This window comes from Sediminibacterium sp., from assembly GCF_051860225.1.
Classification (GTDB): domain Bacteria; phylum Bacteroidota; class Bacteroidia; order Chitinophagales; family Chitinophagaceae; genus Sediminibacterium.
Window position 1 is genome coordinate 115,343 of record NZ_JBHYEI010000002.1, and the last position, 57,671, is coordinate 173,013.

The 57,671-nt window shown below is 35.3% G+C and carries 51 protein-coding genes (2 of these 51 running past the window's edge); 16 read left to right on the top strand and 35 right to left on the bottom strand.

The features are described 5' to 3' along the window. The 16 genes from hisA to hisG form a co-directional block, all read right to left on the bottom strand. Positions 1 to 291, bottom strand: the beginning of a protein-coding gene (hisA, locus tag ACTIEI_RS07335) for a 1-(5-phosphoribosyl)-5-[(5-phosphoribosylamino)methylideneamino]imidazole-4-carboxamide isomerase (protein WP_439505642.1). 417 nt of this gene lie to the left of the window's left edge; only the first 291 of its 708 coding nucleotides appear in the window; it begins with the start codon at positions 289 to 291; the stop codon falls past the left edge of the window. Between the two features lies 1 nt (position 292). Next, positions 293 to 883, bottom strand: coding sequence for an imidazole glycerol phosphate synthase subunit HisH (hisH, locus tag ACTIEI_RS07340; RefSeq protein WP_439505643.1), 591 nt, complete (start codon positions 881 to 883; stop codon positions 293 to 295). Between the two features lie 9 nt (positions 884 to 892). Further along, positions 893 to 1,672, bottom strand: coding sequence for a tryptophan synthase subunit alpha (gene trpA, locus ACTIEI_RS07345; protein WP_439505644.1), 780 nt, complete (start codon positions 1,670 to 1,672; stop codon positions 893 to 895). A 9-nt stretch (positions 1,673 to 1,681) separates the two neighbouring features. Then, positions 1,682 to 2,887, bottom strand: a complete 1,206-nt coding sequence (trpB, locus tag ACTIEI_RS07350; protein ID WP_439505645.1) for a tryptophan synthase subunit beta — start codon at positions 2,885 to 2,887, stop codon at positions 1,682 to 1,684. Next, complete coding sequence (locus ACTIEI_RS07355; protein WP_439505646.1) at positions 2,884 to 3,396, bottom strand: hypothetical protein; 513 nt, start codon at positions 3,394 to 3,396, stop codon at positions 2,884 to 2,886. The genes trpB and ACTIEI_RS07355 overlap by 4 nt, the downstream gene beginning before the upstream one ends. Next, the gene (locus ACTIEI_RS07360) at positions 3,393 to 4,034 is read right to left on the bottom strand and encodes a phosphoribosylanthranilate isomerase (protein ID WP_439505647.1); all 642 of its coding nucleotides are present in this window, start codon (positions 4,032 to 4,034) and stop codon (positions 3,393 to 3,395) included. The genes ACTIEI_RS07355 and ACTIEI_RS07360 overlap by 4 nt, the downstream gene beginning before the upstream one ends. Further along, on the bottom strand, positions 4,024 to 4,821 hold the full coding sequence (gene trpC / locus ACTIEI_RS07365) for an indole-3-glycerol phosphate synthase TrpC (protein WP_439505648.1): 798 nt from the start codon (positions 4,819 to 4,821) through the stop codon (positions 4,024 to 4,026). The genes ACTIEI_RS07360 and trpC overlap by 11 nt, the downstream gene beginning before the upstream one ends. Before the next feature lie 5 nt (positions 4,822 to 4,826). Continuing rightward, on the bottom strand, positions 4,827 to 5,819 hold the full coding sequence (gene trpD, locus ACTIEI_RS07370) for an anthranilate phosphoribosyltransferase (protein WP_439505649.1): 993 nt from the start codon (positions 5,817 to 5,819) through the stop codon (positions 4,827 to 4,829). A 1-nt stretch (position 5,820) separates the two neighbouring features. Next, positions 5,821 to 6,402, bottom strand: a complete 582-nt coding sequence (locus tag ACTIEI_RS07375; RefSeq protein WP_439505650.1) for an anthranilate synthase component II — start codon at positions 6,400 to 6,402, stop codon at positions 5,821 to 5,823. 11 nt (positions 6,403 to 6,413) lie between these two features. Then, positions 6,414 to 7,817, bottom strand: coding sequence for an anthranilate synthase component I family protein (locus ACTIEI_RS07380; RefSeq protein WP_439505651.1), 1,404 nt, complete (start codon positions 7,815 to 7,817; stop codon positions 6,414 to 6,416). A 184-nt stretch (positions 7,818 to 8,001) separates the two neighbouring features. Next, on the bottom strand, positions 8,002 to 9,132 hold the full coding sequence (gene hisB, locus ACTIEI_RS07385) for a bifunctional histidinol-phosphatase/imidazoleglycerol-phosphate dehydratase HisB (protein ID WP_439505652.1): 1,131 nt from the start codon (positions 9,130 to 9,132) through the stop codon (positions 8,002 to 8,004). A 2-nt stretch (positions 9,133 to 9,134) separates the two neighbouring features. Then, entirely contained in the window at positions 9,135 to 9,551 is a 417-nt protein-coding gene (locus ACTIEI_RS07390) for a c-type cytochrome (RefSeq protein ID WP_439505653.1), read from the bottom strand. 12 nt (positions 9,552 to 9,563) lie between these two features. Next, complete coding sequence (locus ACTIEI_RS07395) at positions 9,564 to 10,808, bottom strand: PQQ-dependent sugar dehydrogenase (RefSeq protein ID WP_439505654.1); 1,245 nt, start codon at positions 10,806 to 10,808, stop codon at positions 9,564 to 9,566. Positions 10,809 to 10,831: 23 nt separating this feature from the next. Continuing rightward, entirely contained in the window at positions 10,832 to 11,893 is a 1,062-nt protein-coding gene (hisC, locus tag ACTIEI_RS07400) for a histidinol-phosphate transaminase (protein WP_439505655.1), read from the bottom strand. 6 nt (positions 11,894 to 11,899) lie between these two features. Further along, entirely contained in the window at positions 11,900 to 13,177 is a 1,278-nt protein-coding gene (hisD, locus tag ACTIEI_RS07405; RefSeq protein WP_439505656.1) for a histidinol dehydrogenase, read from the bottom strand. Positions 13,178 to 13,180: 3 nt separating this feature from the next. Then, complete coding sequence (gene hisG / locus ACTIEI_RS07410; RefSeq protein ID WP_439505657.1) at positions 13,181 to 14,056, bottom strand: ATP phosphoribosyltransferase; 876 nt, start codon at positions 14,054 to 14,056, stop codon at positions 13,181 to 13,183. Between the two features lie 268 nt (positions 14,057 to 14,324). Between hisG and ACTIEI_RS07415 the strand changes: the two genes are divergently transcribed. Continuing rightward, positions 14,325 to 16,742, top strand: coding sequence for a prolyl oligopeptidase family serine peptidase (locus ACTIEI_RS07415; protein ID WP_439505658.1), 2,418 nt, complete (start codon positions 14,325 to 14,327; stop codon positions 16,740 to 16,742). A 59-nt stretch (positions 16,743 to 16,801) separates the two neighbouring features. Here ACTIEI_RS07415 and ACTIEI_RS07420 read toward each other — a convergent pair whose 3' ends face one another. Both ACTIEI_RS07420 and ACTIEI_RS07425 read right to left on the bottom strand, forming a co-directional pair. Beyond that, positions 16,802 to 17,632, bottom strand: coding sequence for a hypothetical protein (locus tag ACTIEI_RS07420; protein ID WP_439505659.1), 831 nt, complete (start codon positions 17,630 to 17,632; stop codon positions 16,802 to 16,804). Positions 17,633 to 17,710: 78 nt separating this feature from the next. Next, a complete protein-coding gene (locus tag ACTIEI_RS07425; RefSeq protein ID WP_439505660.1) occupies positions 17,711 to 20,566 on the bottom strand; it encodes an alpha/beta hydrolase family protein in 2,856 nt (951 codons plus the stop codon). 88 nt (positions 20,567 to 20,654) lie between these two features. On the opposite strand from ACTIEI_RS07425, the gene ACTIEI_RS07430 reads away from it, so the two are divergent. Continuing rightward, a complete protein-coding gene (locus ACTIEI_RS07430; protein WP_439505661.1) occupies positions 20,655 to 23,105 on the top strand; it encodes a TonB-dependent receptor in 2,451 nt (816 codons plus the stop codon). Here the strand turns inward: ACTIEI_RS07430 and ACTIEI_RS07435 are convergent. From ACTIEI_RS07435 to ACTIEI_RS07450, 4 genes are read right to left on the bottom strand one after another with little or no spacing between them, the layout of a single operon-like run. Then, positions 23,092 to 23,973 (bottom strand): DMT family transporter, encoded by an 882-nt coding sequence (locus ACTIEI_RS07435; protein ID WP_439505662.1) that lies wholly within the window; start codon positions 23,971 to 23,973, stop codon positions 23,092 to 23,094. The genes ACTIEI_RS07430 and ACTIEI_RS07435 overlap by 14 nt on opposite strands. Positions 23,974 to 23,981: 8 nt before the next feature. Beyond that, on the bottom strand, positions 23,982 to 24,725 hold the full coding sequence (locus ACTIEI_RS07440; RefSeq protein WP_439505663.1) for a polyprenol monophosphomannose synthase: 744 nt from the start codon (positions 24,723 to 24,725) through the stop codon (positions 23,982 to 23,984). A 2-nt stretch (positions 24,726 to 24,727) separates the two neighbouring features. Continuing rightward, the gene (locus tag ACTIEI_RS07445) at positions 24,728 to 25,495 is read right to left on the bottom strand and encodes an exonuclease domain-containing protein (RefSeq protein ID WP_439505664.1); all 768 of its coding nucleotides are present in this window, start codon (positions 25,493 to 25,495) and stop codon (positions 24,728 to 24,730) included. A 2-nt stretch (positions 25,496 to 25,497) separates the two neighbouring features. After that, on the bottom strand, positions 25,498 to 26,871 hold the full coding sequence (locus ACTIEI_RS07450) for a UDP-N-acetylmuramate--L-alanine ligase (protein ID WP_439505665.1): 1,374 nt from the start codon (positions 26,869 to 26,871) through the stop codon (positions 25,498 to 25,500). A 279-nt stretch (positions 26,872 to 27,150) separates the two neighbouring features. Here ACTIEI_RS07450 and ytxJ point away from each other — a divergent pair, with 279 nt between their 5' ends. Both ytxJ and ACTIEI_RS07460 read left to right on the top strand, forming a co-directional pair. Continuing rightward, positions 27,151 to 27,480 (top strand): bacillithiol system redox-active protein YtxJ, encoded by a 330-nt coding sequence (gene ytxJ, locus ACTIEI_RS07455; protein WP_439505666.1) that lies wholly within the window; start codon positions 27,151 to 27,153, stop codon positions 27,478 to 27,480. A 20-nt stretch (positions 27,481 to 27,500) separates the two neighbouring features. Next, positions 27,501 to 28,139: an NAD(P)-dependent oxidoreductase gene (locus ACTIEI_RS07460; RefSeq protein WP_439505667.1), complete on the top strand. Its 639-nt coding sequence runs from the start codon at positions 27,501 to 27,503 to the stop codon at positions 28,137 to 28,139. Here ACTIEI_RS07460 and ACTIEI_RS07465 read toward each other — a convergent pair. The 5 genes from ACTIEI_RS07465 to ACTIEI_RS07485 are packed head-to-tail and all read right to left on the bottom strand — an operon-like array spanning position 28,136 to position 35,477. Then, on the bottom strand, positions 28,136 to 29,320 hold the full coding sequence (locus ACTIEI_RS07465) for an acetyl-CoA C-acyltransferase (RefSeq protein ID WP_439505668.1): 1,185 nt from the start codon (positions 29,318 to 29,320) through the stop codon (positions 28,136 to 28,138). The genes ACTIEI_RS07460 and ACTIEI_RS07465 overlap by 4 nt on opposite strands. Positions 29,321 to 29,375: 55 nt before the next feature. After that, entirely contained in the window at positions 29,376 to 30,215 is an 840-nt protein-coding gene (locus ACTIEI_RS07470) for a CvfB family protein (RefSeq protein WP_439505669.1), read from the bottom strand. Between the two features lie 9 nt (positions 30,216 to 30,224). Then, the gene (locus ACTIEI_RS07475; protein WP_439505670.1) at positions 30,225 to 32,738 is read right to left on the bottom strand and encodes a DNA gyrase/topoisomerase IV subunit A; all 2,514 of its coding nucleotides are present in this window, start codon (positions 32,736 to 32,738) and stop codon (positions 30,225 to 30,227) included. A 37-nt stretch (positions 32,739 to 32,775) separates the two neighbouring features. Next, entirely contained in the window at positions 32,776 to 33,585 is an 810-nt protein-coding gene (locus ACTIEI_RS07480) for a DUF1835 domain-containing protein (protein ID WP_439505671.1), read from the bottom strand. An 11-nt stretch (positions 33,586 to 33,596) separates the two neighbouring features. Further along, the gene (locus ACTIEI_RS07485) at positions 33,597 to 35,477 is read right to left on the bottom strand and encodes a DNA topoisomerase IV subunit B (protein ID WP_439505672.1); all 1,881 of its coding nucleotides are present in this window, start codon (positions 35,475 to 35,477) and stop codon (positions 33,597 to 33,599) included. Positions 35,478 to 35,623: 146 nt separating this feature from the next. Here ACTIEI_RS07485 and ACTIEI_RS07490 point away from each other — a divergent pair, with 146 nt between their 5' ends. Next, positions 35,624 to 36,151, top strand: coding sequence for a YkgJ family cysteine cluster protein (locus ACTIEI_RS07490; protein WP_439505673.1), 528 nt, complete (start codon positions 35,624 to 35,626; stop codon positions 36,149 to 36,151). Between the two features lie 10 nt (positions 36,152 to 36,161). Further along, positions 36,162 to 37,334 carry an exo-beta-N-acetylmuramidase NamZ family protein gene (locus ACTIEI_RS07495; RefSeq protein ID WP_439505674.1) on the top strand — a complete coding sequence of 391 codons (1,173 nt, stop codon included), beginning with the start codon at positions 36,162 to 36,164 and terminating at the stop codon, positions 37,332 to 37,334. Here ACTIEI_RS07495 and ACTIEI_RS07500 read toward each other — a convergent pair. Further along, positions 37,331 to 38,056 carry a tRNA threonylcarbamoyladenosine dehydratase gene (locus tag ACTIEI_RS07500; RefSeq protein WP_439505675.1) on the bottom strand — a complete coding sequence of 242 codons (726 nt, stop codon included), beginning with the start codon at positions 38,054 to 38,056 and terminating at the stop codon, positions 37,331 to 37,333. The genes ACTIEI_RS07495 and ACTIEI_RS07500 overlap by 4 nt on opposite strands. Positions 38,057 to 38,125: 69 nt before the next feature. Between ACTIEI_RS07500 and ACTIEI_RS07505 the strand changes: the two genes are divergently transcribed. Then, on the top strand, positions 38,126 to 39,169 hold the full coding sequence (locus ACTIEI_RS07505) for a WD40/YVTN/BNR-like repeat-containing protein (RefSeq protein ID WP_439505676.1): 1,044 nt from the start codon (positions 38,126 to 38,128) through the stop codon (positions 39,167 to 39,169). Between the two features lie 3 nt (positions 39,170 to 39,172). Here ACTIEI_RS07505 and ACTIEI_RS07510 read toward each other — a convergent pair whose 3' ends face one another. Continuing rightward, the gene (locus ACTIEI_RS07510; protein ID WP_439505677.1) at positions 39,173 to 39,682 is read right to left on the bottom strand and encodes a YkgJ family cysteine cluster protein; all 510 of its coding nucleotides are present in this window, start codon (positions 39,680 to 39,682) and stop codon (positions 39,173 to 39,175) included. A 67-nt stretch (positions 39,683 to 39,749) separates the two neighbouring features. Here ACTIEI_RS07510 and xerD point away from each other — a divergent pair, with 67 nt between their 5' ends. Together xerD and ACTIEI_RS07520 are read left to right on the top strand one after the other, a co-directional pair. After that, entirely contained in the window at positions 39,750 to 40,649 is a 900-nt protein-coding gene (xerD, locus tag ACTIEI_RS07515; RefSeq protein ID WP_439505678.1) for a site-specific tyrosine recombinase XerD, read from the top strand. A 102-nt stretch (positions 40,650 to 40,751) separates the two neighbouring features. Beyond that, a complete protein-coding gene (locus tag ACTIEI_RS07520) occupies positions 40,752 to 41,594 on the top strand; it encodes a DUF2911 domain-containing protein (protein WP_439505679.1) in 843 nt (280 codons plus the stop codon). A 128-nt stretch (positions 41,595 to 41,722) separates the two neighbouring features. On the opposite strand, the gene ACTIEI_RS07525 is transcribed toward ACTIEI_RS07520, so the two are convergent. Further along, positions 41,723 to 42,982, bottom strand: coding sequence for an aminotransferase class I/II-fold pyridoxal phosphate-dependent enzyme (locus ACTIEI_RS07525; protein WP_439505680.1), 1,260 nt, complete (start codon positions 42,980 to 42,982; stop codon positions 41,723 to 41,725). 127 nt (positions 42,983 to 43,109) lie between these two features. On the opposite strand from ACTIEI_RS07525, the gene pafA reads away from it, so the two are divergent. The 3 genes from pafA (at position 43,110) to ACTIEI_RS07540 (ending at position 48,505) form a co-directional block, all read left to right on the top strand. Then, positions 43,110 to 44,780: an alkaline phosphatase PafA gene (gene pafA, locus ACTIEI_RS07530; protein WP_439505681.1), complete on the top strand. Its 1,671-nt coding sequence runs from the start codon at positions 43,110 to 43,112 to the stop codon at positions 44,778 to 44,780. Between the two features lie 77 nt (positions 44,781 to 44,857). Next, entirely contained in the window at positions 44,858 to 47,677 is a 2,820-nt protein-coding gene (locus ACTIEI_RS07535; protein WP_439505682.1) for a M16 family metallopeptidase, read from the top strand. 9 nt (positions 47,678 to 47,686) lie between these two features. Beyond that, positions 47,687 to 48,505 (top strand): class I SAM-dependent methyltransferase, encoded by an 819-nt coding sequence (locus ACTIEI_RS07540; protein WP_439505683.1) that lies wholly within the window; start codon positions 47,687 to 47,689, stop codon positions 48,503 to 48,505. 48 nt (positions 48,506 to 48,553) lie between these two features. Here the strand turns inward: ACTIEI_RS07540 and ACTIEI_RS07545 are convergent, their stop codons facing one another. Further along, positions 48,554 to 51,049, bottom strand: coding sequence for a WD40/YVTN/BNR-like repeat-containing protein (locus tag ACTIEI_RS07545; protein ID WP_439505684.1), 2,496 nt, complete (start codon positions 51,047 to 51,049; stop codon positions 48,554 to 48,556). Between the two features lie 36 nt (positions 51,050 to 51,085). Between ACTIEI_RS07545 and ACTIEI_RS07550 the strand changes: the two genes are divergently transcribed. Continuing rightward, entirely contained in the window at positions 51,086 to 51,766 is a 681-nt protein-coding gene (locus tag ACTIEI_RS07550) for a hypothetical protein (RefSeq protein WP_439505685.1), read from the top strand. Here the strand turns inward: ACTIEI_RS07550 and ACTIEI_RS07555 are convergent. Both ACTIEI_RS07555 and ACTIEI_RS07560 read right to left on the bottom strand, forming a co-directional pair. Then, complete coding sequence (locus ACTIEI_RS07555; protein ID WP_439505686.1) at positions 51,763 to 52,740, bottom strand: hypothetical protein; 978 nt, start codon at positions 52,738 to 52,740, stop codon at positions 51,763 to 51,765. The two genes, ACTIEI_RS07550 and ACTIEI_RS07555, sit on opposite strands and share 4 nt — an antisense overlap. Position 52,741: 1 nt before the next feature. After that, positions 52,742 to 53,506 carry a class I SAM-dependent methyltransferase gene (locus ACTIEI_RS07560; protein WP_439505687.1) on the bottom strand — a complete coding sequence of 255 codons (765 nt, stop codon included), beginning with the start codon at positions 53,504 to 53,506 and terminating at the stop codon, positions 52,742 to 52,744. On the opposite strand from ACTIEI_RS07560, the gene ACTIEI_RS07565 reads away from it, so the two are divergent. Together ACTIEI_RS07565 and ACTIEI_RS07570 are read left to right on the top strand one after the other, a co-directional pair. Further along, positions 53,500 to 54,594, top strand: coding sequence for a glycosyltransferase family 4 protein (locus tag ACTIEI_RS07565; RefSeq protein WP_439505688.1), 1,095 nt, complete (start codon positions 53,500 to 53,502; stop codon positions 54,592 to 54,594). The two genes, ACTIEI_RS07560 and ACTIEI_RS07565, sit on opposite strands and share 7 nt — an antisense overlap. 33 nt (positions 54,595 to 54,627) lie before the next feature. Further along, positions 54,628 to 55,374 carry a TylF/MycF/NovP-related O-methyltransferase gene (locus tag ACTIEI_RS07570; RefSeq protein WP_439505689.1) on the top strand — a complete coding sequence of 249 codons (747 nt, stop codon included), beginning with the start codon at positions 54,628 to 54,630 and terminating at the stop codon, positions 55,372 to 55,374. A 6-nt stretch (positions 55,375 to 55,380) separates the two neighbouring features. Here ACTIEI_RS07570 and ACTIEI_RS07575 read toward each other — a convergent pair whose 3' ends face one another. Together ACTIEI_RS07575 and ACTIEI_RS07580 are read right to left on the bottom strand one after the other, a co-directional pair. Beyond that, entirely contained in the window at positions 55,381 to 56,163 is a 783-nt protein-coding gene (locus ACTIEI_RS07575; protein WP_439505690.1) for a glycosyltransferase, read from the bottom strand. Continuing rightward, positions 56,160 to 56,921, bottom strand: a complete 762-nt coding sequence (locus ACTIEI_RS07580) for a menaquinone biosynthetic enzyme MqnA/MqnD family protein (protein WP_439505691.1) — start codon at positions 56,919 to 56,921, stop codon at positions 56,160 to 56,162. Before ACTIEI_RS07580 ends, ACTIEI_RS07575 begins: the two co-directional genes overlap by 4 nt. Positions 56,922 to 56,987: 66 nt before the next feature. Between ACTIEI_RS07580 and purB the strand changes: the two genes are divergently transcribed. Continuing rightward, positions 56,988 to 57,671, top strand: the 5' portion of a protein-coding gene (purB, locus tag ACTIEI_RS07585; RefSeq protein WP_439505692.1) for an adenylosuccinate lyase. Its footprint extends 663 nt past the window's final position; the window shows 684 of its 1,347 coding nt (coding positions 1-684); it begins with the start codon at positions 56,988 to 56,990; the stop codon falls past the right edge of the window.

The window sequence follows — 57,671 nt, forward strand, 5'->3', positions numbered from 1 at the left end:
AGCACCTGAATCAAAAACAATTTTTAAATCAGATTCTTGTTTGATTCCCCCACCAAAGTCTATGACTAAACCGGTGTTATTAGCAATAGATTCTAATACAGCCCAATTGGTCACTTTACCCGCTTTTGCTCCATCTAAATCAACCAAATGAAGTTTTTTTATGCCTGCAGCTTCAAATGCTTTTGCAATATCTAAAGGATGTTCACTATAAATTGTTTTTTGGGAGTAATCTCCTTCTGTAAGTCTAACACATTTTCCATCAATTATATCTATTGCAGGTATGATTTCCATATTATAATTCAATAAAATTTTTAATAATCTGTTCCCCTACTGTTGCACTTTTTTCAGGATGAAATTGTACTCCATAAAAATTATCCTTTTTTAATGCAGCACTATAAGCTAATCCATAATTGGCTGTAGCTATAGTATGCTCACCTAATGCAGCATAATACCCATGTACAAAATAACAATAGGCTTGATCATGCACTCCCTTAAACAAATCGGTTTTCAAATCAGCTATATTATTCCAACCAATTTGAGGTATTTTCAATTGTTGATTATTCGAACTAAATTTTTCAACACGTTCATTAAAGATTCCTAAGCATGGTGTATTGTTTTCTTCACTAAATGAACACATTAGCTGCATACCTAAACAAATACCTAGAACAGGCTGTTGCAGAGAAACAATCAATTGATCCAATTTCCGTTCTTTTAAATAAGTCATAGCGGTACTTGCTTCACCTACTCCAGGGAAAATGATTTTATCCGCAGTTTCAATCTGTTTAACATCGTCTGTTACAGATGCATCAACCCCTATCCGTTCTAATGCAAATAGAACAGATTGAATATTGCCTGCATTGTATTGAATTATTACTGTTTTCACACGTTCAGATTAAGGTCTTACCGATTTAACAAAATTCGGAATAATGGTTTCTAAAGTCTCATTTTTTGAAAGCTCTTTTATGAATGCAGTTCCGATAATCCCACCTTGAGCATATGCTGCTACTGAATCAAAGCTTTCTTTGTCTTTAATTCCAAAACCAACCATTACAGGATTCTTTAATTCATAGGATTGTAGCTTTTGAAGATAAGAAGCCACTTGCCCAAAACTGGTATCTCCTCCAGTTGTTGCAGAAGAACTCACCGCGTATAAAAAACCAGTACTTAATTGGTCTAATTTTTTCACCCGTTCGGCTGATGTTTCGGGCGTAACTAAAAAAATAAAATCAAGTCCAAATTCTTTTATAATTGCTCCGTATTCCTTTTCAAATTCATACTCTGGCAAATCTGGCAAAATCAAACCATCAACCCCAGCAGCTGCTGCATCCGAACAAAATTTCTTGAAACCATATTGAAGTACAGGATTCATATAACCCATTAACACGATACCTGTTTTGGATAATACAGGATTGTTCCTACATGATTTCAATTGGTTAAATAACAATTCAATACTCATACCATTGGCAATAGCTTTAGAACTACTTTCTTGAATGACTGGCCCATCAGCCAATGGGTCACTATACGGCATACCAATTTCAATAATATCAACCCCCGCATTTGCCAGAGACTCCATAATTGTTAGCGTGCTATCGACTCTAGGATACCCTGCGGTAAAATAAATATTTAAAACGGGTTTGGAAGTATTGCTAAAAATGGATTGAATTCTACTCATAATTTGGAATTAACGATACGATTGAATACTACTCATATAGGTGGCAAGATCTTTATCTCCTCTTCCACTCAAACAAATTACTACGGTATCAGAAGGAGTCAAATTTAATTCTCCCAGTACAGCAAAAGCATGGGCTGTTTCCAAAGCAGGAATAATCCCTTCCGTTTTACTTAAATGAAAAGCAGCATTTAAGGCTTCTTCATCAGTTGCACTCACAAATATTCCTCTTCCACTTGCATATAGGTTTGCATGCATGGGTCCTATACCTGGATAGTCTAACCCAGCAGAAATGCTATGCGGCTCAACAACCTGTCCATCTGAAGTTTGCATCAACAAACTCTTGCTGCCATGCAATATCCCTTGGGTACCTAATTGTGTAGTTGCTGCACTCATACCAGAATGTACCCCTTTTCCTGCAGCTTCTACTGCTACAATTTTTACTGTTGGTTCATTTAAAAAATGATAAAAGGCGCCAGCAGCATTGCTCCCTCCTCCTACACAAGCAATAATATGTGTAGGTAATTCATTACTGGTTTTTTCTTTTAATTGAGCTTTTATTTCTTTGCTAATAATACTTTGAAATCTTGCAACCATATCAGGATATGGGTGTGGCCCTACTACACTGCCGATAATATAATGTGTATCATTGGGATGATTGATCCAATCTCTAATAGCTTCATTAGTAGCATCTTTCAAAGTTTTACTACCACTGGTTGCTGGTATTACCTTGGCTCCTAACATTTGCATTCTAGCCACATTGGGAGCTTGCCTTTCAATGTCTTTTTCACCCATATACACTATGCATTCCAAACCTTTTAGCGCACAAACGGTAGCTGTTGCAACGCCATGCTGTCCTGCACCAGTTTCTGCAATAATTCTTGTTTTTCCTAAACGTTGTGCCAATAAAATTTGACCGATAGTATTATTTATTTTATGCGCACCAGTATGGCATAAATCTTCTCTCTTTAAATAGATATTCGTGTTAAACTCTTTACTTAATCGTTCTGCTTTAAATAAAGGGGTTGGTCTTCCCACATAATCTGCTAATAAATTATCAAATTCCCGAATGAAACTTGGATCAGCCATAATTTTCAAATACTGCTCCTTTAATTCAGCCACATTTTGCTGCAACATCTCGGGAATATATGCACCCCCAAATTCTCCATAATATCCATATATGTCTGGTGATTGGTAATTCAATACTACTGTACTCATTTTGCAAAATTTAATTGTAATAAAATTAACCCCTTACTCTGCTCTATCATTAAAACCTGTCCATTGTAGTTATACTTCACTTTAAACACACCAATTTGATCAACAGTTTTATTTGTATTGTATCTGATACTATAACCACCGATGGAAGCAATTTGTTGCTGATAATTATAACTTAACACCAGATCTCCTATTCTGTCAACTCTACCATTTAAATCATATTGTATAATAGTACTCCCAACTTTCACTAACCTTCCATCGTAATTAAATTCCAAATTTTGTTCTCCAAGCTTATGAGGAAATGTATTTTCATTATACTTAATTTCCCCCATTGGGTCCATTACAACACTTTGAATTTTACCTGAATCATTGATAATAAGAATAGGGGTCCCTGCAGTAACTTCATAGCGAGCTTTCCCATTTGTAGATAGCAATACATGCCTTAATTGTTGAGATAAGGCAAACAAGCTTATACTGAAAAATAAACTAAACAAGAATAGACGCTTATTCATATATTCATTAATTCATTCATAAAAGGTTTTACTTTCTGCATATCTTTTACGCCAGGAGTTAATTCAAAACGACTGTTTATATCAACTGAAAATAAATCTTTTGCAACAGGGGTTGTTGTAAAAAATTTTAATGCTTCAATATCTTCTGGTCCAATTCCTCCACTAAGAAAAAATGGTTTATTAATATTGAGGGAATATAAAATTTCCCAATTGAATCTTTTACCGGTTCCACCATATTCCGCACCAGCAGTATCAAATAAGAACATATCCACTATGTCTTGGTAGTCTTTTATTTTCCACAAAACATCGTCATCATCTCTTAATCGAAAAGCCTTAATTACAGAAATATAATCGGCTATTTTTTCACAATAGCGCGGTGTTTCATCACCATGTAATTGAACTAAATATAAACCACAATCATCCACTAAAGACAATAAGTGATCAGGATTTTCATTCACAAAAACACCAACTTTATTAATTTTTACTCCCTTTGCTTTTTTAAGTTCGGCTTTGGCTAAATTTTTTAAAACATACCTCGGCGATTTGGGATAAAAGATAAAACCAGCAAAATCAACCCCCATCTCATCTAATTGGGTCATTTGTTCAACACTATTTAAACCGCATACTTTAGCCCGCATTTTGTTTGGTTTTTAAATCATTTACAAAATTGGCAAAAGCAATAGAAGGATTGGTTTCGCGCATAAAACGCTCTCCAATCAAAAAACCGGCAAAGCCAGCTTTTTGTAAAGTTACAATAGTATTGGGATGATCAATTCCACTTTCTGCAATTGCTGGAATGGAAGTGGGTATTTGATTGATCAAATCCAATGATATATCAATATTGACTTCAAAATTTTTTAGATTACGATTATTCACCCCAACTAAATCAACTTCATCGCATATATGATTTAATTCAGTGTCATCATGTATTTCTAATAATACCTCCAACCCTAATTGATGAGCTAAAGTAGAGAACTGTTTTACCTGTGATGGACTCAAACAAGCAGCGATTAATAAAATAACCGATGCTCCACTAGCTTTGGCTTCAATAATTTGGTATTCACTTATCATGAAATCCTTTCTCAGTAAGGGAATTTTATTGATCGTAGCTGCTTCTAAGTCGGCTAAAGCACCACCAAAAAACAAGGCATCCGTTAAAACTGAAATTCCAGCTGCACCAAATTGTGTATAAGCCATTGTGACCTCTTCAACCGTTGCAATTCCATTGATAATTCCCTTACTAGGCGACTTTCTTTTAAATTCTGCTATGATGCCTGTTTGGGAGCTGTCTTGTAAATTTGACTTTAGAGAAATGGATGGCAATTGAAAGAACCTAGATTGCTCCAATTGTGCAATAGATATTTTTGATTGCTGTTCAGCAACTTCTATTTTCTTCTGAGCTACGATAGTATCAAGAATGGTCATAATGATTATTGTAATGCAATTAGTTGATTGAATGATTGATAAGCAGCACCAGACTCTAAGCTATCAACTGCAGCCTGATATGCAGCTTGGTAATTGCTATATTTTTTCGTTGAATTTAATGCCATTGCGGCATTGGCTAATACCACTGCATTTTGTGACCAAGTGCCTTCTCCTTTGAGAATTTTAAGGAAAATAGCAGCTGATTCTTCCACAGAATTTCCACCATAAATTGCTTCGGGCATAACCATTTTTTTACCCAGTTCAATTGCCGAATAAATGGCTTCTCCTTCTTTTGTAATGACTTTAGTATCACTAGTTAATGATATTTCATCATATCCATCTAAACTATGTATGATGGTAAATGACTTGCCAGTCTGTTGCAGTAGATAATTGTATATTCTAGCCATTTCTAGATTATAAACACCTACTAATTGAAAGTCTGGATTAGCCGGATTCACCATCGGCCCTATCATATTAAAAAAAGTTCTTACGCCTAATTGCTTTCTGATAGGCCCCACTACTTTCAATGCTGGATGAAATAAGGGCGCGTGCATAAAACAGATATTTGCTTCGTCAATTTCTCTTTTTAATAAACCTCCCTCTTGTTTAAAGCGATATCCCAATTGCTCCATTACATTAGATGCTCCACTAATGGTAGACGCGCCATAGTTTCCATGTTTGGCAACTTTTTGACCGGTTCCTGCAACAATAAAACAAGCTAATGTAGAAATATTAAAAGAGTTTTTACCATCCCCACCTGTTCCAACAATGTCTACCAAATCAGAAGTGCCCAATTCTGTTTTTACACATAACTCTAACAGTGCATCTCTAAATCCATTAAGCTCATCAATAGTAATACTTCGCATTAAAAAAACAGTAATAAATGAAGCTATTTCTGCATCATTGAATTGCCCTTTTGCCATATCGATCATTACTTCATAAGCCTTAGACCTGCTAAGGGATTTATATTCAAACAGAAACTGTAATATTTTTTTCATTCTATCGATTTAACCAGTTTTGAATAATTTTTTCACCTGATGGAGTTAATATACTTTCAGGATGAAACTGCACACCTTCTACATCATATGTTTTGTGTGCTAAACCCATAATCAACCCCGTTTCATCTTTTGCAGTAATTTGTAAGCAATTGGGAAAGTTATCATCGCTTACAACCCAGCTATGGTACCTGCCCACTTCAAATATATCAGTCAATCCATTATACAGCGAAGAAGTTGAACCATTGTCCAATTTTTCAATTTGAATAGGAGTTGCTACTCCATGAAAAACTTTTGAAAGATTAACCAACTTTCCTCCAAAAACTTCGCCAATCGCTTGATGACCTAAGCAAACGCCTAAAATACTTTTAGTGGATGCATATTCCTTAATAAGCGGCAAGAGCAATCCCGCTTCAGAAGGAATGCCTGGTCCTGGCGACAATACTATTTTATCATATTGTTTTACTTGAGACAAATCAATTTCATCATTTTTACACACATCTGGTTGAATGCCGGTTAAGTGAGCTATTGCATGTACCAGATTATAGGTGAATGAGTCATAATTATCAAAAACCAAAATTTTCATACAGTATAATTTTAATGAACCTGAACAGCAAAAGCCGCTGCTTGCTTCAAAGCGTTTAATTTATTGTTTACTTCTTGCAACTCACTTTCAGGATCACTTGCTGCAACAACACCTGCACCTGCTTGACAAATCAATTGGTTTTGCTTACTTAAAAAAGTTCTGATCATAATTGCATGATTAAAACTCCCATTAAATCCAACAAATCCAATCGCACCTCCATAAAAACTCCTTGAAGTAGGTTCATACGCTGAAATAATTTCTAAAGCTTTAACCTTAGGCGCTCCGCTTAATGTTCCTGCAGGAAAGGTTCCTGCAAAAATTTCAAATGGATTATATCCCACTCTTAGCTTCCCTTCAACCTCACTTACCAAATGTATCACATGACTATAATACTGAACTTGCCTATAATGTACCACTGAAACTTCATCAGAAACCCTACTTAAATCATTCCTTGCCAAGTCTACTAACATAACATGTTCTGCATTCTCTTTTGTGTCTTTTAATAAATTTTCAGCAGCCAATTGATCGGTGGCTTCATCGCCCGTTCGCTTGAATGTTCCTGCTATAGGGTGAACAATTGCCTTATCGTTTTTAATCACTAATTGAGCTTCAGGCGAAGATCCCATGATTTTATAATCGCCATAATCAAAGAAAAATAAATAAGGAGAAGGATTAATACTTCTTAAAGCTCTATAAACATTGAACTCATCTCCTGTGAAGGAATGAGAAAATTGTCTACTTAAAACAATTTGAAATACATCCCCACGCAAACATCTATTGATTCCTTTATTCACTAATTCAATGAAATTTGCATCGCTCATATTGGAGCGTTCTTCCCCTACAAGGCTAAATGGATAAACAGGAACATCTTTGCTTCTAATTAAAGATTCAATTACTTGAATATCCCCCTCAAGTCCGGCCAACTTATTTTCACAAATAATCAATTCATCTTTAAAATGATTAAACGCAATAACATATTGGTATAATCGATAGCGAATAAGTGGAATTGTTGGAGTAGATTCAACTGGGGCAACTGCATTATCAAAAAAAGAAATTGCATCAAAACAAGTGTATCCATACAATCCTTGGGCAAATTGATATTGGGAATCTACTGGTTTTTCAACTTCAAAATTATTCATGAAATCCCACAAATACTTTGGTATATTCAATTGCTTATCGATTCCCTTTTTTACGGCTTCATTCCCCGGCAGCTTGTATTCTAGCGAATAATTATCCTTTATCTCTATTCCGCCTATTGCGTTAATACAGATAAATGAATAACTATTTTCATTTGCGTTATGATCAGTACTTTCTAGGAGTATGGTATCCCTAAATCGATCCCTGAGCCGCAAATAAATCCCAACAGGGGTGTATATATCACCCAATATTTTTTTTCCTGTTGTAGTCAATTGCATCGTATTCAATTTTAAAGTATAATTCAAAAAAAAAGCCCCAGATGAATCCGGGGCTTTGAATATATTCAATTAGTATTGGTCATGCCATTACAATCCCCGCGAAGAGTTTGAATGCCACCACCAATGCTTGTTTATTAAATTCATTGTACAAATATCTAGTTAAAGAATGAATTCACAAAAAAAATTACAACACTCCTTTTGTTGAAGGCAAATAATTACTAATTGGATCCCTTTTTACTGCCATTCTAATCGCTTTCGCAAATGCTTTAAAGATTACTTCTATTTTATGGTGCTCATTTTCGCCTTTACATTCAATATTCAGGTTGCATTTAGCCCCATCACTGAATGATTTAAAAAAGTGAAAAAACATTTCTGTCGGCATTTCGCCAATTTTTTCTCTCTTAAATTCAGCATCCCAAACCAACCAGTTTCTACCCCCAAAATCAATTAATACTTTAGCATCTGCTTCATCCATTGGCAAGGCAAAACCATATCGTTCCATCCCTCTCTTATCAGATAACGCCTTCGCAAAAGCTTCTCCTAATGCTATTCCAGTATCTTCAATAGTGTGGTGTTCATCAATATGTAAATCGCCTTTGGTAGTGATGGCTAAATCAATTTTTCCATGACGAGCAATCTGATCTAACATATGATCAAAAAATCCCAATCCTGTATCAATAGAAGCTTTACCTGAACCGTCCATATTTACATCTATCGAAATTTTGGTTTCGTTGGTATTCCTTTCGTGATGTACTTTTCTTAAACCAAGCTTCAGAAAGGAATAAACTTCGTCCCATGAATTAGTTTCTAATTCAATTGTATCTTTAAACGCCAATTCCTGTTCCGGTGTTAATTCATGTAAACCGGATTTAAAATAAATTGCCTTAGCCCCCAAATTAATAGCTAATTGAATATCACTCCACCTATCTCCTATCACAAATGAATTAGCTAAATCAAATAATTCATTGCCCATCAAATGTGTTAGCAAACCCGTACCTGGCTTACGTGTAGGCATATTATCGCTTGCAAAGGTTTTGTCGATAATCATTTCATCAAATTGGAACCCTACAGAGTCAAGTGTTCTAATCATTAAATCATGATAAGGATAAAACTGTTCTTCTGGATAAGAAGCTGTCCCCAATCCATCTTGATTGGTCACCATCACTTTATGAAAATCAAAATCTGCTGCAATTCTAGCTAAATTGGTCAATGCCCCTTTAACAAAATTGGTTTTATCAATAGCATCTATTTGAAAATCAATTGGAGGTTCTTGTAATATCACCCCATCTCTATCTATAAAAAGGATTTGTTTCATGATTATTTTTTTGCTCGTTGCTTTTTAACTTCCGCAACAGTTACTATATCAGCCTTATTTCCAAAACTATTTCTGATATAAGTGAGTACATCTGCAATTTGTTGATCTGTTAAGAATGAATGAGCTGCCATTGGATTATTATATTCTTCTCCGTTGATTTCTAAAGGATCTGACAATCCTTTTAAAACAATATCAATCAATCTTGTTTTACTACCTGTAACATAAACTGTTCCTGCGAGCGGTGGATTTAATCTTGGAACTCCATTACCATCCGCTTGATGACAAGCTTGACAATACATGTCGTATACTTTCTTACCATTCAACATTTGTTTAGATTTCCCTTGCACGGGTGTTTGAGCTATAGAAACAGCTGAAAGTAAAGTTAATCCCAATCCCAGAATGGCAATTTTAGTACTCATTTATTGTAACTATTATTTATTGTAAGAAATTTTCCAAACAAATCCCGCTTTATCATCCGACACATAAATGGATCCATCTTCTCCTTGGGCTAATCCAGTAGGACGATGCTTAGCAGCAGACAGATTAGTTACTGGCGACATGCCAGAAAATCCATCTGCAAATACCTCCCATTTTCCAGTGGGTACTCCATTCTTCATAGGAACAAAAACCACATAAAATCCTTCTTGAGGCTCTGGCGTTCTATTCCAACTACCATGGAAAGCAATAAACGCACCGTTCTTGTATCGCTCTGGAAATTGATTCCCCGAATAAATTAATAAAGCATTAGGTGCCATATGACCAGGAAATCCAACTAATGGATCAATCGCATTGGGCGCACCCTCTTTTTTTCCATCTCCTCCATATTCGGGATTCAATATTTTTTTATTTTGAAAATGATCCCAATGAATATATGGCCAACCACAATCATCCCCTTTCTTTACTCTATAAAAAGTTTCAGAAGGCATTTCAGCACCACGTTTTTGATCATACATTTCTGGGAAATATTGGTACAACATGTCTCTGCCATGAATGGTTACATATAAATCATTGACTTCATTGTTCCAATCAATTCCTAATGCATTACGCATACCAGTTGCATATCTAACCCCATCATTTAAAGTTTGATTGGTTTTTGTTGTACTAAATTGCCAAATACCTCCAGCATTTTCTAAAATAGGGCACGGCGTTAAACCCGGCGAACCTTTCTGTCTGTCTTGTTCTTGACAAACATTTGAAGGAGCTCCAATATTTACATACAGATTGCCCACTTTATCAAAAGTAATGGACTTAGATGCATGTTGTCTTTTATTCAACAATCCATCCACTACAACTTCAGGTTGGTCTGGATTAACAATATTTTGATTAGCATCTAATTTATACCTATAAATAGTTTGATCAGATGTGGCATATACATAACCATTGTTAATTGCAATTCCAGTACCAGTATAATTGCCAAATGCCAAGGTATCTTCCATGATACCATCTTTGTTCTTATCGCGTAATCGATAAATGCCTTTTCCATTAACTAAGCGATCTAATTTCATATACAAATCCCCATTGCTATTAACAGCAATATGTCTTACTCTACCTAAATCATTGGCTACTATTTTGCTGGTAAATCCTGTAGGCAAATTAATAGGCACTTGCAGTTTGGGCTGAGCCAACACAATTTTAAAAGACAACAAGAAAACCAAAAATGTACTTAACTTTTGCATATTGAATATATTAAAGCATGAATTTATGAATTCAATTGATACCAGTCTTGCATTGCTTCTACTAAGCTGGTATTATCTTGTTCTGAGCCTACCGTTACTCTTAAACAATCATTACATAATTGAACGCTACTTCTGTCTCGTAAAACAATTCCTTTAGTTAATAAAAACTCATACACTTTTCTAGCATCCTTAATCTTAACTAATAAAAAATTAGCGTCAGAAGGATATACTTCTTGTACAGTAGGCATTGTTTTAAAAACATCTGCTAATGCATCGCGCATATCTACTAGTAAACGTATCATATCATTCACCTGACCAACTTCCTCTAAAGCTTTCAAGGCTAACTCTTGTGTTGATTGATTTATATTATAAGGGGGTTTCACTTTATTGAGCACTTCATTAATGGCAGTAGAAGCAAAAGCCATCCCCAACCTTAATCCTGCTAAGCCCCAAGCTTTACTAAATGTTTGCAAAACAACCAAGTTGGGATACTCGGTTAATTCTTGAACAAATGATTTTTGTTTAGAAAAATTAATGTAGGCTTCGTCTATCACAACAATACCCTTAAAATTATTCAGTATGGTTTCAATATCTAATCGGTTAATTGAGTTCCCGGTAGGGTTATTAGGTGAACAGATCCAAATCAATTTCGTATGCTTATCAATAGCTTGCTCTATCTCAACAAGATTTAACTGAAAGTTGGGCAACAAAGGAATTTTCTTTAACTCCACATCATTAATATGTGCACTCACTTCATACATTCCATAAGTTGGAGGGCAGATAATTACATTGTCTTTTGAAGGAGTACAAAAACTCCTGTACAATAAATCGATGCATTCATCACTACCGTTACCCAAGAAAATATGTTCTGCTGCAATTCCTTTTACAACTGCTAATTTATTTTTTATAGCAACTTGATGTGGATCGGGATAACGATTGTACCATTTTGACAAAGGAGAGCCCAAGCTATTTTCATTAGCATCTAAAAAGACTTTTGCGTCCCCACTAAATTCATCTCGAGCAGAGGAATAGGGAGATAATTGAGCAATATTGGGTCTAATAAGTTCATTTAAATTAAACAACATAACATTCTATTTAAGTCTTATTCTAACTGCTTCTGCATGTGCTTGAAGGCCTTCTGCCTCTGCCATGGTTTCAACAGTCTTAGCAATTGCAGTTAATCCTTCCTTGGTTAATTGCTGAAAAGTAATTTTTTTAACAAAGCTATCTACACTTACACCACTATACATTCTAGCATAGGCATTCGTTGGTAAAGTATGATTGGTTCCACTGGCATAATCGCCAACTGATTCAGGAGAATAATTACCAATAAATACAGAACCAGCATTTGAAATTTGTTCTGCAATTTCATTTGCATTTTGGCATGCTATAATCAAATGTTCAGCTGCATACTCATTCACTAATTCTACCGCATCAGATATACTACTCATTAAAACTGCCCGACTGTTTTGAAGTGCTTTTAAAGCCAACTCTTTTCTAGGCAAAAGTGCTAATTGGCTTACTAATAATTGGTTTACTTCATCAATTAATTGTTTAGAAGTGCTAACCAATAAAACTTGACTGTCTGCGCCATGCTCCGCCTGACTTAATAAATCAGCTGCAACATAATCAGGAATTGCAGAATCATCTGCTAACACACATACTTCGCTAGGACCTGCAGGCATATCAATCGAAATTCCACTTAACTGAACCATTTGTTTGGCAGCAGTTACATATTGATTTCCCGGTCCAAAAATTTTATACACAGCAGGAACTGTTTCGGTTCCGTAAGCCATTGCTGCAATTGCTTGTACTCCACCTATTTTGAACAACAGTTTAATACCAACTAAGTTAGCCGCGTAAATGATTGCAGGGTGTAAATCTCCATTTTTATTAGGAGGGGAACAAAGAATGACCTGTTTACATCCAGCTATTTGTGCTGGGATCCCCAACATTAAAATGGTTGAAAATAATGGAGCAGATCCTCCAGGAATATATAATCCCACTTTATCTATCCCTACTGATTTGCGCCAGCAAGATATGCCCGGCATAGTTTCAATTGGCAACCCTTGACTTACTTGTGTTAAATGAAACTTTCGAATATTCTTTGCTGCTGTTTCAATAGCTTCTTTTAGGTCTAAGTCCAGTTGTAATTGGGCATTACGTATTTCAGCTTCAGTAACTTGAAAACCTTCTAAGCTAACTCCATCAAACTCCAATGTATATTGGCCTATAGCCTTATCCCCCCCTTGCTTGACTCCGTTTAAAACAGCAGCAACTTTGTCATTCAGGTCATTATAATCAGCAACAGGCCTTTTTATAATAGCTTGCCAGCTGGATTTTTCAGGAAATTGAATAATATTCATCATAATTTAAATAATCATTTTCTCAATTGGAACAACCAAGATACCTTCTGCGCCAGCCGCTTTTAATTGCTCAATAATATTCCAAAAATCATTTTCATTTAACACACTGTGTACACTACTCCAACCTTCTGTTGCCAACGGCAATACAGTAGGACTTTTCATACCTGGTAATAACCCAATAATTTCATCTAACTTATTATTAGGAGCATTCAACAATATATACTTATTGTTTTTTGCTTTTTTAACAGACTGAATACGAAAAATAAGTCTTTGTAATAATTGCTGCTGTAGATCATTCAATAAATTGTTTTTAATTAATACAGCCTGCGACTCAAAAATCACTTCCACTTCTTTTAACCCATTCATAAAAAGCGTAGATCCACTGCTCACTAAATCACAAATTGCATCAGCTAACCCTATACCTGGAGCAATTTCTACACTACCGCTGATTTCGTGAATTTCGGCTTCAATTCCTTTTGTTTTTAAAAAATCAGCTACAATTACAGGGTAACTGGTCGCAATTTTTTTATTCTGCAAAAACTGAGCATTTTCATACACTTCATTTCTTTGGACAGCCATACTGAGTCTACACTTACCAAATCCAAGTTTTTCCTCAATTTCTACTTTTTTGTTTTTTTCAAAAACCACGTTCTCACCAACAAATCCAATATCAGCAACTCCATCCTCTACGTATTGCGGGATATCGTCGTCTCGCAAGAAAAACACTTCAATCGGAAAATTAGTTGCATCTGCTTTTAACTTGTTGACCCCATTGCTGATATCTATCCCACATTCCTTCAACAAACGCATAGAATCATCGTGCAATCTTCCACTCTTTTGAATGGCCAATCTCAATTTGCTGTTTTGATTATTATTTTTCATATTTATTTTTTACTGATGTTAAGACAAAAAAAAAGCTTACCGGGTGGTAAGCTAGTGTTTAATATATTAGTACAAATACACCGATGCCTACCCTTTGGGATGCATATGATGGTGATGTATATGTAGGCTCTTTATCATTGAGTTGCAAAATTAAGTCGCTATTTCAATAATGACAAATATTTTTTCAGGATCTACCTTAAGCTGAATTTACTAGCCTATTTATTGGTAATTTGAGTTGCATTGATTTGCCTAAATAAATTAATCGAATATGAAAATGATTAAACATTGCTTAATTGCATTAACACTAATGATTAGTGCAAAACTGGTTATTGCCCAAGATGCAGCCAATTACCAAACCCCACCTAAAGTAATTGAAGACCTATTACTTGCTAAACCTACCCCATCAGTAAGCATAGATGGCAAAGCCATTTGGATGCTACTTTCTGAAAGAAATTCTTATCCTACCGTTGAAGAATTGGGACAACCTGAAATTAGGGTTGCTGGCTTAAGACTTAACCCCAATAATTTTTCACCTAGCAGACAAACATTTATAAACAACTTCTTACTCAAAAATTTAAAAGAGAATAAAGTTTATGCTATCTCTGGGTTACCAGCAAATTTATTGGCTGGATCAGTAACATGGAGCCCTTCTGAAAATAAAATTGCATTTACCCATACCAGTAACAGCAAAGTTGAATTGTACGTAATTGATGTTGCTACCAAAAAAGCCAGTTTAGTTAGTAAAAAAGCACTCAATACTGTTCTAGGCAGCCCATATACATGGATAGACGATAATACCATTCTATATAAATCTACCGTATCAGTAGCTGCAAATGCACCTAAAAAACCCATCACTCCAAAAGGACCAACCATTCAACAAAGCCTAGGAAAAGCAGCTCCTAGCCCCACTTATCAAGATTTGATTAAAAGTCCTTACGATGAGCAACTATTTCAATTTTATGCTACAGCACAATTAATTTTAAATAAAAATGGTGTCGAAACGCTTTCTGGCAATCCTTGTATTTTAAGTAGTTTCAGCTTATCACCCGATAAAAAATATTTATTACAAAAACAGCTGCAACAACCCTTCTCTTATTTAGTTACAGCCAACGGATTTCCTTCAAAAATGTTGGTTACCGATTTAACAGGTAAAAAAGTAAAAGTTTTAGCTGAATTACCTTCTACTGAGGGCACCCCTTCGGGCTATGATAATACACAAAATGTGCCTAGAAGTTTTGATTGGAGGGATGATGAAGCTGCTACTATTACATGGGCTGAACCACTAGACAGTGGACTAATTAAAAAACAAGCTGAATATAGAGATGCCATTTATGCAATATCAGCTCCATTTGATGGAAGTGCTAAACTCCTTTTTAAAACTAAATTAAGATATGGAGGAACTACTTGGGGAAATGAAAATATTGCTTTAGTGAATGAGATTTCAAGGAGTAAACAATTAATAAGAGTTAATTTATTCAATAGTAGTAAAGGAAGTATAGAGTTACTGTTTGAGAGAAATCAAACAGATGCTTACGGAAACCCTGGATCACCAGTAACTAGCAAAAATAAATACGGTCGTGATGTGATTACCACGATTGATAATGGTTCAAAATTATTAATGAATAACACTACAGGTTCTTCTCCTAAAGGGGATTTACCATTTTTAGCAAAGTTTGATTTAACCACAAAACAAAATGAAATAATTTGGAGATGTAATGAAGGTATATATGAATATATTGTCGACGTTTTGGATGCCAACAATCTAACCCTATTAAGTAGAAAAGAGTCTCAAAAAGAAGTACCCAATTATTATATTAAAAATCTTAAGCTCAAAATAGCCGATCAAGCAATTACCAATTTCACTAATCCATATCCCGCTTTAGATGGGGTTATTAAAGAAAAAATAAAATATAAAAGAGCAGATGGTGTAGACCTAACTGGTGATCTTTATTTACCTGCTGGGTACACAAAAGAGAAAGGGCCTTTACCATTAGTTATTTGGGCTTATCCAAGAGAGTTCAACTCTGCGGCAGATGCAGCGCAAATAAGAGGTAGTAAAGATAGATTTACTACTTTAAGTTGGGGATCACCAATTTATTACGTAACACAGGGATATGCTGTTTTAGATAATGCAGAAATGCCCATTGTTGCATCAGGAAAAGACAAAAAACCAAATGATAATTTTATTGATCAATTAAAATTGAATGCTGAATCAGCCATTATTCATTTAACGGATTTAGGTATTGCGGATAAAAACAAAATAGCTGTGGGTGGCCATAGTTATGGAGCTTTTATGACCGCAAATTTATTGGCACATACGAATTGGTTTAAAGCTGGAATTGCCCGAAGTGGGGCATATAATCGGACTCTTACACCATTTGGCTTTCAAAATGAAGACAGAACCTATTGGCAAGCTCCGGAATTATATAATGCAATGAGTCCTTTTAGCTATGCTGATAAAATAAAGACACCTATTTTATTAATTCATGGTGAGGCAGACGATAACACAGGAACTTATCCTATTAATAGTGAAAGATTATTTGCTGCTATAAAAGGAAATGGTGGAACAGTAAGATTTGTATACTTGCCATATGAAGCACATGGATACAGAGGCAAAGAGAATGTGTTACATACACTTTGGGAACAATTTCAATGGTTGGAGAAATATGTGAAGGGTACTAAATAAGATATTTACAAAATCAATGATTAATAATAAAAAGAGTCTCAAAAAATGAGACTCTTTTTTTATATCCTCATTAATTCCTTTTCTTTCTGCTTGCATTGAAGTAGCATGGCAAACACAATCGAAACAATCCATCCACAAATGGAAAAACCTATTGCCCTAGAAAGATAAATTGGGTTACGCAATTTCACTTGAATAATCCAGTCTCCAATAGGAATATATTGCTCATGAACTATACCGGTTGAAAAATTAGTTCTGTTTTCACTAAATAATGGAATATACTTTTTCCCTGTTTGTTGCTTCTTTACTTGATAAAAATAGGTTTCATTCATACCCGTACTGTCTAAGCCGAGCAATCCAACAAAATTTTCTTTCTTAATGATAACAGCAGAATAACCCCACAGCGAATCATGTTGAATAATTGGATACCTGCCCACAAAACCAACTCCGCCTTGTTTTAATTTGAAAGGGCCTTCAAAATGAAGATTATTCAAACTAGATGACACCATTATTTCTCTGATATGCTCACTATCCGTTCTTAAATCATACCCTATTGATTGTTCATTTCCTTTTAATGGATAGGTTTCAACAATTACCATATCTCTAACCAATTGGATTGCATCTAAATATTGATTCTGTTTAATTAAAGCTTTTGCCACTTCTTCAAAATGGTCTTTTATCAAGTCATGCTCTATAAGCAGCGCCACCATACTGGTTGCATTGATACTTTGGCTTAAAGATGATTCAATACGCTGTTTTAAATTCGAACACTCATTTTTAACCAACTGAATTTCTCTATTTTTTTCTATAGAATATATATTCCAAGCAACTACCTGGCTCAGTATAATACAAATTATAAAAAACCAGATAGTTGAATATTTTCTAAAGTTCAAAAAGGACAACATTTTACAAAAGGCTCGTTTAATTTAGTAGCTATAAGGTATGTAAAAAAAATCAAACGAACCACTTATTTAATAACCTAGTCCCCAATCTCTCCCTTTTAAAACAGCTGGTACACCTTCAGCAATCCATTTAGCAGGTTTATCTCCTTTCAGTAAATAATCAAAAAATTGTTGTTCTCGAATTTGAATATCTTTTCTGTTTCTACGCTCTACTAAATTATGATCTTCATTATTATAATTCAACATCCATACTGGTTTTCCTAGTCTACGAAGTGCAGTAAACATTTCAATACCCTGATACCAAGGAACTGCTCCATCCGCATCATTGTGCATAATCACTACTGGCGTTTTAACTTTAGGAAAATGGAACAATGGAGAATTTTCAATATATAAGTTTGGCTTTTCCCATAAAGTAGCCCCAATTCTGCTTTGTGTTTTTTCATACTGAAACTGTCTGTTCAAACCAGTACCCCAACGGATTCCACCATAAGCACTGGTCATATTGGCAACAGGTGCACCGGCCCATGCTGCAGCATATAAATTGGTGCGAGTAATTAAATGTGCAATTTGATATCCTCCCCAACTTTGACCCTGTAGTCCTAATTTAGTGCTATCTACATAACCTTTAGCAACCAAAGCCCTTGTTCCACTAACGATATAATCAAAAGCACTTTGACCAGGATAACCTGTCTTGTACCAAATATCTGGTACAAATACAATATACCCTCTACTTACAAAAAACGAAATATTTAATCTAGAGGGAGTTGGCGCTGGAGCATTATATCCATATAATCCATCACTACTTCTCTCATAGAAATAAGCAATCATAGGATACTTCTTCTTTGGATCAAAATCTTCTGGCTTATAAACAATGCCTTCAGCAATTTTACCAGTATATGCTTTCCATGTAAACAATTCCGCAGTTCCCCAGTTATATTCAGCTTGTTGCGGATTGGGCTGATGCAACGACTGGGCAGTTTGAACATTTTGCATAATTGATTTGGCATTCCAATCAATCACTGCAATATTAGCAGATCGTTGAAAAGTCTCTGTTCCAAAACTTATTACTGCAGCATCTTTGGCTTTAGTTACAGCCGAAATTCGCAAAGGCAAAGTAGCATTTGAAGCATTTAATTCAAACAAAGTACCCATCACATATGTCTTCAATCCACTCCCCTTATTTATTCTATTAAACACACTAAGTAGCAAAGTCTGATTTGGTTTAATAAATCGATCTTCGCGATCTAAATTAATATTTCTTAGTATAAGATTATTTTTTCTACCAACACCCCCTGTAATATTGATGGAAGACTTGGTTCCCATTGGATCAATTTGCCAAATATCAAATTGATCATAAATCAAAAATGATTCATCATTTTCTAACCATCCAACCAAACCATAAGCATTTGGATCGTCTGGAACATCGTTTTCTACATCATATAATGGCAATTTAATATCAGCAGCAACAGAAGTCATTTTTTTAGCTTCGCTGTTGTACGCACTGTATTTTCTTTTTACTTCATCATAAATAACTAAATATTTACCAGTTGATGAAGGATAAGTATTGCCTTTAAAATTGGATAGTAATAATTGCTTTTGCCCAGTCAATGGATTGATGGCATATAAGTCTGCAAAAGATGCGCCCTGCCATTGAGATGCAATTCTTTTTCCTTCATCAACTACCCCATAAAACACAGTACCATCGCCTTCATTGGTTTGTATGATATTTCTAAATGCAGGACTTCCAATTTGAACAACTGACCCTTTTTCAAAATCGAATTTGGCTAAATAAGCACGATTGAGTTCTTGTTGCAAATTGCGCAACTGCAAAGGCTGTAAATAATCGTCTTTATAATGCCAAACATCAACACTAACTCTCTCAAATTCAGGCGTAATAGTGTCTTTAACAGGTAAAATTGGGGATGTGCCAAAAAACAAACGAGTACCAGATTTACTAAAGCTTATAGCTTGTGCATTCTCGCTTAAAGTGTAATTAGCAGGCATCCCACTGGTATTCTTTTGCACCAATAGAACTGCACTATCAGCACCATTTTTGTGATAATATAATTTATAAAATTTTTGTAATGATTTAGCACTACTATCTCTTTCTGCAATAAATGCCAATTGATTGCCCACTTCATCCATTCTATACCCTTTGGCATCATTAAAACCAGTTAACACAACAGTTGATTTTTTATTGAGTAAGTCAACTTTTATTACCTGAGGCTTTACTTTGGTATCGCCCGTTTTTTTGGTAGTTTCAAATAATAAAATATTCCCTTTTTTATTAAAGAAATACTCACTCACCAAATTGTAAACAATTGTATCCCCAGTTAATAAATTTTGTACTATTAAGTCTGTACCTTCTTCAAAAGGTTCTGCTGCAGCTCTTGGTGTAGGGGGAGCAACGGGCGCAGTTGGCTTAGTCGTGCTATCGGTTTGACCAGCTCTTGGAGTAGGAGCTAATGGCTTTTTCTCTAAATGATAAGCTAGAAATTGAGCTTGTTCATCTGCAATTTTAAAACTCTTTACCTGAGCTACTTTTGTAATTTTCCCAGACATTAAATCTACAATTGCCAATGAATCCTTTGGCATTTCTTCAGGACGCTTCTTTTTAATTTTAGCCTCTCTGGTATCTTTAAAAAAAGGCTTAATTCTACAAATTAAAAAACGACTATTGTCGGTTATATTAGCATTGTACCCTCTTTCAATCTCAGCTACATTTGAACCATCTTTTTTCTTGATGTACAAAAGTCCATCGCCCTCCTGAGGCACAACAGTAAATGCGATATAATTACCATTATTACTCATTAAACGATCAGCAATATTCTGCCAACCGTCATACACACTATGATCCAAAGGTTTTTTTTGAGCATAGCTAATAATGCCTAGAAACATAAAAAGAATAAATGGGGTGATTCTCATGTTGATATTATTTTTGAATATTCCGAAGATAATTAAACAATAGCCAAAACCTATTGTTGATGATAGGTATTTGATAAATGGATGAATTATGAAACGTTTTCTTTTTTTATTGGTTACTCTTTATTCTTTTTTGCAATTAAACGCTCAAAACACAGGCATATACTCTGGAATAATTTTAGATAAACAATTACAAAAACCTGTACAAGGCGCAGTCGTAAAGCTGGTACAATTAGACAAATCAGTGGTAACAGATAGTGCAGGTAGGTTTCAATTTACCCAAATTAAATCAGGATATTATACATTCATTTTCAGCGCATTAGGATATACAACTCAATCTAAATTCAATATAACCATTGCCAGTGGAAACGAAAATACAATGGTAATAGAATTAGAATCTGCTATTCAAGAATTAGCCTCAGTAACTGTGAATAGCACCAATAGAAATAAATCGGCTAAAGCGGCTACTTTAGAAACACCTTTAAGTGTTCAAAGATTAACAAGCGAAGAAATTAAAGCCAACCCAGGAGGAAATTTTGACATATCAAGGGTAATTCAAGCATTACCTGGTGTAGGTGGTTCGTCTAGTAGTGCCGGATTTAGAAACGATATCATTATTAGAGGTGGGGCTCCAAATGAAAATGTGTTTTACTTAGATGGCATAGAAATACCGGTAATCAACCATTTTGCAACTCAAGGAAGTGCAGGAGGCCCAACTGGAATTTTAAACGTAAGCTTTATAGAAGAAGTAAAATTATCGTCTTCTGCATTTGATGCAAGGTTCGACAATACACTTTCATCGGTTTTTGAGTTTAAACAGAAAAGAGGAAATAGCAACCGAGTTCAGGGTAATATTCGTTTGAGTGGAACAGAATTGGCCACCACTTTTGATGGCCCCATCGGAAAATCGGGTAAAACAACTTTCTTAGCATCAGCTAGGAGAAGTTATTTACAACTACTATTCAAAGCAATTGATTTACCAATCAGACCAAATTATTGGGATTTTCAATATAAAATTTCTCATCAGTTAAGCAAGAAAACAACCTTAACCTTATTAGGTGTTGGGGCGATTGATGAATTTAATTTTGCTGCGCCTAAAGAAGCTACTCCTGAAAAATTGTATGTATTAAATAGCAACCCCTCTATTCAACAATGGAACTATACTATTGGTGCATCTATTAAACACCAGTTAAATAATGGTTATTGGAATTTAGCATTGAGTAGAAATGCATTCAATAACCAATTAGAAAAATACGAAAACAACCTTGGCCCTATTAGAGGCAATAAAACACTTGCATTAAATTCATCAGAAGTTGAAAACAAGCTAAGATTTGATGTAAATCAAAATTTCAATGGCTTCAAATTAAGTTATGGCCTAGTAGCACAATTAGTCTCTTTTTCTAATAACACCAATCAGTTGATCAGCAATGCCATTGTAGACAACAATAATAATATTATTCAACCCGCAGTCAGCAACAATTTCAATAGTAAAATTCAATTTGCTAGAATGGGGGCTTTTACACAATTAGGAAAACGTTTTTTAGATAACAAACTAGGGCTTAGCGCAGGCATCAGATTTGATCAAAATACATTTACAAAAACGGGCATGAATCCATTGAAAACTTTATCACCAAGAATTGCCGCGAGTTATGTAATCACAGATAAAGTCACTTTTAATGCATCGGTAGGCACGTATTTTAAAATGCTTCCCTATACTGCTTTAGGATATAGAAACAACAATAATGAATTAGTTAATAAAAATACTGATTATACCCAAAGCACCCATTATGTTGCAGGATTTGAATATTTACCTTCCTCTTCTACAAGATTTACTTTTGAAGGATTTTACAAGCAATACAGCAATGTGCCTATTAGTGTAAGAAATGGCATAAGTTTATCTAATCAAGGCGCAGACTTTAATGTATTGGGCAATGAAGCGGTTAGTACAACAGGAAAGGGCAAAGCTTATGGGTTTGAATTCTTTGCACAACAAAAATTGACCAATCGCTTTTACGGTGTACTAAGTTATACCTGGTTTGTTAGCAAATACACAAATGCAAATAATTCTTATGCCCCAAGTTCATGGGATAATAGACATTTATTGAGTGCAGTACTTGGCTATAAACTGAAACGAAACTGGGAAATTGGTTTAAAGTTCAGATACCAGGGAGGTGTGCCTTACACGCCATTTGATTTGATTGCTAGCAGACAAAACTATTTAACTCTAGGAACTGGAATTCCTGATTACAATAATATTAATACTCAACGACTAAACGCATTCAATAGTAGTGATATTAGGATAGACAAAAAATGGTATTATAAAAAATTTACGCTGGACTTATTTGTTGATATTACCAATTGGTATTTAGCTAAAAGCCCCGCACAAGCATCCTATACTTTTCAAAGAAATGCAAATAACACAGGCTTTCTTACAACAGATGGACAACCTATTCAAACGAATGGAAGCAATGCCATACCATTTTTGTTAAGTAATAATGAGGCAAATGTTACGCCTACAATAGGATTTATTATTGAATTCTAGTTTTTTGCTTATATATCACTCTAATCATTTGTAATACAACTGATACAATAATTAATGAAACACCATAATAAAAGCTATTAGATAGGTGCTTATTTTCATCAAATAAAATAAATGCCATGATAATGGCATAAACTGGCTCTAAATTTAAACTTAGATTTTGGGTAAATGCAGATACTTTTTTTAAAGAATCTAGCATCAATTGCATTGCAACAATAGTACAAAGCCAACTTAAAATCAATAACCAGCCCCAGTCTGATAAAGTAGGAATCAAGCTCATTTCAGGAAAAAAATATCCATAAATTGGCATCAACAAAGTAAGCACCAATAAGCCTCCGGTAAGCTCGTACAACATTATCACCAAGGGTTCCGTATTATCTACTTGCTTTTTGTTCAGCACTGAAAATAATGCGGCTAAAAATGCAGAAACAATTCCAACGATAATTCCAGTTTGGTATCGTTGATCAAAATGAAAAATGAAATAAATCCCTAACAAACTGATTAAACCTAAACCAACTTCGGCCCATTGAATTTTTTTAGTAACCAATAAGGGTTCTAACAATGCAGTAAATAATCCTGTTGCAGAAAAACAGACCAATCCAATTGATACGTTTGATAATTTAATACTCCCATAAAATGCCACCCAATGCAAGGCAATTAAGCAGCCTATTAATAAAAATCGTATTACAGTAGCTTTAGGAATTTTTGAAGACTTACCCGTTAGTTTGAATAATACCGATAAACTTACTACGGTAATCATGATTCTATACCATACCAAACTCATTTCATTCAAACTAATTAACACCCCTAATATGCCGGTAAATCCTGCTAAAAAAACGGAGATATGTAATTTGATGAGTGCTTGTTTCAAAATAGAATTTAAGTTGCTTTAACCCTTTTGCGATAATTTTTAAACATGCTCTGCCATTGAATACTAATAACCCCCAATACCCCTTCTTTAATGATGCCTTTATTCATTTTACTTACACCAATCTTTCTATCGCGAAATATAATAGGTACTTCTTTAATAATAAATCCTAGCTTCCAAGCGGCAAATTTCATTTCAATTTGAAAAGCATATCCAACAAAAGAAATCATATCAAAATTGATGGCTTCTAAAACTTCTCTCTTATAACAAACAAATCCTGCAGTAGGGTCTTGCACAGGCATCCAAGTTAGCATTTTGGTGTAGAGGGCGCCCCCGCGAGAATACAATTGCCTGTCCCAAGGCCAATTTTCTGTATATCCTCCTTTTACATACCTGCTTCCGACAGCCACTTGTGCGCCATTATATTTACAAGAAGCATACAATCTTTCTAAATCATTCGGGTCATGAGAAAAATCGGCATCCATTTCAAAAATAAATTGATAGCCTTTATTTAAACACCACTTAAATCCATGTATATAGGCTGTACCTAGTCCTAGTTTACCCTTTCGTTCTTCCAAAAATAATTGATTGGGGTAGGATTGAATCAGTTGCTTAACAATTTCGGCTGTTCCATCAGGCGAACCATCATCAATCACTAATATACGGTAACCTTGATTCAAGGAAAAAACTGCTTGAATAATGGAAGCTATATTATCCTTCTCATTATAGGTAGGTATGATAACAATTTTTTCCAAATTTATTTCTTCAGTAGAGTTCTATTTAAAATTTCAGTAAGCTTTTGTTTGGTATTCATAGCAAAATCACCCTTCATCATCCAATCATAATACTGTGGCTCTTCTTTTAATACCTGTGTAACTGGCTTTCCTTTATGTTTACCAAAATTAAAGACCTCAACGCCATTTTCTTTCACAAATCTTCTTGCAAAGTCTACAATATCGTCTTCTCCGGTAAATTTAACAATGCTTTCTACAGTATCCCCTATTTGAGGGTATCGTTCAATTTGAGCTTCAAGTACTTCCCAAGTAGCGGTTGCGTCTACTTCTGCGCTATGGGCACCATCTAACACTTTATTGCAATAAAACTTATACGCTGCACCTAGTGTTCTTTGTTCCATCATATGAAATACCTTCTGCACATCTACCAACTTTCTACCATCGACAGAAAAAGACACTCCTGCTCTTAAAAACTCTTCAATTAACATGGGCACATCAAAACGATTACTATTGTATCCTCCCATATCACAATTGTCCATGAATTGCTTTATTTCGTTGGCAACCTGTTTAAAACTTGGCGCATCTTTAACCATATCGTCGGTAATACCATGAACATCAGATGCACCAGTAGGAATAGGGATTAGCGGATTAATTAACTTACGCTTTACTTGCCTAGTGCCATCTGGCAAGATTTTTATAATAGCTATTTCAACAATTCTGTCATTACTGATATTAACTCCTGTTGTTTCAAGATCAATAAATGCGATGGGTCTAGTTAAATTTAATTTCATTGTTATCCTTCAGGATGATTATATATAATGTCTTTCGCCAACGAATTTATGTTTAATCCATCATAATTACCACTACTCATAAATAGAATATTTACATCATGATTCGGAATAGTTAATAGCCATTTTTCTAATGTTGCTTTATCATTCATAACAATTAGCCCAGGTTTATCAAAACCCTCTATTACTTTTTCTGCAGGCAGATCAGGCATTTGCTTGATTTCCAATGCATGTTTCGAATAAAATACCACACTTTCATCCAATTCATTCAATGCCCCTTTGTATTCATTCATAAAGTTTACATTCAAACTGCTATAGGTATGCAATTCAAGTATTCCGTACAATTTTCTTTTGGGGAATTGCTGTTTAACCGCTTGAACGGTTGCTTTCACTTTACTTGGTGCGTGTGCAAAATCTCGATAGATACACATTGAATCATTTGACTCTAATAGCTCTAATCTTTTAGCAGCACCAGTAAAGTCTTTCATTGAATGTAAAAAATCTTGAGTTGCAACACCTAATGCAGCACAAGCATAATAAGCAGCTAAGCAGTTCATTAAATTGTGGTTTCCAAATACACTTAATCTTCCTGATTCCGATCCAATTTGAACAGTTGTAACGCCATTTTCAATTTGAAAATTTGGTACATGATAAGGTTGATATTGTATATCATTACGTTTGCATTTTGCAACTAACTCTGCTAAAACTTGATCAGATTCATTGTAAATTAACAACCCACCTTTTTCAATTCGATTGATAAAAATCACAAATTGTTCTAAATAGAATTCAAAAGTGGGAAACACATTAATATGATCCCAAGCTATTCCTGTTAAAATAGCAATATGAGGATATAAAAAATGAAATTTCGGTTTTTTCTCAATGGCACTTGCAGGATATTCGTCTCCTTCGCATACAATTACTGGTGCATCGGTAATATTCACGGACTGTTCAAAGCCAGCCAGTTTTGCTCCTACCAAATAATCGAAAGCCAATTGTTGCTTTTGAAGTACATGCATGATCATGCTAGTAGTGGTAGTTTTACCATGACTTCCTCCTACTACTACTCTCTTTTTTTGCAACGATTCCTTATAAATATATTCAGGGAACGAATAAATATTAAGACCTAAGGACTTAGCTTTCAATAGTTCTGGATTATCTGCACGTGCATGCATGCCTAATATAACAGCATTCAAATCAGATTGAATTTTATCTACATCCCACCCTATTTTCGCGGGTAAAAGTCCAGCATTTTTAAGATTACTTAATGCAGGCTCAAAAATTTCATCATCTGTCCCAGTTACCAAGTATCCTTTTTTATGCAATGCAATGGCTAATTGGTGCATTACACTCCCTCCAATTGAAATAAAATGAACCTTCATACGTTTATATTTAAGGAATTATATACTTTTAACAATATCATTGGCATTTACAGGCTGCATATTCACCTGAATCAATATCTTTGTTTCAGTGCAAAATACAGCTTCTAATACAAAGCTCAACGTATGAAAAAGATCAGCTTCATCATTTTACTTACCGCTTTTACAAGTATTCTTATTAGTTCTTGTGCATCGGTTAAGGGGAAAGGTTGCCCAACTACCAACCCTCGATATTTCAGGGGATAAGCTGTAAATGATTTAATTTTGCAAAAAAATATTTGCATGAATTGGATTTCATTAACAGATATCAATCAATTAGATAGTATTATTCAAGCATCATTTGATACTCCTCAGGTTATTTTTAAGCACAGTACTCGGTGTAGTATAAGTTCTATGGCTCTAAATAGATTAGAAAGAGAGACAGCTCCCACCAATACTGTTTTTTATTATCTTGACTTAATTAAGCATCGAGATATCTCGAATGCAATTGCAGAAAAATTTGATGTTTACCATGAATCACCCCAAGTTCTTGTGATAAATAAGGGAGAATGCATTTATGATGAAAGTCATCAAGGCATCACAATGAATGAGATTGCTGAGCAAGTAGCATAGATTTCAAAAAACTGTTTTATATGCATATTACTGTGTTTGGGGCAACTGGTCAAGTGGGCAAAAGAATTGTTCAACAAGCTTTAAACAATGGTTTTAAGGTAACTGCCTTTGGAAGAAATGTTGAATCTTTAATTGATCAGGACAATTTGAATGAAAATCTGACTGCACAAAAAGGATATCTTTTTGATGAAAAAGACGTTGCTAAAGCAATTGAAAAAGCGGATGTGATTTTTTCTGTATTAGGCGGAGCATCTGATGGTTCAGATAAAACCAGAAGCCTAGGCATAAAACAAATCATCACCCAAATGCAAAAAAAAGGAAAGAGGCGGATTATTGCATTAGGGGGAATGGGGGTATTAAACGCCGAAGACAATACCCTACTGCTTCACGCCGATGACTATCCTAAAGAATATTTAGCCGTGGGCATGGAACATTTAAAAGCATTTGAATTATTGCTAGAAAGCAATTTAGACTGGAGCTTTTTTTGCCCCGCAGATATTCATGATAAAGATGAAACAGGTATTTATATTACTAGCATTAACTATGCACCAGACCCCAACCACTTTAGAATAAATGCCGGAGACTTGGCAATGGCCATGTTAAAAGCTGCCATCAATCAAGAGTATATCCAACAAAGAGTAGGAATCAGTAATTATTAAGCTAGTTCTATAACCATTGCACTAGCCCCTCCACCCCCATTACAAATGCCTGCTGCGCCAATTTTACCGCCTTGTTGTTTCAATACATTAATGAGTGTAACAATTATTCTAGCTCCGCTACAACCCAATGGATGACCAATTGAAACTGCGCCACCATGTGCATTTACTTTTGCAGCGGTTAAACCTAATTTTTGGGTATTGGCAATACCTACTACAGAGAAGGCTTCATTTAATTCAACAAAATCTATATCGTCCATTGATAAGCCAGCTTTTGCAACAGCTTTAGGTATGGCTAAAGAAGGAGTAGTTGTAAACCACTCCGGAGCCTGCTCCGCATCCGCATAAGACTTAATGATTGCCAATGGCTTAACGCCTAACTCTTCTGCTTTTTCCTTGCTCATTAAAACCACTGCAGCCGCGCCATCATTCATGGTGCTTGCATTGGCAGCAGTAACAGTACCATCTTTAATGAATGCAGATTTTAGTTCTGGAATTTTATCGAACTTAACATTAAATGGTTCTTCATCTTTAGAAAAAAGAATCGGATCTCCCTTTCGTTGTGGTATTTCAACAGGAACTATTTCTTCATTAAACCAACCATTATTCCAAGCTAATTGACTTCTTTGATAACTTTCAATGGCAAAAGCATCTTGATCTGCTCTAGAAATATTACACTCTTTTGCACATAATTCTGCAGAATTACCCATAGCATAATTATGATACACATCTGTTAAACCATCTTTTGCCAATCCATCTACTAATGAAACATTCCCATATTTATTACCCCAACGCATATTCGGGCTATAATAAGGAACATTGCTCATGCTTTCCATTCCACCTGCAACAACAATATCTGCATCTCCTAATAAAATAGCTTGTGCACCTTGCGCTATAGCCTTCATTCCACTCGCACAAACTTTATTTACAGTAGTAGCAATTACAGAATCTGGAAGGCCAGCAAATTTTGCCGCTTGTCTTGCAGGAGCCTGACCGGTATTAGCTTGTATTACACAACCCATCAACACTTCATTTACTAGAGCACCATCTATTCCTGCTTTTGCGATAGCACCTTTAATTGCAACAGCACCTAATTGTGTGGCAGAAAAATCTTTCAAACTACCTCCAAAACTTCCGATTGGAGTTCTAACAGCAGAAACAATGTAAACAACTTTAGTAGACATAGTAAATGATTTTGAAGCGCAAAGTTAATAATTTAACTAACATGCGTTAGTTAAATTATTGTTCAATTAATTGAATTCCAGTTTGAGTAAAAGCAATTTTCTTCTGCTTATATAAATTCCCCGTGGTCATTTTAAAAGCTTTCTTGCTCATTCCAAAAAAAGCATAGATATCGGTGGGATCAGACTTGTCGTTGTAGGGGAGATAGCCATTATTCTCTTGTAATAGCCTTAGAATTTTAGCAGTTTCATCTTCAATTTTTGCATATCCTGGTTTACCTAATACCAAATCGATTTTATTATCGGGCCTAATCTTTTTGATAAACCCTTTTACCTTATCGCCAATTTCAAGCGGTTGAAATACTTCATTCCCATGTAAAATGCCGATATGTTTGTTATTGATGATCATAACATACCCTAACTCTGAGGTACGATAAACCAATAAGTCTACCTGGTCCATTTCTTTAACCGTTAATTCCTCATTCCGCATCAGATTCTCTACTTTCTCTGTTGCAGCAACACGTCCAGTCATTTCATCAATATAGAGCATGACTAAGTATTCGCCGCCAAGCCTCATACCAGATACCTGCTTAGAAGCCGGAACAAATAAATCTTTCATGAGCCCCCAATCTAAAAACGCACCTTGCTTTGTTACAGAAACTACTTTCATTTTGGCAATTTCTCCTACTGTAGCTTTAGGTTTTTGGGTAGTTGCAATTAATCGATTATCTGAATCGTGGTATACAAATACTTCAATTTCATCATCAATTTTTAAATTAGAGGGAGCAAACCTTTTTGGCAAAAGAATTCCTTCACCCCCATCCTCAAGATAAAAGCCAAATTCTACTTTTCGATTAACCCTCAATGTATTGTATTGACCCACTTTAACTGGTTCCATAATTCAAATTTAGAATAATTCTGTTTGTGCAGTATCAGCAGGCGGTCTTACTTCCCATTCCATTTCAATACTCTTATTAAAATCAGTCAATTTAGCCCCTACCGCTTTCCATCCCATTACTTCTACCATATTGGCTACTTTAAACTTTGCTTTACGAACCTGCTGTCCTTTTCCGGTTTGCACCACCAAAATAGGTTCTTGTTCAGTTGTAACTGCTTCTAAGCGATTATCCTTACCTTCTTTGATAAATACAAATTGGGTCTTTAATGTGGTCGTTTCAATTTTAAACCTTTTGATATTGTATTGGCCCTTATCTGCATCTAGATAAACTGCAGTAATGGTTTTTGCAGGATTAAATTGTTCAATCAAAGCTATTTTCTCTGGTTCAAATCTTTGCGTAATTTCTGTATCAGTTAATTCGTAGGAACCATCATGATAAATTACAATAATCTTTTCATCCTCAAACATACCCAAATATTGGCCTTTCTCTTCTGTATTTAACCTTCCAAATTTATCATCAAACCAAAGTTTTCTACCTGCTAATGTACTTTTGCCCGCCTCTTTTAACTTTACCGTTTTAATAGGATACTTGGTAACCTGATTACCCATACTCCCCCTACCTTTGATTTCTAATTCTTCAAAATAAAAATCAAGTTCTTTAATACGTGCCGTACAGTTGGGACTTAATACAATTTTCAAGGTTTCGGCTTCTCCATTTGGATTTGCAGTTAAATAATGTACTTTACTTTTCTCAGAACCCTTAGTTAAATCGTACTCTTTTTCTCTTGTTACACCAGTTACATTAAAACGCTTAGCGTAACTAACTCCTGATTTACCATCTAAGTAAATCATATTATAAGTAGTACGCTCATCATTCTTTTCAAATATGGCAGCGTGTATAATATCTTTACCAATAAAAGTTTTATCAGACACTTTAACCACTTTCATGATACCCGCTTTAGTAAATGCAATGATATCATCGTAATCGGAACACTCACATAAAAATTCATCTTTCTTAAGTCCTGTTCCAATGAAACCTTCCGCCCTATTAATGTATAATTTGGTATTAGCAATAGCAACCTGTTTTACTTGAATCGTATCAAACTCTTTTATTTCAGTTTTACGTTCCCGACCTTTCCCAAATTTCTTCAACAGATTATCAAAATAAGCAACTGCATAATCAGTCAAGTGTACTAGATGGTTGTTCACTTCTTGAATATCAGATTCTATACCTACTATTTGTTGATTTAATTCATTAATATCTAAACGATAGATTCTTCTAACAGGCTTCTCTGTTAATTTTAAAATATCCTCTCTTTCAATAGGTCTTTTTAATTTCTTTTTAAACGGAGCAAATCCTTTATCAATTGCTTCAATAACATGCTCCCATGTTTCATGTTTTTGCTCTAATTCTTTGTATATTTTTTCCTCAAAGAATATTTTTTCTAATGAAGTATAATGCCATTTATCTTCTAACTCACCGAGTTTAATTTGCAATTCACGTTGTAATAAATTTTTGGTGTTATCGACAGAGCTACGCAGTAACTCTTGCACGCCCATAAACCTAGGTTTATTGTTTTCGATAACGCAAGCATTAGGAGAAATGCTTACCTCACAATCAGTAAATGCATACAATGCATCAATGGTAATATCAGGTGAAATACCCACCGCTAAATCAATATGAATTTCAACTTCTTTAGCTGTAACATCCGTTACTTTTTTAATCTTGATCTTTCCTTGTTCATTCGCTTTAGTGATACTTTCCATCAATTGAGTGGTAGTAACACCATAAGGCACATCTCTAATCACCAAAGTCTTCTTGTCTAACTCTTCAACATGTGCTCTAACCCTTACTTTGCCCCCTCGTTTTCCCTCGTTATACCCAGAAACATCTATCATTCCCCCAGTTTGAAAATCTGGGTATAATTCAAATTTCTTGCCTCTTAAATATTTAATAGAAGCATCAATCAATTCACAAAAATTATGAGGTAAAATTTTAGTTGATAATCCAACCGCAATTCCATCTGCTCCTTGCGCTAATAGCAAAGGAAACTTCATTGGCAAATTTACTGGCTCATTTTTACGTCCGTCATAACTCAATTGCCATTCAGTTGTTTTTGCATTGAATGCCACTTCAAGCGCAAACTTAGATAAACGTGCTTCTATATAACGAGATGCAGCGGCAGAATCGCCGGTTCTTACATCACCCCAGTTTCCCTGGGTTTCAATTAATAAATCTTTTTGACCTAAATTAACCAAAGCATCTCCAATACTCGCATCCCCATGTGGGTGGTATTGCATACTTTGACCAATAATATTAGCCACTTTATTAAATCTTCCATCATCCATTTCTTTCATGGAATGTAGAATCCTTCTTTGTACTGGCTTAAGGCCATCTTCTAATGCGGGCACAGCTCTTTCTAGTATTACATAAGATGCATACTCTAAGAACCAGTTTTTATACTGCCCTTGAACCCCGGTTTCATTTTCGAAAACCCTTCTATCAATATTCTCTTTAGCCATGCGTTAATTTAATTCTACAATCTAAATATGTCTTCTACTAAACAACCGACAATTGTACGGTTAACTCTTTCCAGCCTTTTGAAAAATCTCCATGAATGGTCACCAATCCTTGGTTAGCTAATTCTCTTAATCGCCAAACCAAGAAAGCATCACCAGTTTGAACCGGCATTTTACTTAATGCTGCAGAAATTATTTTAGCTAATTTTTGTGCATCTTTTGTAACATGTACGAGTAAAGATTTATCAAAGAAATTCACTTCTTTACTTGAAATTTTCTTCCCACCTTCTAAAAACCGAACCATTGCATTTTCTGCACATATTTTTTTCCATTCATCTGGGTCTAATTCAAATTCACTTAACGTAATAGGCCTTGCTAACTTTTTTGCTTTTAAAAATTCTTTAGGTTGAATTTCGTACAGATGAGTAGGATAAAAAATACTTCCCTTTTCATTAAAAAATGGAAGATTATTTAAATATAAAACCTGAATTCTTCCGGCAAATGCAGACAGTTGGCTCATTAGCCAATAATATCCAGTAACATCATGTGCATTTTGTCCCATCCAAATCCAAAGTTCTTCCGCTTCATTTTGGGTTAACTCATTTATAAGATTATGAACGGTTAATTTATCGTCCACAATATCCAGTTGATTTTCATATGGTGAAAACTGAAGAACCGTTTTCCACCAATCACGTCGTGCCTGATACCCTTCGGTTTCATAAATTCGCTCTACTGGCCCCACTGCAAAATCATCTTTTATTTCCAAAATTTCCCCTTGTAACAACTCGTCCAATTCCATAGCTGTTTGCAAAGCTTTTACATTGGCTGTTTCAAAAACAATATGAATCATCTATTCTATTTTTAATCAATTAAATCCAATTCAACGCGTAGGTTATTAATGATAAAGTCTTGTCTTTCCATGGTATTTTTTCCCATGTAATAACCCAAAAATTCTTGAATATGGTCTCCCTGTTCAAGAATAACAGGCTGCAAGCGAATATCCCTTCCTATAAATCGGCCAAACTCTTCTGGAGAAATTTCACCCAACCCTTTAAATCGAGTAATTTCAGGTTTATTTCCCAGTTTTTTTGTAGCTGCCTGCTTTTCTGTTTCATCATAACAATAAATAGTTTCTTGCTTATTCCTAACCCTAAATAAAGGCGTCTCTAAAATATACACATGCCCTTTTTTTACTAGGTCTGGAAAAAATTGTAAAAAGAAAGTCATTAATAACAATCGAATATGCATACCATCTACATCGGCATCCGTAGCTATTACTATATTGTTATAGCGGAGTCCTTCTAAACCATCTTCAATATTTAATGCATGTTGTAATAAATTAAATTCTTCGTTTTGGTAAACCACTTTTTTGGTCTCTCCAAATGAATTCAAAGGTTTACCCCTTAAGCTAAAAACCGCTTGTGTGTCCACATTTCTACTCTTGGTAATACTTCCACTAGCACTGTCTCCTTCAGTAATAAATATGGTAGTATCCTTTTGAATAGCAATAAATGCTTCTTTATTTTTTGCAGGCAGCTCATCGTTTAAATGAACTCTACAATCACGCAATTTCTTATTGTGCAAATTGGCCTTCTTGGCTCTTTCATTCGCCAACTTTTTAATACCGGCCAACTCTTTTCTTTCTCTTTCGTTTTGCTCAATCCGCTTTTTTAAGGCATCTGCTGTGGCAGCATTTCGATGTAAGAAATTATCCAATTGTTTCGCCAAAAAGTCTAATACAAAAGACTTCATACTTTGCCCACCTTCTGCAATATTTTGGGACCCTAACTTAGTTTTTGTTTGGCTCTCAAATACTGGCTCTTGCACTCTTACAGAAACTGCAGCAACAATACTCGTTCTTATATCAGATGCATCATAATCCTTTTTATAAAAATCTCTAATCACTTTTACATATGCCTCTCTAAATGCCTGTTGATGCGTTCCACCCTGTGTGGTATATTGACCATTTACAAATGAAAATATATCTTCCCCATAATCATTATTATGAGAAATTGCCACTTCTATATCGTCACCTTTTAAATGAATGATAGGATATCTTAACTCATCTGGATTTGTTTTGCGTTGTAATAGATCTAACAATCCATTCTTACTGACATATTTTTTGCCATTAAAATGCATGGCAAGACCTGCATTTAAATAACAATAATTCCAAAGCTGGTTATCTAAATATTCATGAATAAAATGAAAATTTCTAAAAACGGTATCGTCTGGAGTAAATACCACCAAAGTACCATTTGGCTCATCGGTTTTTACTTCTTTATGATCTTTAACCAATTCCCCTTTTTCAAACTCAGCTGTTTTGCATTTACCCTCTCTAAAAGAAGTAACTAAAAAATGACTACTAAGCGCATTTACCGCCTTGGTACCCACTCCATTCAAACCAACACTTTTTTGGAAGGCTTTGCTATCATATTTAGCACCAGTATTGATTTTGCTAACTACATCAATAACTTTACCCAATGGTATACCACGGCCATAATCTCTAACGGTAACTGTTTTACCCTCAATGGTCAATTCTACTTGCTTTCCGTGCCCCATGGTGTATTCATCAATACAGTTATCAATAACTTCTTTAATGAGCACATAAATTCCATCATCTGCTGCAGAACCATCCCCTAGCTTTCCAATATACATTCCTGGGCGTAAACGAATATGTTCTTTCCAATCTAATGACCGGATGGAGTCTTCATCGTACCTGACCAAATTCTTGTCTTCTGCCATATTTCCTATTTAATATCCTTATTGCTTACGGCAAATCTAAGTCCCTCAAATCTCAGCCCAATTTTTCTTTTCTACAAATGCCGATTATATGTGGATAAATAGCTGTTTTTGGTGGATTTTATATGCCAAATTGTACCTTTAATCAAATGAAGACCTCTTTTGAACCCCAAATTGACCTATCAGTAATCTCAGCCTATGCAATTGAACACCAGGAAGAGAATGACCAATTTAGCAACTATATAAAAGAATTCAATGATGAAGCCATTGATATAAAAGTGCAAGAATTAGATGCACTTATTAGTCCTACTATCTCTTGTACCGACTGCGGAAATTGTTGCAAAAGTTTAATGGTTTGCCTGAATGAGGAAGAGGCCAATAATTTATCAAGCCATTTAAAAATGGATAGATCAAGCTTTGACCATCAGTATTTAGAAAAAGGCAGCAATGGAATGATGATTATGAATCAGATGCCTTGTCATTTTTTAAAAGACAATAAATGTACCGTTTATGAATATCGCTTCGAGGGATGTAAAGAATTTCCTGCGCTGCATTTACCCAATTTTAAGAGAAGAATTTTTACCACTTTCATGCATTATGACAGATGTCCCATCATTTTTAATGTGGTTGAAGAACTGAAGAAAGCAATGAATTTCAAACAAAAAAAGAGTAAATAAAATCATCAGCATGTCTGTATTATTTGGCATTGACGTATTGCTACAATCAGATTCAATTTCATGGAAAAACCATCGAATTGGCATGGTTACAAATGAAGCTGCTACCACAAAAGCTATGATCCCATCAAGGCTGGCACTTCAAAAAGCAGGTTTTAATATTACCAAACTATTCTCACCTGAACATGGAATTTCTGCAACAGGGGCAGATGGAGCACCGATGCTTAATGGAGTTGATGAATTAACTGATTTACCCATTATTAGTTTGTATGGTCAAAAATTAACCCCAACTGCAGACGACTTAGCGGATATTGATATTCTTCTATTTGATGTACCGGATGTAGGGGTTCGTTTTTACACTTATTTATGGACCTTGAGCTATCTTTTAGAAACCTCGGCTACTCATTCCATTCAATTGGTGGTATTAGATCGCCCCAATCCTATTTCGGGGAATCTTGAACTTTGTGAGGGTCCATGGCTCAATGATGCATGTTCATCATTTATTGGAAGGTGGCCAATGCCCATCAGACATGGTTGCACTTTAGGAGAATTGGCACAATATTATAATGCAGAAAGGAAAATAAATGCATCGATTCAAATTATACTATGTCAATATTGGGAAAGAGCCATGTTTCAAGTGGATTGGGGTATTCCGTTTGTTCCAACCTCTCCAGCCATCCAATCCGCTTCTACCACCCTATTGTACCCAGGATTATGTTTTTTAGAAGCCACCAATTTATCAGAAGGCCGATCTACTAACTTTTCATTTGAAGCAGTAGGAGCTCCATGGTTAAATGCAGCTGCACTTGCCGAACAGATAAAATTATTTATGGATGATGAATTAGCCTGCAGGCTTATTCAATTTATACCTCAACATAGTAAGTTTGCTGGGGAACAGTGTAATGGTCTTCATTTTATAGTAAAAGACCCCAATCAATTTAAACCAGTATTTTTTGGCCTGTTGTTGATCAAACTTATTAAGGCACTACATCCAAATGAATTTAAATGGGCACCCTATAAAACTTATGTTAATCCAGAAGGCATTCATCATTTAGATAAACTTTCAGGAATTCATCATGCAGAATCACTCTATGAATTACCTATGCATTCATTTATTCATCAATGCACTAAAGAAACCAGCGTTAAAGAATGGGGGGCAATGGTAAAACCCTATTTACTTTATTAATTCTTTTGTAATAACCCTCTAATTACCACACTTGCAGCCATACAACCAAAAATAGCTGGCATATAAGACATCGTTCCAATGATTGACTTTTTGGGAAAAGCCTTCTCGGTTTCGATGATTTTGGACTGGTCTACTTTTTCTGCACTAAAAACCACCGTTAACCCTTTATAAATACCCAATCCATGTAACTTTTTCCTTACATAACTCGCTAAATTGCATTGATAGGTTTTGGAGATATCCGTAATGACCACTTGAGAGGGATCTAGTTTACCACCCGCACCCAAAGAACTAACAATGGGTATTTTTCTATCTAAACATCCCTTGATAAAAAAAACTTTGGGAGACAACGTATCAATACAATCTACTGCATAATCATATGGGGCTTCATCTAATAATTCTTGAGTAAGTTCATCTTTAATATAAATTGACTTAACAATAATATCTAATTGAGGATTAATATCTTTTAATCGTTCAGCCATTACTTCAGATTTCAATTTCCCTGCAGTGGAATGCAATGCAGGAATCTGTCTATTGGCATTACTTAAATCTACCGTGTCTGCATCTACAATGGTAATTTTTCCTACTCCAGATCGGACAATCATTTCTGCACAAATACCTCCTACACCACCTAAGCCAACTACCAAAACGTGTTTATTCATTAAAGACTGGATAGGTTCATCACCTAAAAGCAACTGGGTTCGGCTCATCCAATATGGGATCATATACTGATAAAATTATACTGTTAAAAAGGAATTGATTTAACTTGTTCTAGTTTACACAAAAATGAATGTATGAAAGCATATATAAAAATCTTTTTAGTCTTATTGGGTTGGAATAATTACTTCACTGCATTGGGTCAATCCACTGAACTAATTCAAATAGTAGCAGAGGGAAGAAAAACAAGTATTAGAGGACTGAGTGTTGTCTCCAACAAAGTAATATGGGTGTCTGGAAGTGGAGGCTCTGTAGGAAAGTCTATGGATGGGGGGAAATCATTTACATGGATGACTGTTCCAGGTTTTGAAAAAAGAGATTTTAGAGACATTGAAGCATACGATGATCAAAAAGCAATCATAATGGCTATAGCAGAACCAGCGTTTATTTTAAAGACAGTAAATGGTGGAAAGGATTGGTATAAAGTATTTGAAGATAGTACCAAAGGAATGTTTTTAGATGCAATGCATGCAGTTGGTAAAAATATTCAAGTAATTGGTGACCCAATAAATGGCAAAGCATTCTTTGCAATGAGTTTTAATGAGGGGGAAACATGGGAGACTAGTCCAAAAGATGGCATTAATTTAAATGATGGGGAAGCTTTTTTTGCTTCAAGTGGAACTAATTTACAAATAAGCGAATCAAACAATTCTTTTAAAAGCGGAACCTTACTGGTTACCGGAGGAAAGGTTTCAAGGTTATTGAATGCAAGAGACCACCGAGACCAATATTCATTACCCCTACTACAAGGAAAGGAGTCTACTGGGGCCAACTCAATTGCAATTAGTCCATCGGGCAAAAATGCATTTATTGTGGGAGGAGACTTTGCAAAAGATACCATGAGAGCAGGCAACGCTATTGCCGTAAAGTTTACTCCTAGTGTGCAATTTAGTCAACCACAAACTCCCCCATTTGGATATCGATCTTGTGTAATTTATTTAACGAACAAAATAATGGTAGCATGTGGCACTTCCGGGGTAGACATATCAGAAGACGGTGGAATGAATTGGAAAAATATTTCGAAGCAAAGTTTCCATGTAGTCCAAAAAGCTAAAAAAGGGAAATCCATTTATTTAGCGGGAGGCAATGGAAGAATTGCCCAACTAAATATTCAGTATTAGCCTTTACTTTTTTATAGGAGCCAGTAACGCTTGGAATTTTTCAACCATTTTATAGGTTGCTGGGCAATAACTAATATTTTGTTGATGCACGTGAATGTATTCAACCATTTTCTTCTTCTTCAAATGAGGAAAACCTGCGCAATCATCGGGCCTTACTTCATAAATACTACACATATTATTGCTCAAGTTTAAAAACTGACAAGGTTGTTTTTTATTCATCCAATCCCCATCTTCCTCTTCAAAATAGAGCCATTTTTCTTTAAATTCTGCAACCGACATATCTACATGAGCAGCAATTCTTTTTAAATCTTTTGCAGTAAAAGTAGGGCTCATGCTTTTGCAACAATTGGCACAGCTTAAGCAGTCTACTTCTTTCCAAACTTCTGCATCAATTTTCTCAGCCATTTTATCTAGGCCTTTGGGCGGATTTTTCTCAATTTTACCTAAAAACTTTTTCATGCCCTTGGCATGATGATGAACTTTTTGTTTGAATGATCGAAGATTTACTTGCATAAAACTGCCGTACTTTTAAAATAGACTAAAAGCGAATATAATCATATAGCTGTTATCTTTATCAATCATGTGGAATGCATATAAAAAAGGATTTAAAGCATATTTGCAATTAGAGAAATCTTTAAGCGAAAACTCTGTAGACGCCTACTTGCATGATATTGAAATGTTAACCTCCTATTTATTAGCTAGCAAGCAAACCAAATCCCCTTCTGAAATTACACTTAAAGACTTACAAGCCTTTGTTCAATGGGTGAGCGAATTGGGGATGACGGCTACTTCACAAGCAAGAATTATTTCTGGGATACGCAGTTTTTTTAAATATTGTATTGTAGAACAAATTTGCGTATCGGATCCTTCCGTTCTATTAGATGCGCCAAAATCCAAAAGAAAACTACCAGACACATTACACTTTGAGGAAATTGAATTAATTATTAACCAGATTGATTTAAGCAGCCCAGAAGGCGGAAGGAACAAAGCCATTCTAGAAACGATGTACAGTTGTGGATTAAGGGTTAGTGAGATAGTAAACTTAAAAATTTCTGGACTCTTCTTAGATGTTGGCTTTATAAAAGTTACAGGAAAAGGGGATAAAGAAAGACTAATCCCAATAGGATCTGAAGCAATTAAATGCATAAAAATTTATAAAGAAAAAATAAGGGTTCATCAATCCATACAAAAGGGATCTGAAGACTATTTGTTTTTAAATAGAAGGGGCAAGAAATTAAGCAGGGTAATGATTTTTTATATTATCAAAGACCTAGCCTTAAGAGCAGGAATAACCAAAGTGATATCCCCCCATACTTTCAGGCATTCTTTTGCAACACATTTGGTAGAAGGTGGGGCTGATTTAAGAGCAGTACAAGAAATGTTGGGCCATGAAAGTATTACCACTACTGAAATCTATACCCATTTAGACAGTCATTTTTTAAAAGACACTTTGCAACGATTTCATCCAGGCTTCAAATAATGTACAAATTGTTAAATCCTTTAAGAATTAGCTCATTTTATTAAAAAAATTGCTGCATTTGTGAGGGAAAACCTAAGTTTGGCGTTCAAACATTTATTGAATATGAAAAAGACTTTGCTTGCAGCTGCTTTATTATGCAGCGGAATGGGTTTTGCACAAATAAGAATGCCACAACCTAGCACTACTCAAAAAATTAGTCAAGATTTTGGAATGGGAAAAATAGAATTAACCTATTCGCGCCCCAATTTAAAAGGGAGAGCAATGCTTAAAGAAAATTCTGAGTTGGTCCCATTAAATCAATTATGGAGAACAGGAGCCAATGCAGCAACAAGAATTCATTTTTCTGACAAAGTAACCATGGGCGGATCAACCTTAGATACGGGAGCTTACGTATTATATACCGTACCAGGAACTGAATATTGGGAAATCGTGGTAAATAAGGGATTAACCAATTGGGGAACCGATGGTTATAAGCAAAGTGAAGATGTAGTTCGCTTTAAAGTAAAAGCTGCCAAATCCAATAGTAATGTTGAAACCTTTACTTTCCAATTTGCCAATGTAGAGGCGGAAAGCATTGAATTACACCTTACATGGGGTAAAGTAGCAGTAAGTATCCCAATTAGCACCAATGTAAAAGATAGACTTCGTGCGCAGGTAGAAGCTGCATTAAGTGCAGAAAAAGTAAACCCGAATTCCTATCAAGCTGCCGCTAATTTTTACTACGAGTGGGATAAAGATTATGCAAAAGCATTACAAAATGTAAACAAAGCAACAGAAGCAAATCCAAAAGCATTCTGGTTGTTTTTACTAACTGCTAAGATTCAAAAAGATATGGGTCAAAAGGCAGATGCTAAAGCAAGTGCGGAAAAATGTATTGCAATTGCTTCTGATGCAAAGAATGCCGACTATGTTAGAATGGCTAAAGAATTAATAAGCAAATTATAAATTACCTGAATTGGTAATTTATAACTAACGCAGAATGATACAAATGATAAGACCCGACTAATCAAGTTCGGGTCTTTTTATTTGGAGGTTAACATAGACTGCGTCTAGGTCAACATGTATCAATCAACTTATTTGGATTCAGCCATATCGGGTATCAAGTCAACTTTATAAGCACCAGCATCTAATTTAGCTTTGGTTTCACTAAATGCTTTTAGTGTTTCATCAATATCTGCATCAGTATGAGCAGCAGATGGAATCAATCGAAATATGATATGTCCTTTAGGTATTACAGGGTAAACAACGATGGATGCAAAAATGCCATAATTCTCTCTCAAATCCATTACCATGGCAGTCGCTTCTTCTACCCCACCTTTCATATAAACAGGCGTTACAGGCGTATTAGTATTACCAATATCAAATCCTTTTTCTTTTAGCCCATTCTGTAATTTCAAGGCATTACTCCAAAGTTTTTCTTTTAACTCAGGCATAGTGCGCAACATGTCTAAACGCTTTAAGTTTCCAATAACAATTGGCATAGGTAAACTCTTAGCAAAAATTTGGCTGCGAATATTGTAACGAATAAAATCAATAATTGCTTTATCTCCAGCCATGAATGCACCTATTGAAGCCATACTTTTAGCAAAAGTTGAGAAGTACAAATCAATAGCATCTTGACAACCTTGTGCCTCGCCTGCCCCAGCACCAGTTGCGCCTAAAGTACCAAAGCCGTGGGCATCATCCACCAATAACCTAAATTGATATTTATTTTTTAATTCAGCTATCTCTTTTAATTTACCTTGGTCTCCTGCCATACCAAACACCCCTTCAGTAATAACTAAAATACCACCAGCACCTTGCTTTTCAATTAATTGAGTTGCTCGGGTTAATTGTTTTTCACAATCATCAATATCATTGTGTTTAAAAACATATCGGTGACCTGGATGCAATCTTAATCCATCAATAATACATGCATGACTTTCAGCATCGTAAACAATCACATCATGACGACCACAAACTGCATCAATTGCACTCATGATACCTTGATAACCAAAATTCATTAAGATAGCATCTTCTTTATGTTCAAATGCTGCCAGTTCTTTTTCTAACTGCTCATGATAATTAGAATTACCACTCATCATTCTTGCACCCATTGGGTACGCCAAACCAAATTCTTTTGAAGCGTCTGCATCCACCTTTCTAATTTCTGGATGATTCGCTAACCCTAAGTAATTATTTAGGCTCCAAACAATCATTTCTTTACCGCGGAATTTCATGCGGCTATTAATTTCACCTTCTAATTTTGGGAAAGCAAAATACCCATGTGCTCTTTCGCGGTGTTGGCCTAAAGGACCTGCATTCTTCAACAATTTCTCAAAAATGTCTGCCATACAAACAATTGATTGGTTTATTAAATTTTTGCGAAATTAGCAATTAAGCGCCAAAGCACAAGACATATTGTACAGCAAACTGTATCTTGCAACCCTTATTTAACTATTCATATTAAATTTTAATCCCTTGTTTAAACAAAGTATAAAATCAGGTTTGGGATTTCTTACACTTTTAGCAGTTTCTGCAACAACAGTAGAAGCCCAAAAGACAAAACCGATTCCATCAACAGAAAAAGCACCTCGTTTGGTGGTAGGGATTGTAGTAGACCAAATGCGATGGGACTATTTAGAAAAATTTGCCCCTTTATTCAAAGCAAATGGTGGATTTAGCCGCATGATGAATCAAGGATTTAGTAACGACAACTGTCAAATAGGTTATACGCCTTCGGTAACAGCTTGTGGACATACTGGAATTTATACCGGCACCGTTCCTGCTATTCATGGAATCACAGGTAACGCTTGGTATGATACGCAATTAAAAAGAAATGTTTACTGTAGTGAAGATAGAACAGTTGATGGTGTAGGAGCAGCTGGTGCGAGTGATGGGAAAATGAGTCCTAAAAACATGCTAACTACTAGCATTGCAGATGAATTAAGAATGGCCACCAATTTTAAAAGCAAAGTAATAGGAATTGCAATTAAAGATAGAGGTGCTATTTTACCAGCAGGACATAGTGCAAATGGAGCATATTGGTTTGATGCAAAGTCGGGCAATTTTATTACAAGCACCTACTACTTTAAAGAATTACCTAACTGGGTTAAACAATTTAATGATAGACAAATTCCAGATTCTTTAATGAAATTAGGCTGGAACAAATCATTAACTGATCAGCAATATTTACAGTATGCAACAGCGGACGAAAAAAACTATGAAAGCAAACCATTTGGGTCTAATCAAACAAAAATGCCTTATTCATTATCCAGAACTGCCAATGAAGGATTTGGAAAACTGAGTACTACACCTTGGGGAAATACCTTAACTGTTGAATTAGCAAAAGCAGCCGTATTTGCGGAAGATATGGGTAAAGACGCAGTTACAGACATGTTAGCAGTAAGCTTTTCATCACCCGACTATATTGGACATAGTTTTGGCCCTAATTCTTGGGAAGTAGTAGACAATTATATTAAACTAGATGAAGAATTAGGTAGAATGTTTGATTTCTTAGATGCTACGGTAGGAAAAGGAAAATATACTGCATTTTTAAGTGCAGACCATGCGGTAGCGCATGTACCAGGTTTTATGAAAGAAAACAAATTACCCGGTGGGTTATTAGACGACAAAGCTGCTTTAACGGAAATGAATGCAGCCATCAAAGCAAAATTTGGCATCGATAAATTAGTAGTGAGTTTATTTAACTATCAAGTTCATTACAATAGAGATTTACTAGATAGTTTGAATGCGGACACCAAAGCGATTAACCAATTCATGGTACACTATTTAATGAAAAAGGATTACATATTAAATGCATTTCCTACTAATGAAATATTGACCAGTCCAATGCCACAATACCTTAGAGAAAAATTAGCCAATGGATACTTGTACAATAGAAGTGGTGATATTCAAATGGTATTAAAGTCTGGCTATATTGATGGCGGCGCTACTGGTACAACACATGGATTATGGTATTCCTATGATGCCCATATACCCCTACTATGGTACGGATTTGGCATTAAACAAGGAAGGTCTAACAATAGAGTTTATATGCACGATATAGCAGCAACGCTAGCCAGCTTGTTAAAAATTCAAGAGCCAAGTGGTAATATTGGACACCCTATTCAAGAAGTGTTAAAGCAATAATTAAAATATTCTCTATAATTATAATATCATAAAAATTATATAAGTTCAGGTTGTATCTTGCGGTACAACCTTTTTTTATGATGAAAAGAATATCATTCGCAGCAATTGCTTTGCTGTTATGCATTTCGACCACTTTACCATTAAGTGCTCAACAGAATTTATCGGAAAAAATACCGATTGACAACAAAGTTAAAGTAGGCAAGCTTGCCAATGGTTTAACCTATTATATTCGACAGAATAGCAAGCCCGAAAAAAAAGTAGAACTCCGTTTAGTAGTGAATGCGGGATCAATACTTGAAGACAATGATCAACAGGGTTTGGCACATTTCACCGAGCATATGGCATTTAACGGAACTAAAAATTTCAAGAAAAATGAATTAGTTAATTTTCTACAAAGCATTGGGGTAGATTTTGGTGCAGATTTAAATGCCTATACCAGTTTTGATGAAACAGTTTACATATTACCTATTCCGTTAAGTGATCCAAATAACTTTACAAAGGGTTTGCAAATTTTACAAGATTGGGCTGGTGGAATCAGTTTTGAAGGAAAGCAAATTGATGACGAAAGAGGAATCATTTTAGAGGAAAGTCGATTAGGGAAAGGTGCGGAAGATAGAATGTTTAGAAAAATCTATCCCAAACAATATGAAGGATCAAAATATGCGCAACGTTTACCAATTGGAAAAGACAGTTTATTAAAAACGTTTAAACATAGTGCAATTAAACGTTTTTATACAGATTGGTATCGCCCTAATTTAATGGCGGTAATGGTTGTAGGCGATATTGATGTTGCTGCAACAGAAAAATTAATCAATCAATATTTTGGGGGATTAAAGAATCCTGCCAATCCTAGACCAAGAACCTATGCAAGCATTCCAGCTAGAACCAAAAATGATGCATTGGTGGTTACCGATAAGGAAGCAACCAATTTTCAAATTGAATTAAACTATTCAACAGTTAAAACAAAGCCAGAAACAACGGTTGAAGACTATCGTAAAAATAGCATCATTAAATCTTTGTTTACAAGTATGCTAAACCAACGTATGAACGAATTGGCACAGAGTGGCAACCCTCCTTTCAGTTTTGCAGGTGGCAATTTCGGATCTTATGCTAGAGGGTATGAAGGATTCAATGGATTTGCTATACCTGGCCCCAAGGGACCAGATACTGCTTTACTAGCCGTATTAACAGAGATAGAAAGAATTAAGAAGTTTGGGTTTACCCAATCAGAATTGGATAGAGCAAAAAAACAGCAATTGGCTTCTATTGAAAGGTCTTATAACAATAGAGACAAAACAGAATCCAGTGTATTAATTGAAGAGTATATCAGAAATTTTTTACAACAAGAACCTATCCCAGGAATTGAGCGTGAATTTGAATATAAGAATAGCTTGATGCCAGGTGTTCAATTGGCAGAAGTGAATGCGTTAGCTAATGAATTAAAGAAGAACGATAAAGTATTTGTAGCGGTTCAAGGTCCTGAAAAAAGCAATTTCAACTTACCATCTGCATTACAATTAATTGCAGTTGCATCAAATGCATCAAGCATTCCTGTTAAAGCATATGAAGAAAAAGCAATAGCGAATGTTTTATTGAAAAATATTCCAACAGCAGGAACTTTAGTAAAAGAAAGTAAGAACGAAGCACTAGACATAACTGAATTAACCTACAGCAATGGAACTCGTGTAATAATCAAGAATACCAATTTTAAGCAGGATGAAATTATCTTGACCGGATTTAAAAAAGGAGGCACCAATGCCTATGGTGTGGCCGATAAATTCAGCGCAAACTATGCCACTGCAGCTATTCAGCAAATGGGAGTTGGTGAATTTAACCCAATAGACTTAAGAAAGTTTTTATCTGGAAAAATTGCCAATGCCAATGTTAGTTTAAATGCGTTAAGTGCGAGAGTGAGTGGAAATAGTAGCATTAAAGATATGGAAACCATGTTCCAATTGATGTATTTAAACTTTACTCAAATCAGAAAAGATGAGGCTTTGTTTAATTCTTGGAGAGAGAAAACCAAAAGTCAAATTCAATTCATGATGGCAGACCCTACAAGCGCTTTTATAGACTCTGTTTATAAGGTAATGTATGGCGGCAATCCTTTAGCACCCTCTGCAATACCCAATGCTACTGATTTTGATCAAATTAATTTAGAAAGAGCGATTGAAATTTTTAAAGAACAAACCAATGATGCCAATGAGTTCACTTTTATCATGGTAGGCAATATTGATATCAATAATGTAAAACCACTACTAGCCACTTATATTGGAGGGCTCCCATCAAAAGGTAAAACAGGGAAGATGGTAGATAATGGGGTTCGCATACTACCCGGACAAAAAGAATTGAAGTTTTATAAAGGGAAAGAACCTAAGAGTTTTATTTTTAATATATATTCAGGAGATGCGGCTTATTCGGAAGCAAAAGCATTACAGGTAGAAATGCTTTCAGAAATCATGAATATAAAAATCATTGAAGAACTAAGAGAGAAAATTGGAGGTATTTATGGCGGTGGCGTTGGAGGCTCATTAAATAAATATCCTTACGAAGGATTTACCATGGTACTTCAATTACCATGTGGACCGGAAAACGTGGAAAAACTGACTATTGCCGCTAATGCAGAAATTGAGAAAATCAAACAAAACGGACCAGAGCAAAAAGACCTTGATAAAGTAAAGAAATCGTTATTAGAAAAGTATGCAGTAAATATCAAAGATAATCGTTATTGGAGTGGTGTACTTCAAGGTATATACTTCTCTAATAATGATCCCAATCGATTCTTGAATTATACCAATATTGTTAACGGTATTAGCATCGAAGACATCAAGAATGCTGCCAACCTAGTATTTGAAAATAAAAATAGAATCAATGCTGTTTTATTTCCAGAGCAATAACTTTGGAAAATGAATACTTACTTAAGGAAAGCGATTAAAAATACATTTAATTTTTTGGGCGCAACCCAACTCTTGAACGAACTAAATTTTCGCTTACAACAATTACAGTATTCAAATCAGAATCGGAACTACCAAAAAAAACTTAAGCGCTTTGTCTTTCCAACAGACAGAGCGCTTTTTAATACCTTTCAACTCAACTATAAAAAGTACTACGAAGATGGACTTTTAGCTGCCAATGAAATGGTTCAGTGGGGAGCATTAACTAGTTTATCTAGTCCAGTTATATTAGACTGGGGTTCTGGAACTGGAAGAGTGATTAGACATATACAAAGTCTGAAACCCAATGCAATTTGCTATGGATCAGATATTGACTGTGAATCGATTCATTGGAGCAGAAAAAATATTGACCATGTTTTTTTTGATTGCATAGAAAACCAAACCCTACCTTATCCAAGCAATTACTTTCATTTAGTATATGGCATTTCTGTACTTACCCATATTCAACAAGATGAATTGTTAATTTGGATAAATGAACTAAAAAGAGTGTTAACTCCTACTGGAAGGGCCATCCTTTCAACACATGGAAGCCAATATTTTCATCAACTCACCAGAGAGGAAAAAAAACAATTAGAAAAAGCTGGAGTGTTTACACACTTATTTAAAGAAAAGGGACATCGGTTAATGACTACCTATTTTGAAGCCCATTTTCTGAAAGAACAATTTCAAACTCATTTTGAAATAGAACAATTTTGGGAAGGGCAACAGCACCCCGAAAAAATGGGCGGACAAGATGTATGGATTCTCAAACAAAAAATCCCGGCTACCTAAAAGGCAACCGGGACAATTGATTAACTAGAAGAAATTAATTCAACTATTTTATTTAGCTGCTTTTTGTATTTCACCCAATCCTGCAACATATAAGCTTCTACCGTGTGTGCCTAAAACAATTTCATTGTCTCTTGGATGAATGGCAATATCATGAACAGGAATACTGTAAGGCAAACCTTTATTCCACATCATACAACTATTACCACCATTCATACTTACATATAAACCACCATCAGTACCAATGTAAAGGATATTCTCATTGGTAGGGTCTTCTCTTAATACGTTTACAGATTCATAAGGAAGGTCTTTAGCAATTTGCTTCCATGTGGTTCCATAATCATCACTCACGTAAACTAAAGCATTAAAATAATCATTTCTGTACCCGTTCAAGGTAACATAAACCCTGCTCTCTTTGAATTTACTAGCTACAACCCTACTCACATATAGCCCTTTAGGAAGTTTGCCATTGATATTGTTCCATGAATATCCACCGTCTTTGGTTACATGAATCAACCCGTCATCTGAGCCAGTATAAATCAGCCCAAAACGCATTGGGCTTTCGCTCATGGTAGATAAAGTACCAAAAGGAACATCCCCTTGAGTTGGATTAGTGGTTAAATCGCCGCTCATAGCAACCAAGCTATCTCCTTTACTGAAAGAACGATGGAACTTATTGCTACCAAAATAAAATACATCTTGGTTATGTCTGCTCAATAAAATAGGAGATTGCCAATTAAAACGAAGTGCAGATTCACCAAGCGCTCTATTAGGCTTTACACTACTTCCTCTTGGACCTCTTCCCGAAGCTGATGCGCCAATCACTTGTCTGTTATAATTACCAAATTGAGACCCGCTATAAACAGTTCTATTGTCTCTCCAGTCTACTTGTACTTGCATCCCATCTCCGCCATTGATGCTTTTATAAGCGTAGTTTCCGGAACCATGCCAACCATTGTCTTCCATATTTTTACTAGATCCATACCAAGTACCATTGTCTTGTAGTCCACCATAAACATTATATGGAACGGCCATATCCACTTCAATCGCATAGAACTGACCAACAGAAGGACTATTTAACTTAGACCAATTTTTACCTGCATCATAGCTCATATTTAGCCCACCATCATTGCCGTTAATAACATGATTGTCTTTAACATTACTGAACCAAAAAGAGTGGTGATCGGAGTGTACAGAAGGCCCATTAATTGATTTGAATTTTTTTCCTCCATCTGTACTCATCAATAAATCCACCCCAGTTAACACTACTTTATTTTCATCCATGGGGCTTACAAATACTTTACCAAAATAATATCCATAAGAGCTATAAATATTAATTGGATCCGTATGTGTTTTTTTCCAAGTTTTACCCGCATCATCGCTTCTATATAATTCACAACCCTTAACGGTGCCTGTTAATAAAGCAGTATTAGCGTCATATAAGTAATCCCAAATAACATTGGGTGCATATTTATTAGAAGCAACGCCTTCTTTTATAGATTCAGCTGTGTATTGAGCCGGCAACCTATACCTTGGGCTGCGCAAAAATGCATTGAGCTTTTTATTATCTAAAGCAGCAAATTGTTCTTTTGTAATACCTTGAAAAGTATTTAATGTATACGCACTAGTGTCGGTTGTAGTTGCTACAGCAGAAGTAGCTCTTTTTTCATTATTATCTACTACTGCATAAACAATATTTGGATTCTTAGGATACACAGCTAATCCAATTCTTCCAACGCCATCACCTGTTAGAAAACCAGCTCCTTCAACAGAAATTTTCTGCCAAGATTCTCCTCCATCTGTACTTTTAAAAATCCCACCTGATTTTCCACTTTCTTCAAAATCCCAAGCCTTACGCGTGCGATACCACATGCCAGCATATAATTCATTAGAATTAGCAGGGTTAATATCTAAATCAACTGCACCGGTATTTTCATCTACATAAAGCGTTTGCTTCCATGTTTTACCTCCATCGGTTGTTTTATAAATACCTCTCTCTTTATTGGGGGAATAAAGATGTCCTAAAACGGCCACCCAAGCTGTATTGGGGTCAGTACTATGTAATTTAATCTCTCCAATATGATGACTATCTGCAAGACCTAACCAAGTCCATGTTTTACCATTATCGCTAGATTTGTAAACGCCTAAACCTGCATAAGTAGATCGGCTACTATTTACTTCGCCAGTACCCACCCAAATCTCTTTGGTTTTCCAGTTTACAGCAATATCGCCTATACCAATAATGTCTTCTGAATCAAAAATGGGACTAAAACTAATACCATTATTAACGGTATGCCATAATCCACCTGTAGCATAAGCAACATAAAACTCTGTTGGATCTGCTGGATTTACATCAATGTCTACCACTCTTCCACTTTGAACGCTGGGGCCAATATTTCTAAAAGAAGTTTTATTGGCTACAGACTCCAAACTTAATTTTTTGCGTAACTCGATACTCTTGAGTCTATCCGAAGCAGGGGTGGGTTTTACCTGTGCTTCTGCAAAAAATGAAGAAATGATTAACAGTGATAATAATGTTTTTTTCATAACGGCTTTGTATTTTCAATCCTCAATGTAAGTAATATGAGATTTCTATTGCTACCTCTGCTCCTTTTTTCGGTGAATTTTTTATCCGCACAGTGCAAAACATTCAAATTAGCCAGCAATGGCGATACATTAAACTGTATAGATAACAAAGGACTAAAGCAAGGAAAATGGATCATAACCACCCCTAAATTAAGAGGCGAGCCAGGATTTGAAACGGAAGGGATATTCAAAAATGATAAAAAAGAGGGACTATGGCGCTCCTTTAATTTAATGGGAGATTTAATAGCACAAGAGAATTACAAGTGGGGCAACTTGCATGGAAGATGTTTATATTTTACTCTTTCTGGATTAGAACGAGAAGAAAGTTGGAGAGCCGTTAATCCAGATAAGGCATTTGATACACTAGATGTTGTTGATCCTACTAACCCCAATCAATTTGAAAGAATTGTTGTTAAAAATGAGGGGAACTCAATTAAACATGGCATATGGAAAACCTATTCACCCAATACAGGTGCACTTATTGAAACACAAGAGTATATAATGGGGCAATTAAAAGAAGACTTTAGGGCAGCTAAATTGAATACGAATAGCCCTAATCAATCGGTAGACACTGCTAAGAAACAAGCTACAAAAGTGCTTCCAAAAGAAGTAGCAGACTTCAATAAAAAACAAGCTAAAAAAAATAAACCAGTAGTAACGGGCAGAACAGGTCACTAACTATCTGTTATTTTTATCCCCATGGGTTTCAGGAATTGGTTAACCGTTTTCATGATGCCCCTACTCTTTTTTTTCTTTTTGGCATAAGCGCAATCTATAGATGAAAAAAGTACATACCCATTCGATTTTACCTTTGTTGCATATTCCATGAATAATTGTTGCAAAATAGGATGGTCAGCTACTGTGTACCTAGTTTGATGTCTTGAAATTTGGGTAGGATGCTCAAACTGATAGCCACTTATATGCAAAAAACATAAGGGGGAATTATTATTCACCCAATATTTTCCACCAGACTCCGATATTTTTCGTTCATGTAAATTCCAATAAGCTACGTTTAATCCTGGACTGGTATCTATAAGTACCTTCTCAAATAATAAAGGAACCAGATTAATCCATATTTGATCTACCCCCATTCCTTCCGCAAAATTGTAATAACATTCCGCTTTCATATGCTCCGCCCACCAATTCAAAAATGAAAAAGTATTTTCGGATGGTTTCATTGCAATAAATCCTGCATTATACAAACCTGACCTCAAAATATCTCTTTCTCTGGGCAATAAATGGTTATCTGGGTACGCATTGGTAAAATGAGGCGTAATCACCAAATCATATTGTTCTAAACTTTTTTCTACTGATCCAAATGAAGAAAAAATCCAAGTATCCGAATCAATATATAATAAAATAGCTGGTTGATGCTTGTCAAAAATCCATTGCGCAACAAAAGGCTTCATTGCACAATTCAATTCTATTACAGAATATTGCGCAGCCATTATTTCAAAATTAGGAACACCTAATTGACTGATTTCTATAATATTATAATCATTAAATGAACTTAAATTAAACCTCCCTTCAATCCGATCAATTAAAATAATATACAGTTCGTAACTGGGATTATGTAGAATAAAAGAGTCAGCCATTGTTTTACAATGAGCCAAATGATTAGCAGAACAAACAGTGTAAACAATTTTTTTCATGCTATTGATGGGGGGTAATTTTTTCTGCAATTACAATGGTGTTCAAATAAAATCGATCCGATTTTGGCCAAAAAATTTCAACCACACTAAATCCCCAGTTCATAATCGGGATTGCCAATTGACGCACCATTTTTTTAAATAAATTAAACTTTCGCAACACAGGAACTTGATGTATCCAATGGTCATGCAAATACAAAATAAACAATTGGTGTAAGGCACTCATGAAATGACCATTCTTATCGATAAGTAGTACTTTAAATCCATTTTTCGCTAACATATCTTTCAATGCAAACTGAGTATATCTGGCATAATCGACTGGTATTTCATGTTCTTCCCAAGCAAAAGGACAAGTAATTAAAATTTGGGCACCTGGCTTCATTACTCGATTGATTTCGGGCAATATTTGTTGTAGGCCAAAAACATGCTCAAATACTTCACTTGTAAAAACCGAATCAAATACTTCATTGTCGAAAGGAATAGTAACACCATCATAATACATATCAACCGCTTCATTTTTATGATCATGCCCCTCCCCATCATAATCTAACCCAATATATTCGGTAACATTTGTAAACAATGATTGATAGGGCTTCTCCCCACAACCAAAATCGAGTAGTTTACCCTTCAGTTGTGGCGCATATAAACTAATTTTGCGTAACAATCCCTTTCGAATAAAATAAAGTGGATGTTTATACGTGGGATTGAAGTTAGTAGGTACCATATTATCAAATGCAGCAATTGCAATGCAAGATACGGAATATGACAATTAGGTATGATTACCAGATTTTTTGTGAACAACCTTATGGAGGGATATCCCGCTATTTTTATGAGCTCATTTTTAAATTGCAACAGAAACCCGGTATTCATATACAGCTAGATATATTGTCTGCCGACAATATATTTCTAGAACAATTAAAAGGAAAAAACTTCTGGAATGACCTACAATTTAAGGGAAAGAAAGACCTGAATCGTTTGCTATCGAATGTATACGACAGCTTTGCATCAAGAATGCAACCCTTTGACGTATTTCATCCAACCTATTATAGCAAAACGTCCTTAAATAGAACGGCAGGTAAGCCAATGGTTATAACTATTCATGATATGATAGATGAACGGTTTCACAAAGGCCAACCGGGTTTTGAAAGCATCATTGCATTAAGAGCAAAGCATATTGAAAAAGCATATAAAATCATTGCCGTATCAGAAAACACCCGAAATGATTTAATTGAACTATGTGGCGTTAATCCCAACAAAATTGAGACCATTTACCACGGGAATAGTTTCAGTCAAAATATTGACCGATTTTCCCTACCTAAAATTATCGAACAGGAATACATTTTGTATACCGGTAAAAGATATGCCTATAAAAATTTTGATCGCTTTGTACAATCCATAGTTCCTATAATGCAAGCCAATCAAGAACTCGTTTTAGTTTGTGCGGGAGGTGGTGCTTTTAAAAATGCTGAATTAACCAAATTAAAAAAATTACAACTTTACGATCGAGTAATTTATCAACCCATTATCGATAATGAGCAATTGGCATCTTTATACAATCATGCTCAATTATTAGTTTATCCAAGCTTATATGAAGGATTCGGACTACCAATCATTGAAGCATTTGCTTGTGGTTGCCCAGTGATTACCTCTTCTGGCTCAAGTACAGGTGAGATTGCAAGTGACGCAGCGGTTTTAATCAACCCAAATAGTATTGAAGACATGAGTGAGAAAATAAGTATGTTATTAAACGATGTATTTCTGCAAAATGAATTCGTTCAAAAAGGGTATACAAGGGCTCTTGCATTTAATTGGGACAAAACAGCCAATCAAACCCTCAAATTATACCAGTTTCTATAAAAGAAACTATTTTAGCTGATTAATATAGACAAGATGAAATTAAAACCCATAAAGGCAATCAAAGTATTTTTTGGCAAGGAAGAACAAAAAGCTGGATTGCCTCCAGATTTTGAATCGATTCATGAAAAGATTATTGCCAAAGTAAGACCATATACCATGACGAGTCCGGAACGATTATATGGGTTAATTGAAAGTGTACAATATGTAGTAAGAAACCAAATCCCAGGTGCTTTAGTAGAATGTGGCGTTTGGAAGGGAGGCTCAATGATGGCAATAGCAGAAACACTACTTGCAATGGGCGTTAACGACAGAGACTTGTACTTATATGATACTTTTGAAGGGATGACAGCCCCTACAGCAGAAGACGTAGACCAACTTGACAGAGATGCTGCATCACAATTAAAACAAGATTTAGCGAAGAAGGCTGAAAGTGTTGTTTGGGCTTACTCTGGTTTAGAAGAAGTTAAACGAAATATTGCACTAACAGGGTATCCAGCAGATAAAATTCATTTTGTACAAGGCGATATTCTTAAAACAATTCCTGCTACTTCACCAGGCACCACCGCTTTATTAAGATTAGACACCGATTGGTATGAGTCTACTAAACACGAAATGGAACAACTTTATCCATTACTTGTTTCAAAGGGAGTACTCATCATTGATGATTATGGTTTTTGGAAAGGGTCTAGAAAAGCAGTAGACGAATATTTTGCAGCGAATCAAATTGGCATCCTTTTACATAGGATGGATGAAACAGGAAGATCTGCAGTAAAGCCGTAATTGTTACTAGGCATTGGCTAACCCCAACCCCTTTTTTATTTTAAACATCCATTTACCAAAGCTTGTTTGCAATAACCAGTGCAAAATGCGTAATCTTAATTGCCAAATTCTGCATTTTATAGAAAAGCCAAAATAGCGTTCGTAAATAGTAATATTATCTTTTAAAGACTGTAAATAATTTCTAGTACTAATGCCAGAATCATCAAAAATGGCAATCGTTTCATTTATATAACCATAGGGTTGATTGGCAATACGACACATTAAATCATAGTCCATAGCGATTTTAATATCGTTATTAAAAAGTCCGATTCGGTCATATACTTCTTTCTTCACAAACCAGGTAGGATGTGCTACACTTCTCATTCCTCTATACAATTTAGCTGCATCAAAAGGCTTACCCACGACCACTGTTTCACCAGCTCTTACTATCCTGATATTTCCACTGGTCCATTGAATAGTAGGGTGTTCATTATAAAAAGACTTTACCACTGACAGTGCATGTTCAGAAGCATAGCTATCTCCAGCATGTAACAAATGGGTAATAGAATGATTGGCATTTAGAATACCCTTGTTGAAAGCATCCCCAATCCCCTTGTCTCTTTCGTTGATCCATCTTCTATAAGCAGGTTGAGGATTTTCAGATAACCAATTGGCTATCTGATCATTAGTAGATCCATTGATAATTAAATGTTCATCAGGGAGTACGGTTTGTGTATCTACCGATTGGCAGGTTTTTTGCAAATCGGCCAGATTATTAAAACAAATACTAATGACGGTTATTGCATTCATGAAAGATCTACTGAGGGTAATTGCTTTAGTTTTTGATGAAATAACTCAATCGCAGTTAACTTTTCAGGAGTCAAATCGTATTGAATATTTTGGGTATAATAGGTTTTCAAATCATAAGCAGTAAAAGTCTGTTCCGCTACTACCTCATCCAAATGTTTTAATCCATATCCTAATGCCCTATTAAAAGCGTCAATAAAATCAGGATCAATTGGCTTATTAGCTACCCAGGCCGCAAAAACAAAAGGGAATCCAGTATGATTATTCCAGGCAGTGGCTAAGTCGTACATATAGGGCGAAATGAGGCGCTGTTCTAATGCCCTATCTCCTATTACCACCCCTGCAGTACTGCCTTTAATTTGATCTCTAAAATCTAAAGAAGCTGCTTCTAATGCTACATCAAGTTGCCAATATTCTTTTAATAAGATTCTGGCTAAATTGACGGAGGTTCTACTTTGGTAGTCTAATAAAACCTTTTTTACTTCTTTTAATGGGACTTCACTAAAAATGGCAACAGATGCCACATCTTCTTCTGCCGAAATACAGTAATCTGCTATTATATGGGCATTTTGTATTGAGGGGATCATTGCCACCGGAATAAGTCCAATGTCTATCTGATCATTTTTAAGATCTGCAGCAATTCTGGCAGGATAATCTTCTGTAAGAATGATTCGGTCTAATAAACCCGACCTTTTAATACCAAACATCATGGGCTTAGTATTTAAATAACTTACGGCCCCAACACGTATCTTCTTGTTCAATTCAGCTACTTTTGTACAAAGAAAAGATTAATTATACTATTTAACTATTCCCTATTTAAAAATCATATGGAACTGACGCAATTAACCGCTATTTCACCTATCGATGGTAGATACAGAAAAAAAGTACAACATTTAGACGAATATTTTGCAGAATATGCGCTGATTAAATACAGGGTATTAGTAGAAGTAGAATATTTCTTTTTTCTAGCAGATCAGAAATTTTTTAAACTACCACTAAAGGCGAGAAATGCACTCAGAAGCATGTTAGCTGATTTCAACTTGGATAATGCCCAACAAATTAAACAACTAGAATCTATTACCAATCACGATGTTAAAGCGGTAGAATACTTTTTAAAAGAGCAGGTAGAAAAAGCAGGGATTGGCCATTTAAAAGAATGGATTCACTTTGGATTAACTTCTCAGGATATCAATAATACAGCGATTCCATTAAGTTGGAAACACGCCATGGAACACGAATACCTACCTGCAATCATCAATTTACAAAATACGATTTATAGCCTAGCAGCTCAATGGAAAGATATTCCGCTTTTGGCAAGAACCCATGGACAAGCCGCCTCACCTACCAAATTAGGAAAAGAATTCATGGTATTTGTAGAACGCATACACAACCAGATTGAATTATTCAGCAGCATACCTTACGCGGCAAAGTTTGGCGGGGCAACGGGTAATTTTAATGCCCATCATATTGCTTTCCCAAGGAAAAATTGGGTACTCTTAGGGAATAAATTT

Coding starts and splice junctions, on each gene's coding strand:
- trpB (WP_439505645.1), bottom strand. CDS start 2,887: ATGAGTACAGTAGTATTGAATTACCAATCACCAGACATATATGGATAT.
- ACTIEI_RS07565 (WP_439505688.1), top strand. CDS start 53,500: ATGACAATTAGGTATGATTACCAGATTTTTTGTGAACAACCTTATGGA.
- ACTIEI_RS07460 (WP_439505667.1), top strand. CDS start 27,501: ATGCATATTACTGTGTTTGGGGCAACTGGTCAAGTGGGCAAAAGAATT.
- ACTIEI_RS07545 (WP_439505684.1), bottom strand. CDS start 51,049: ATGAAAAAAACATTATTATCACTGTTAATCATTTCTTCATTTTTTGCA.
- ACTIEI_RS07570 (WP_439505689.1), top strand. CDS start 54,628: ATGAAATTAAAACCCATAAAGGCAATCAAAGTATTTTTTGGCAAGGAA.
- hisG (WP_439505657.1), bottom strand. CDS start 14,056: ATGAAAAATAATAATCAAAACAGCAAATTGAGATTGGCCATTCAAAAG.
- trpC (WP_439505648.1), bottom strand. CDS start 4,821: ATGACCATTCTTGATACTATCGTAGCTCAGAAGAAAATAGAAGTTGCT.
- ACTIEI_RS07575 (WP_439505690.1), bottom strand. CDS start 56,163: ATGAATGCAATAACCGTCATTAGTATTTGTTTTAATAATCTGGCCGAT.
- ACTIEI_RS07395 (WP_439505654.1), bottom strand. CDS start 10,808: ATGCAAAAGTTAAGTACATTTTTGGTTTTCTTGTTGTCTTTTAAAATT.
- ACTIEI_RS07540 (WP_439505683.1), top strand. CDS start 47,687: ATGAATACTTACTTAAGGAAAGCGATTAAAAATACATTTAATTTTTTG.
- ACTIEI_RS07375 (WP_439505650.1), bottom strand. CDS start 6,402: ATGAAAATTTTGGTTTTTGATAATTATGACTCATTCACCTATAATCTG.
- ACTIEI_RS07520 (WP_439505679.1), top strand. CDS start 40,752: ATGAAAAAGACTTTGCTTGCAGCTGCTTTATTATGCAGCGGAATGGGT.
- ACTIEI_RS07480 (WP_439505671.1), bottom strand. CDS start 33,585: ATGATTCATATTGTTTTTGAAACAGCCAATGTAAAAGCTTTGCAAACA.
- ACTIEI_RS07555 (WP_439505686.1), bottom strand. CDS start 52,740: ATGAAAAAAATTGTTTACACTGTTTGTTCTGCTAATCATTTGGCTCAT.
- ACTIEI_RS07380 (WP_439505651.1), bottom strand. CDS start 7,817: ATGCAATTGACTACAACAGGAAAAAAAATATTGGGTGATATATACACC.
- xerD (WP_439505678.1), top strand. CDS start 39,750: ATGTGGAATGCATATAAAAAAGGATTTAAAGCATATTTGCAATTAGAG.
- ACTIEI_RS07490 (WP_439505673.1), top strand. CDS start 35,624: ATGAAGACCTCTTTTGAACCCCAAATTGACCTATCAGTAATCTCAGCC.
- ACTIEI_RS07495 (WP_439505674.1), top strand. CDS start 36,162: ATGTCTGTATTATTTGGCATTGACGTATTGCTACAATCAGATTCAATT.
- ACTIEI_RS07550 (WP_439505685.1), top strand. CDS start 51,086: ATGAGATTTCTATTGCTACCTCTGCTCCTTTTTTCGGTGAATTTTTTA.
- ACTIEI_RS07355 (WP_439505646.1), bottom strand. CDS start 3,396: ATGAATAAGCGTCTATTCTTGTTTAGTTTATTTTTCAGTATAAGCTTG.
- hisB (WP_439505652.1), bottom strand. CDS start 9,132: ATGAAACAAATCCTTTTTATAGATAGAGATGGGGTGATATTACAAGAA.
- ACTIEI_RS07500 (WP_439505675.1), bottom strand. CDS start 38,056: ATGATCCCATATTGGATGAGCCGAACCCAGTTGCTTTTAGGTGATGAA.
- ACTIEI_RS07535 (WP_439505682.1), top strand. CDS start 44,858: ATGATGAAAAGAATATCATTCGCAGCAATTGCTTTGCTGTTATGCATT.
- ACTIEI_RS07425 (WP_439505660.1), bottom strand. CDS start 20,566: ATGAGAATCACCCCATTTATTCTTTTTATGTTTCTAGGCATTATTAGC.
- ACTIEI_RS07450 (WP_439505665.1), bottom strand. CDS start 26,871: ATGAAGGTTCATTTTATTTCAATTGGAGGGAGTGTAATGCACCAATTA.
- trpA (WP_439505644.1), bottom strand. CDS start 1,672: ATGAGTAGAATTCAATCCATTTTTAGCAATACTTCCAAACCCGTTTTA.
- ACTIEI_RS07360 (WP_439505647.1), bottom strand. CDS start 4,034: ATGCGGGCTAAAGTATGCGGTTTAAATAGTGTTGAACAAATGACCCAA.
- ACTIEI_RS07505 (WP_439505676.1), top strand. CDS start 38,126: ATGAAAGCATATATAAAAATCTTTTTAGTCTTATTGGGTTGGAATAAT.
- trpD (WP_439505649.1), bottom strand. CDS start 5,819: ATGAAAAAAATATTACAGTTTCTGTTTGAATATAAATCCCTTAGCAGG.
- ACTIEI_RS07470 (WP_439505669.1), bottom strand. CDS start 30,215: ATGGAACCAGTTAAAGTGGGTCAATACAATACATTGAGGGTTAATCGA.
- hisD (WP_439505656.1), bottom strand. CDS start 13,177: ATGATGAATATTATTCAATTTCCTGAAAAATCCAGCTGGCAAGCTATT.
- hisC (WP_439505655.1), bottom strand. CDS start 11,893: ATGTTGTTTAATTTAAATGAACTTATTAGACCCAATATTGCTCAATTA.
- ACTIEI_RS07430 (WP_439505661.1), top strand. CDS start 20,655: ATGAAACGTTTTCTTTTTTTATTGGTTACTCTTTATTCTTTTTTGCAA.
- ACTIEI_RS07475 (WP_439505670.1), bottom strand. CDS start 32,738: ATGGCTAAAGAGAATATTGATAGAAGGGTTTTCGAAAATGAAACCGGG.
- ACTIEI_RS07415 (WP_439505658.1), top strand. CDS start 14,325: ATGAAAATGATTAAACATTGCTTAATTGCATTAACACTAATGATTAGT.
- ACTIEI_RS07485 (WP_439505672.1), bottom strand. CDS start 35,477: ATGGCAGAAGACAAGAATTTGGTCAGGTACGATGAAGACTCCATCCGG.
- ACTIEI_RS07445 (WP_439505664.1), bottom strand. CDS start 25,495: ATGAAATTAAATTTAACTAGACCCATCGCATTTATTGATCTTGAAACA.
- ACTIEI_RS07525 (WP_439505680.1), bottom strand. CDS start 42,982: ATGGCAGACATTTTTGAGAAATTGTTGAAGAATGCAGGTCCTTTAGGC.
- ACTIEI_RS07465 (WP_439505668.1), bottom strand. CDS start 29,320: ATGTCTACTAAAGTTGTTTACATTGTTTCTGCTGTTAGAACTCCAATC.
- ACTIEI_RS07510 (WP_439505677.1), bottom strand. CDS start 39,682: ATGCAAGTAAATCTTCGATCATTCAAACAAAAAGTTCATCATCATGCC.
- ACTIEI_RS07390 (WP_439505653.1), bottom strand. CDS start 9,551: ATGAGTACTAAAATTGCCATTCTGGGATTGGGATTAACTTTACTTTCA.
- ytxJ (WP_439505666.1), top strand. CDS start 27,151: ATGAATTGGATTTCATTAACAGATATCAATCAATTAGATAGTATTATT.